Source organism: Mesorhizobium sp. BR1-1-13 (assembly GCF_020165515.1).
Taxonomy (GTDB): Bacteria; Pseudomonadota; Alphaproteobacteria; order Rhizobiales; family Rhizobiaceae; genus Mesorhizobium.
Map to the genome: position 1 here is coordinate 1 of NZ_JAIUIH010000012.1, position 56,080 is coordinate 56,080.

53 protein-coding genes, 1 tRNA gene and 1 pseudogene (1 of these 55 cut by a window edge) are annotated in these 56,080 nt (G+C 62.2%); 25 read left to right on the top strand and 30 right to left on the bottom strand.

The features are described from left to right. The 5 genes from LB533_RS23660 to LB533_RS23680 all read left to right on the top strand — a co-directional run. Nucleotides 1-2,517 (top strand): autotransporter domain-containing protein (locus tag LB533_RS23660; RefSeq protein WP_224678326.1); only part of this gene is annotated, 2,517 nt, incomplete at its 5' end. 138 nt (nt 2,518-2,655) lie between these two features. Further along, nucleotides 2,656-2,988, top strand: coding sequence for an invasion associated locus B family protein (locus tag LB533_RS30220; protein WP_224678372.1), 333 nt, complete (start codon nt 2,656-2,658; stop codon nt 2,986-2,988). A gap of 531 nt (nt 2,989-3,519) precedes the next feature. Beyond that, a complete protein-coding gene (locus LB533_RS23670) occupies nt 3,520-3,720 on the top strand; it encodes a hypothetical protein (protein WP_224678327.1) in 201 nt (66 codons plus the stop codon). A gap of 505 nt (nt 3,721-4,225) precedes the next feature. Next, on the top strand, nt 4,226-4,735 hold the full coding sequence (locus LB533_RS23675) for a DUF5675 family protein (RefSeq protein WP_224678328.1): 510 nt from the start codon (nt 4,226-4,228) through the stop codon (nt 4,733-4,735). 527 nt (nt 4,736-5,262) lie between these two features. Next, a complete protein-coding gene (locus LB533_RS23680; RefSeq protein WP_224678329.1) occupies nt 5,263-6,585 on the top strand; it encodes a hypothetical protein in 1,323 nt (440 codons plus the stop codon). Nucleotides 6,586-7,259: 674 nt separating this feature from the next. On the opposite strand, the gene qatD is transcribed toward LB533_RS23680, so the two are convergent. From qatD to LB533_RS23705, 5 genes are all read right to left on the bottom strand, one after another. Continuing rightward, the gene (gene qatD, locus LB533_RS23685; RefSeq protein WP_318012462.1) at nt 7,260-8,063 is read right to left on the bottom strand and encodes a Qat anti-phage system TatD family nuclease QatD; all 804 of its coding nucleotides are present in this window, start codon (nt 8,061-8,063) and stop codon (nt 7,260-7,262) included. Between the two features lie 39 nt (nt 8,064-8,102). Next, complete coding sequence (gene qatC / locus LB533_RS23690) at nt 8,103-9,467, bottom strand: Qat anti-phage system QueC-like protein QatC (protein WP_224678331.1); 1,365 nt, start codon at nt 9,465-9,467, stop codon at nt 8,103-8,105. After that, nucleotides 9,464-10,372, bottom strand: a complete 909-nt coding sequence (gene qatB / locus LB533_RS30055) for a Qat anti-phage system associated protein QatB (RefSeq protein ID WP_318012463.1) — start codon at nt 10,370-10,372, stop codon at nt 9,464-9,466. Before qatB ends, qatC begins: the two co-directional genes overlap by 4 nt. Beyond that, nucleotides 10,372-12,282, bottom strand: coding sequence for a Qat anti-phage system ATPase QatA (qatA, locus tag LB533_RS23700; RefSeq protein WP_224678333.1), 1,911 nt, complete (start codon nt 12,280-12,282; stop codon nt 10,372-10,374). Before qatA ends, qatB begins: the two co-directional genes overlap by 1 nt. Nucleotides 12,283-12,437: 155 nt before the next feature. Next, on the bottom strand, nt 12,438-13,283 hold the full coding sequence (locus LB533_RS23705) for a putative phage abortive infection protein (RefSeq protein WP_224678334.1): 846 nt from the start codon (nt 13,281-13,283) through the stop codon (nt 12,438-12,440). Nucleotides 13,284-13,428: 145 nt separating this feature from the next. Between LB533_RS23705 and LB533_RS23710 the strand changes: the two genes are divergently transcribed. The 4 genes from LB533_RS23710 to LB533_RS23725 all read left to right on the top strand — a co-directional run bounded on the left by LB533_RS23710 (nt 13,429) and on the right by LB533_RS23725 (nt 17,863). Beyond that, a complete protein-coding gene (locus LB533_RS23710; protein ID WP_224678335.1) occupies nt 13,429-14,991 on the top strand; it encodes a hypothetical protein in 1,563 nt (520 codons plus the stop codon). Between the two features lie 267 nt (nt 14,992-15,258). Beyond that, the gene (locus tag LB533_RS23715) at nt 15,259-15,693 is read left to right on the top strand and encodes a DUF3489 domain-containing protein (RefSeq protein ID WP_224678336.1); all 435 of its coding nucleotides are present in this window, start codon (nt 15,259-15,261) and stop codon (nt 15,691-15,693) included. Then, nucleotides 15,693-16,172, top strand: a complete 480-nt coding sequence (locus LB533_RS23720) for a DUF2924 domain-containing protein (protein ID WP_224678337.1) — start codon at nt 15,693-15,695, stop codon at nt 16,170-16,172. The genes LB533_RS23715 and LB533_RS23720 overlap by 1 nt, the downstream gene beginning before the upstream one ends. Beyond that, nucleotides 16,169-17,863 carry a recombinase family protein gene (locus LB533_RS23725; RefSeq protein WP_224678338.1) on the top strand — a complete coding sequence of 565 codons (1,695 nt, stop codon included), beginning with the start codon at nt 16,169-16,171 and terminating at the stop codon, nt 17,861-17,863. The genes LB533_RS23720 and LB533_RS23725 overlap by 4 nt, the downstream gene beginning before the upstream one ends. Before the next feature lie 201 nt (nt 17,864-18,064). Here the strand turns inward: LB533_RS23725 and LB533_RS23730 are convergent. Next, a tRNA-Ile gene (locus LB533_RS23730) sits at nt 18,065-18,140 on the bottom strand. Between the two features lie 146 nt (nt 18,141-18,286). Here LB533_RS23730 and LB533_RS23735 point away from each other — a divergent pair. After that, entirely contained in the window at nt 18,287-18,997 is a 711-nt protein-coding gene (locus LB533_RS23735; RefSeq protein ID WP_224678339.1) for an SIMPL domain-containing protein, read from the top strand. Nucleotides 18,998-19,285: 288 nt separating this feature from the next. On the opposite strand, the gene LB533_RS23740 is transcribed toward LB533_RS23735, so the two are convergent. Next, a complete protein-coding gene (locus LB533_RS23740; protein WP_140495893.1) occupies nt 19,286-19,642 on the bottom strand; it encodes a hypothetical protein in 357 nt (118 codons plus the stop codon). 280 nt (nt 19,643-19,922) lie between these two features. Further along, nucleotides 19,923-20,369, bottom strand: a complete 447-nt coding sequence (locus tag LB533_RS23745; RefSeq protein WP_140639840.1) for a YcgN family cysteine cluster protein — start codon at nt 20,367-20,369, stop codon at nt 19,923-19,925. Nucleotides 20,370-20,566: 197 nt separating this feature from the next. On the opposite strand from LB533_RS23745, the gene LB533_RS23750 reads away from it, so the two are divergent. After that, nucleotides 20,567-22,681 carry an OmpA family protein gene (locus LB533_RS23750; protein WP_224678340.1) on the top strand — a complete coding sequence of 705 codons (2,115 nt, stop codon included), beginning with the start codon at nt 20,567-20,569 and terminating at the stop codon, nt 22,679-22,681. 364 nt (nt 22,682-23,045) lie between these two features. Here LB533_RS23750 and LB533_RS23755 read toward each other — a convergent pair whose 3' ends face one another. The 3 genes from LB533_RS23755 to LB533_RS23765 form a co-directional block, all read right to left on the bottom strand. After that, on the bottom strand, nt 23,046-23,912 hold the full coding sequence (locus LB533_RS23755; RefSeq protein ID WP_224678341.1) for an SDR family oxidoreductase: 867 nt from the start codon (nt 23,910-23,912) through the stop codon (nt 23,046-23,048). Nucleotides 23,913-24,095: 183 nt separating this feature from the next. Then, entirely contained in the window at nt 24,096-24,776 is a 681-nt protein-coding gene (locus LB533_RS23760; protein ID WP_224678342.1) for a helix-turn-helix transcriptional regulator, read from the bottom strand. Between the two features lie 8 nt (nt 24,777-24,784). Beyond that, nucleotides 24,785-25,657, bottom strand: a complete 873-nt coding sequence (locus tag LB533_RS23765) for a S1C family serine protease (RefSeq protein WP_140639616.1) — start codon at nt 25,655-25,657, stop codon at nt 24,785-24,787. 168 nt (nt 25,658-25,825) lie between these two features. Here LB533_RS23765 and LB533_RS23770 point away from each other — a divergent pair, with 168 nt between their 5' ends. Next, entirely contained in the window at nt 25,826-26,776 is a 951-nt protein-coding gene (locus LB533_RS23770; protein WP_140639617.1) for a S1C family serine protease, read from the top strand. 10 nt (nt 26,777-26,786) lie between these two features. On the opposite strand, the gene LB533_RS23775 is transcribed toward LB533_RS23770, so the two are convergent. Beyond that, nucleotides 26,787-27,212, bottom strand: coding sequence for a VOC family protein (locus tag LB533_RS23775; RefSeq protein ID WP_224678343.1), 426 nt, complete (start codon nt 27,210-27,212; stop codon nt 26,787-26,789). Between the two features lie 66 nt (nt 27,213-27,278). Here LB533_RS23775 and LB533_RS23780 point away from each other — a divergent pair, with 66 nt between their 5' ends. Next, nucleotides 27,279-27,872 carry a TetR/AcrR family transcriptional regulator gene (locus tag LB533_RS23780; RefSeq protein ID WP_224678344.1) on the top strand — a complete coding sequence of 198 codons (594 nt, stop codon included), beginning with the start codon at nt 27,279-27,281 and terminating at the stop codon, nt 27,870-27,872. A 44-nt stretch (nt 27,873-27,916) separates the two neighbouring features. Here LB533_RS23780 and LB533_RS23785 read toward each other — a convergent pair whose 3' ends face one another. After that, nucleotides 27,917-28,870: a LysR family transcriptional regulator gene (locus LB533_RS23785; protein ID WP_224624101.1), complete on the bottom strand. Its 954-nt coding sequence runs from the start codon at nt 28,868-28,870 to the stop codon at nt 27,917-27,919. A gap of 108 nt (nt 28,871-28,978) precedes the next feature. On the opposite strand from LB533_RS23785, the gene LB533_RS23790 reads away from it, so the two are divergent. Continuing rightward, nucleotides 28,979-29,614 carry an FMN-dependent NADH-azoreductase gene (locus tag LB533_RS23790; protein ID WP_224678345.1) on the top strand — a complete coding sequence of 212 codons (636 nt, stop codon included), beginning with the start codon at nt 28,979-28,981 and terminating at the stop codon, nt 29,612-29,614. Between the two features lie 53 nt (nt 29,615-29,667). On the opposite strand, the gene LB533_RS23795 is transcribed toward LB533_RS23790, so the two are convergent. Both LB533_RS23795 and LB533_RS23800 read right to left on the bottom strand, forming a co-directional pair. Then, nucleotides 29,668-29,967 carry an AzlD family protein gene (locus LB533_RS23795; protein ID WP_224678346.1) on the bottom strand — a complete coding sequence of 100 codons (300 nt, stop codon included), beginning with the start codon at nt 29,965-29,967 and terminating at the stop codon, nt 29,668-29,670. Beyond that, the gene (locus LB533_RS23800) at nt 29,964-30,701 is read right to left on the bottom strand and encodes an AzlC family ABC transporter permease (RefSeq protein WP_224678347.1); all 738 of its coding nucleotides are present in this window, start codon (nt 30,699-30,701) and stop codon (nt 29,964-29,966) included. The genes LB533_RS23795 and LB533_RS23800 overlap by 4 nt, the downstream gene beginning before the upstream one ends. A 170-nt stretch (nt 30,702-30,871) precedes the next feature. Between LB533_RS23800 and LB533_RS23805 the strand changes: the two genes are divergently transcribed. Further along, complete coding sequence (locus tag LB533_RS23805) at nt 30,872-31,330, top strand: Lrp/AsnC family transcriptional regulator (protein ID WP_224678373.1); 459 nt, start codon at nt 30,872-30,874, stop codon at nt 31,328-31,330. A 147-nt stretch (nt 31,331-31,477) separates the two neighbouring features. Then, nucleotides 31,478-32,680: an MFS transporter gene (locus tag LB533_RS23810; RefSeq protein ID WP_140639623.1), complete on the top strand. Its 1,203-nt coding sequence runs from the start codon at nt 31,478-31,480 to the stop codon at nt 32,678-32,680. Between the two features lie 77 nt (nt 32,681-32,757). Here LB533_RS23810 and LB533_RS23815 read toward each other — a convergent pair whose 3' ends face one another. The 9 genes from LB533_RS23815 to LB533_RS23855 all read right to left on the bottom strand — a co-directional run bounded on the left by LB533_RS23815 (nt 32,758) and on the right by LB533_RS23855 (nt 41,350). Further along, nucleotides 32,758-33,051: an HlyU family transcriptional regulator gene (locus LB533_RS23815; protein ID WP_140495907.1), complete on the bottom strand. Its 294-nt coding sequence runs from the start codon at nt 33,049-33,051 to the stop codon at nt 32,758-32,760. A 110-nt stretch (nt 33,052-33,161) separates the two neighbouring features. After that, nucleotides 33,162-33,839, bottom strand: a complete 678-nt coding sequence (locus LB533_RS23820; protein WP_140639624.1) for a PadR family transcriptional regulator — start codon at nt 33,837-33,839, stop codon at nt 33,162-33,164. A 149-nt stretch (nt 33,840-33,988) separates the two neighbouring features. Continuing rightward, nucleotides 33,989-34,369, bottom strand: a complete 381-nt coding sequence (locus LB533_RS23825) for a thiol-disulfide oxidoreductase DCC family protein (RefSeq protein ID WP_181169356.1) — start codon at nt 34,367-34,369, stop codon at nt 33,989-33,991. 3 nt (nt 34,370-34,372) lie between these two features. Next, on the bottom strand, nt 34,373-35,431 hold the full coding sequence (locus LB533_RS23830) for a DMT family transporter (protein ID WP_224678348.1): 1,059 nt from the start codon (nt 35,429-35,431) through the stop codon (nt 34,373-34,375). Between the two features lie 36 nt (nt 35,432-35,467). Continuing rightward, on the bottom strand, nt 35,468-35,737 hold the full coding sequence (locus LB533_RS23835; RefSeq protein ID WP_140639626.1) for a DUF333 domain-containing protein: 270 nt from the start codon (nt 35,735-35,737) through the stop codon (nt 35,468-35,470). Nucleotides 35,738-35,843: 106 nt separating this feature from the next. Continuing rightward, on the bottom strand, nt 35,844-36,137 hold the full coding sequence (locus LB533_RS23840; RefSeq protein WP_140639627.1) for a GYD domain-containing protein: 294 nt from the start codon (nt 36,135-36,137) through the stop codon (nt 35,844-35,846). A 211-nt stretch (nt 36,138-36,348) separates the two neighbouring features. Then, on the bottom strand, nt 36,349-38,373 hold the full coding sequence (gene rpoD, locus LB533_RS23845; protein WP_140495911.1) for an RNA polymerase sigma factor RpoD: 2,025 nt from the start codon (nt 38,371-38,373) through the stop codon (nt 36,349-36,351). Between the two features lie 520 nt (nt 38,374-38,893). Further along, nucleotides 38,894-40,828 carry a DNA primase gene (gene dnaG, locus LB533_RS23850; RefSeq protein WP_140639628.1) on the bottom strand — a complete coding sequence of 645 codons (1,935 nt, stop codon included), beginning with the start codon at nt 40,826-40,828 and terminating at the stop codon, nt 38,894-38,896. A gap of 141 nt (nt 40,829-40,969) precedes the next feature. Beyond that, entirely contained in the window at nt 40,970-41,350 is a 381-nt protein-coding gene (locus tag LB533_RS23855) for an RcnB family protein (RefSeq protein ID WP_140639629.1), read from the bottom strand. 388 nt (nt 41,351-41,738) lie between these two features. On the opposite strand from LB533_RS23855, the gene LB533_RS23860 reads away from it, so the two are divergent. The 3 genes from LB533_RS23860 to LB533_RS23870 all read left to right on the top strand — a co-directional run bounded on the left by LB533_RS23860 (nt 41,739) and on the right by LB533_RS23870 (nt 45,116). After that, nucleotides 41,739-43,400: a Na/Pi cotransporter family protein gene (locus LB533_RS23860; RefSeq protein WP_140639630.1), complete on the top strand. Its 1,662-nt coding sequence runs from the start codon at nt 41,739-41,741 to the stop codon at nt 43,398-43,400. Nucleotides 43,401-43,619: 219 nt separating this feature from the next. After that, nucleotides 43,620-43,829 carry a DUF2061 domain-containing protein gene (locus LB533_RS23865; protein WP_140639631.1) on the top strand — a complete coding sequence of 70 codons (210 nt, stop codon included), beginning with the start codon at nt 43,620-43,622 and terminating at the stop codon, nt 43,827-43,829. Between the two features lie 102 nt (nt 43,830-43,931). Then, nucleotides 43,932-45,116: an MFS transporter gene (locus LB533_RS23870; protein ID WP_140639632.1), complete on the top strand. Its 1,185-nt coding sequence runs from the start codon at nt 43,932-43,934 to the stop codon at nt 45,114-45,116. A gap of 114 nt (nt 45,117-45,230) precedes the next feature. Here LB533_RS23870 and LB533_RS23875 read toward each other — a convergent pair. Next, nucleotides 45,231-45,575: pseudogene (locus LB533_RS23875) on the bottom strand (GNAT family N-acetyltransferase); the annotation flags it as partial. Between the two features lie 181 nt (nt 45,576-45,756). Here LB533_RS23875 and LB533_RS23880 point away from each other — a divergent pair. Then, nucleotides 45,757-46,746 carry a hypothetical protein gene (locus tag LB533_RS23880; RefSeq protein WP_181169371.1) on the top strand — a complete coding sequence of 330 codons (990 nt, stop codon included), beginning with the start codon at nt 45,757-45,759 and terminating at the stop codon, nt 46,744-46,746. Between the two features lie 59 nt (nt 46,747-46,805). Here the strand turns inward: LB533_RS23880 and LB533_RS23885 are convergent, their stop codons facing one another. Then, complete coding sequence (locus tag LB533_RS23885; RefSeq protein WP_140639633.1) at nt 46,806-47,255, bottom strand: GatB/YqeY domain-containing protein; 450 nt, start codon at nt 47,253-47,255, stop codon at nt 46,806-46,808. A 278-nt stretch (nt 47,256-47,533) separates the two neighbouring features. Between LB533_RS23885 and carA the strand changes: the two genes are divergently transcribed. Beyond that, a complete protein-coding gene (gene carA / locus LB533_RS23890) occupies nt 47,534-48,745 on the top strand; it encodes a glutamine-hydrolyzing carbamoyl-phosphate synthase small subunit (protein ID WP_140639634.1) in 1,212 nt (403 codons plus the stop codon). 13 nt (nt 48,746-48,758) lie between these two features. On the opposite strand, the gene LB533_RS23895 is transcribed toward carA, so the two are convergent. The 3 genes from LB533_RS23895 to mntR form a co-directional block, all read right to left on the bottom strand. Continuing rightward, nucleotides 48,759-50,132 (bottom strand): TCR/Tet family MFS transporter, encoded by a 1,374-nt coding sequence (locus LB533_RS23895; protein WP_263487655.1) that lies wholly within the window; start codon nt 50,130-50,132, stop codon nt 48,759-48,761. A 49-nt stretch (nt 50,133-50,181) separates the two neighbouring features. Continuing rightward, nucleotides 50,182-51,114, bottom strand: coding sequence for a neutral zinc metallopeptidase (locus tag LB533_RS23900; RefSeq protein WP_140639636.1), 933 nt, complete (start codon nt 51,112-51,114; stop codon nt 50,182-50,184). 204 nt (nt 51,115-51,318) lie between these two features. Continuing rightward, the gene (mntR, locus tag LB533_RS23905) at nt 51,319-51,768 is read right to left on the bottom strand and encodes a manganese-binding transcriptional regulator MntR (RefSeq protein ID WP_181169357.1); all 450 of its coding nucleotides are present in this window, start codon (nt 51,766-51,768) and stop codon (nt 51,319-51,321) included. Nucleotides 51,769-52,000: 232 nt separating this feature from the next. Between mntR and LB533_RS23910 the strand changes: the two genes are divergently transcribed. The 3 genes from LB533_RS23910 (at nt 52,001) to LB533_RS23920 (ending at nt 55,006) form a co-directional block, all read left to right on the top strand. After that, the gene (locus tag LB533_RS23910) at nt 52,001-53,365 is read left to right on the top strand and encodes an Nramp family divalent metal transporter (RefSeq protein WP_140639638.1); all 1,365 of its coding nucleotides are present in this window, start codon (nt 52,001-52,003) and stop codon (nt 53,363-53,365) included. Between the two features lie 46 nt (nt 53,366-53,411). Next, complete coding sequence (locus LB533_RS23915; RefSeq protein WP_224678349.1) at nt 53,412-54,254, top strand: protein-L-isoaspartate O-methyltransferase family protein; 843 nt, start codon at nt 53,412-53,414, stop codon at nt 54,252-54,254. 101 nt (nt 54,255-54,355) lie between these two features. Beyond that, entirely contained in the window at nt 54,356-55,006 is a 651-nt protein-coding gene (locus LB533_RS23920; protein WP_140639639.1) for a dihydrofolate reductase family protein, read from the top strand. Nucleotides 55,007-55,067: 61 nt separating this feature from the next. On the opposite strand, the gene LB533_RS23925 is transcribed toward LB533_RS23920, so the two are convergent. Beyond that, nucleotides 55,068-55,976 carry a LysR substrate-binding domain-containing protein gene (locus LB533_RS23925; RefSeq protein ID WP_224557092.1) on the bottom strand — a complete coding sequence of 303 codons (909 nt, stop codon included), beginning with the start codon at nt 55,974-55,976 and terminating at the stop codon, nt 55,068-55,070. 56 nt (nt 55,977-56,032) lie between these two features. Between LB533_RS23925 and LB533_RS23930 the strand changes: the two genes are divergently transcribed. Further along, nucleotides 56,033-56,080, top strand: the 5' end (the start) of a protein-coding gene (locus LB533_RS23930; protein WP_140639640.1) for a LysE family translocator. 552 nt of this gene lie beyond the right edge of the window; 48 of the gene's 600 nt are visible here — the first part of the coding sequence; it begins with the start codon at nt 56,033-56,035; the stop codon falls past the right edge of the window.

Consider the following 56,080-nt stretch of genomic DNA (forward strand, 5'->3'; position numbering starts at 1 on the left):
GGCGGGACCGACGGCATCCTCGCCATCAACAATGGCAGCGGTGCACTGTCGATCACCGCGACCGGCACGGTGACGGGGGCGAGCGGCTCCGGCATCTATGCAGTGAATAATTCCGCGGCCGCCGATTCGACGACAACATTATTAGTAGAAGACGGCTCCACAGTTAGCGGCGCCAGCGCCGGCGTTGGGCTTGTGTCGACGACCGGCCGGGCGGCAACCGTCGCCAATGCCGGTTCGATCAGCGGTGCCACGGGCGTGCTTGCGAGCGGCGGCCCGGCGACGATCTCTAACACCGGCACCATCATCGGCATCACCGGGCCCGCGATCGACCTCACTGCTGCCGGCGGTCCCAGCACCGTCAATCAGAAGGGCGGCGCGATTAGCGGCGACATCCTGCTTTCGGCGGCCGCCAATACGGTCAATATCACCGGCGGCGCGATCGCCGGTAACATTGTCGGTCAGGGCAGTGCCGAAACCAACTTTGCGCTCGGCAGCGGCAGCTTCACCTTCGCCGCGCCCTTCGCCATAACTGGCATGGCCGAGGTCGCCATGAACTCCGGTACGGTGGCCATTGCCGGCACGATCGACACCGATATGCTGACCGTGAATGGCGGCGCCATGAGCATTGCGGGCGCGGTCAACACCGAGGCCTTCGACCTGAATGGCGGCATATTGTCGGTCTCTTCCGACGCCAATCTGGGCTCGGGCTCGGGCGCGCTTGATTTCGACGGCGGCACGTTCGAGAATACCGCCGCCTTCGTCACCGCGCGCGACATCACGCTCAACGCCGGCGGCGGCACCTTCCGGACAGACGCCGATCTGACGGTGGCAAGCGCCATCACCGGCCCCGGCGCGCTGATAAAGACAGGCGCGGCCGCGCTGACGCTGAATGGCGTCAACACCTTTACGGGGCTGGCGGCCGTCAACGCCGGCGAGCTCGTCGTCGGCGACGACACCCATGCGGCGGCAAGCCTTGCCGGCGCCGTCATGGTCAACAGTGGCGGTACGCTCGGCGGCACAGGCACGGTCGGATCGACGACGATCGCGTCGGGCGGCACGATCGCGCCGGGCAATTCCATCGGCACCCTGACCGTCAAGGGCGACATCACCTTCGATGCCGGCTCGACCTATGTGGCCGAGATCAATCCGGCGCTTGACAGCGACCTGATCGATGCCAGCGGCAAGGCGACCATCGACGGCGGCACGGTCTATGCGGCGAAGGTCGCCGGCGTCTACACGCCCGACAGCCGCTGGACCATCCTCGGCGCTGATGGCGGCGTGACGGGCACGTTCGATACGCTCGACCAGAACATGCCCTTCGTCGATCTGGCGCTCGCCTATGATGCCGATCATGTCTATATCGACGCCACACGCAACGCCGTCTCCTTCTGCGACGTGGCCAGAACCTTCAACCAGTGCTCGACGGGCGACGGGGTTGAGAGCATAGGCATCGGCAATCCGGTCTATGATGCCGTCGCCGCCATTCCCGACGAGGACAGCGCCTACCAGGCGCTCGATGCCCTGTCGGGCGAGATATACACCTCCACCCAGTCGGCATTGATCGAGGACAGCCATTTCGTCCGCGATGCGGTCAACGATCGTATCCGGTCCGCCTTCGGCGATGCCACCGGCGCAGACATGCCGGTCATGGCCTATGGCGAGGGTGGACCTCGGCCGGCCGCCGCCGACAGCATCGGCCCGGTTGCCTGGGGCTATGCTTTCGGATCCTGGGGGTCCTTCGACGGCGACGGCAATGCTGCGGCCATGGATACCTCGACCGGCGGCTTCCTCACCGGCATCGACGGCGAGATCACGTCTGACATCCGCCTCGGCCTTCTTGCCGGGTACAGCCATTCCTCCTTCGATGTCGACGGCCGCGCCTCCTCCGGATCGAGCGACAATTATCATCTCGGCCTTTATGGCGGCGGCAAGTGGAACGCGTTCCGCCTCACCGGTGGCCTTGCCTATACATGGCACGATATCGAAACGGGCCGGTCGGTCGCCTTTCCCGGCTTCACTGACAGCCTGACAGGGGACTACAACGCCGGCACCTTCCAGGCCTTCGGCGAGGCCGGCTACCGCATCGATGCAGGTACGGTCGCCTTCGAGCCTTTCGCCAATCTGGCCTACGCAAACCTGCACACCGACGGCTTTACCGAGACAGGCGGCGCGGCGGCGCTTCATGTCGATGGCCAGACCACCGACACCACCTTCACCACGCTCGGCATCCATATCTCATCGGCCTTCACGCTCGGCGGCATGAAGGCCACCGCCCACGGCACGCTCGGCTGGCGCCATGCCTTCGGCAGCGTAACGCCGATCTCCACCCACGCCTTTGCCGACGGCGATGCCTTCACTATCGCCGGCGTGCCGATCGCAAAGGATGCCGCCCTCATCGAGGCCGGCGTCGATCTCGACCTCACCGAGGCCGCAACCCTCGGCCTCGCCTATCAGGGCCAGTTCGGCGACGGTGCCATGCAGAACGGCTTCAAGGCCGATCTCAGCGTCAGGTTCTAAACATGTCCAAACTACCATTCCGAACAATGGCCATTGCCATGCTTTGCGCCTGTGCTTCTTCCTGCGGCGCCGGCATGGGGACAGGAGGCCCTGCCAAGTGGGGCATCCTCATTGTAGTAGACCTATCAGGATTGGCAGATCGCCTGCCGGATCGCGGATAAAGCAAAACGCTGCTCCATGTCCCAGCAGCGGGTCGGCAAGAACCGCCAGCGCGTTCTTGCCTTGGAGTTGCAGGCCGGCCGCGACAGCACCGTGACGGGCGTTCTGGTGCTTCCCTTCGGGCTGCTGCTCGAAAAGGGCGTCACGCTCCAGATCGACGACAGGCCGACGCTTGCCCCCTGCAGGGCTACCGGCTCATCGACGTCGGGCCAGAAAACAAGAACTTCGCCTCGCTGTTGCCGGTTGCCAATTTCGGCCTGGGATATAATGAATACAAAGCGATTGAGGTCTCTGAAGTTATACGTTCGGTAGCTACCGGCAAGTCGGCATGGCCTACCGTTAGTGATGGCTATGAGATAATGCAGATTCTAGATGCATGCTTTTTATCGTCAGCCACAAGGCGATGGACACGAGTGTAGCGACCTCTGATTCGGAGGATTTACACTGTTCGCCTACAGTACGCTGGTTAGCCACGGGCTTTCCGTATCGGCCCGATCGCTTTGAAACGGGGCGATCAACTATAAGTCAAGTCTGGTCCGTCGACGTCTATTGGTGGAAACAACCGAAGCGTGGGGAGAACAGCGGTCCTCGCTTACAACAGATGAGTCTAATAACGTGCTTCGCAATGGGGAACCTAGTCTAACGCGACATTGAACGTCAGCTTCTCTGCGCAACCCGAATCTGCTTGTGATGCTCGCAATGTCCGCTTTTGGGAATTCGCACAATGACCTGAAGGACCGGCATGTGGACGCAAAGCTGCCATTCGCTGACGCTTAATCAGACTAGTAGTCTGAAATGGGGGCCGACAGCGGACCGGCAGCTTCGAGGCTCGGATTATAAGAAATGGACCTTCGGGGGGCACCCAGCGCGAATCGATGTGATCTGACCCACAGCCTGCCCGAATTCCTCGAAGAGTTCGACGAACTTAAGAAGCGCAACGGCTGGAGGCACAACAGCGGTGGCCGCCGCTTCGCGATCACCTTTCCTAAGCTGACTGCCAAAGCTTACGACGTCGGCTGCCGGCAGCAGATCCAGCTCGCCTGAAATCGGTACGACCCTACCTGAGCTATGCCCACGTCGATCCGACCTGACGCCCCAGGGCTCGCGGCACAAGCACCCCACTGTCCTTGCGGTCGATGATCCCTCGTGGGAGACGCACAATTTGCCGTCGGCTCTAACTGCCGCCACTACGTTCAGGCGCTCTCCAAACGCGATCTCGCCCGCTAGGATCACAGCGTTTCCGAAGACGCACCACCCTCGCCGATGGTGATCAAATGGCTGAAGGACATCCCGGTCGAGACGCCAAAGGGGATCGATCGGGGTTCGCGTAAATTATGGGGAATGCCCGCTGTTGCTGATGAAGCGACTGGCTTGCGTTAATCTGCATCGAAATCGCTGGAGAGGCATCAACTATAGGCGTAAGCCAATGATAATTATCATAAAACTAATGCTTTCCGCCACTGTTATTTCATAGAGCGGATTCCGGCTTCTCTACATGCAAATTGTGTAGTAGCATAGACATACACTCATATCATTCGAAGGCAGATCGATGTCTGTAAAAGCGTTCTCCTTGGCGTTAGCCGCCGGGGCATTAGTGCTGTGCGTGGGCGGCAATGAGTCTTTCGCCGAAGACTTCACGCTTACGATTCATCGGCAGTACACATCAGAGCAATGCACATCGGGATATCTAGCGATCAATGGGGAGATCAAGGCCTACACTCTTGAACTTCCGTGGCAAGGAAACGAACCAGAGATCAGTTCAATTCCGTCTGGGGAGTACTCCGCGAATCTGCGCTATGATCACGCTGACAAATGGCGAATTGAACTTAGAGATGTTCCGGCACGCTCGCTGGTACAAATACACACGGGCAATCTTCCTGCAGACAGTATTGGATGTATCCTAATTGGACAAGAACTTGGAGACGACCTGTGCTCAATAAAACCGGGCACGAGTGGGCCAGCGAACCGCGCCTTGAGGGAGGCTTTCTACGGCACCTCCGATCCAATCATGAGTCCGAATAAGCAGATCAGAGTCAAGATAGAGGGTGGTAGCAACTGAGGGGCCGTGAAATGAGAGTGTTCGCAATAACCGCCAGCTTTTTCTTCGCGCTAACTGGAATTTGCTACACTCAATCCCTTCAAATATTATGGGTAGATCCTGTAGCAGGCCCAATTTGCGCGGGACCGATGGGGCCAGGCCCATGTGCTCAAATACAGCAGTTACTCCAACGGCAAGGTAGAAGCTCACCTCCACCAGCGCTACCCCCGCTTCAGCAAATTGGGTTTGACCCTACCGTCGGTCCAATCTGTGCTGGCCCTTTGGGACCAGGGCCTTGCGAAGCGGTGGCGCGGTACCTTCAGCAACAATTTGGCCAGGCACCGCCAATCGTCACCGTGAACGTTCCTGAACCGCAACGGATTGGGAATGACCCTGTCATCGGGCCAATCTGTGCTGGCCCCCTGGGACCTGGACCCTGCGCGGCTGTGAAGGCGTATTTGGCTCGGTTAAAAGGAGGGTTTCAAGCGACACTCCCGGACATAACGTCGGTAAAAGTGGTGCGCAGTGACGTTCCCGGCGTAGAGGCCATGTGCGAGGGCGTGGCCGGTAAGCAGCCTTGCTCAATCTTTCAACAGGAGATCGTCGATTCTGGTCGGGGCCCGACAGTAGGTCCGCTCCCGAACCTCGATGCGCTTTCAGATGTAGAAACAGCCCGGGAATGCGCGAGTGAGGTTGGCTTAGATGTCGTCAATTTCGCCGCGTGTACGGGAGGAAACGCCGTTCTCCAGCCAAATCAACAAGAGCTGGTCGATTGCGCGGTCTCATCGGCAGGTACCCCTGAGTTCGCAAAATGCGCTGCACCGCTTCTTGGCGTCAAGATTACCAATCGACAGCAGAAACTAGCGGAATGTGCGTCTGATAGCGATGGTGATGCAAACAAACTTGCGGAATGCGCTGGGGGCGCGGCGCTTGGCCGGAACACCGCAAGTACTCTGAAGTGCTATCGAGAATCAAACGGCGATACGGAATCATTTGCTGGGTGCTCCGCGAAAAATATCCTTGGGGAAAATATGACCGAGGAGCAGCAGAAAGCGATTGCCTGCTTATCGGAGGCTCAAGACCAGAACGATGTGCTGAGCTGCTCGACGAACTTCGCCGATCTGACAGACGATCAAAAGGCGCTGATCAAATGCACGGTCAGTTCTGATGGAAACTCGTCGGATTTCATCGGCTGCGCAGGCTCTGCCGCCCTTGATAAGTATCTTGGTCGCGACGCCAAGACCGCAGTGCGTTGTGCGACGGATTCCGGCAATGATCCCGAGCAGTTCGCAATATGCGCGGCCTCTGGAATCCTCGGTCAGAACGCATCCAAAGAACAACAGATTGCCCTCACATGTGCGGCGGAGTCCGGCGGGGATATCGAAGGCATGGCTACTTGCACTGGCGCCAACCTTCTGAATATGAAACTGGGCCTCAATCCGGAGCAGCAAATCGCGGTTCAATGTCTGGTTTCCACTGGGGGACAACCATACGCCGCCGCCGGCTGCATGGCGACCAGACTAACAGCACGCGAACTCACAAAGTGCTTCACGGATGGTATAGGCGGCGATGGCTGCTTCGGCGACAACAATGACCTAACTGGAAGAAACGGCTGGACGGCGAGAACACTAGGGCAGATCGCCGGTGGGCCGAATTCGGTTATTAACAACCCTGATCAAATCTGGGGTGGCAACAACTCGTTCGTTCGAAATCCGAGTCAGATTTGGGGCGGCAACAACTCGTTCGTTCGAAATCCGAGTCAAATATGGGGAGGTAATAATTCGATCTTCAACAACCCCGGCCAACTGGCGCCTGCACCGGTGCAAGTTGGGAAGATCGGCAACACTCGGATTTGTCTTCCGTGGTGTTGAGCGAGTGCTGCGCGTGAAACGTTGACCCGGACTTGAGCCGCGCGCCACGCACACGCCGCGGCACATGGGACAATCTATGTGGCAACACGCACGCACTGCGCGTTGGGGGCGTAGCTTTGCGCGAGCCGAGTGGACACTCTCTGGCCCACGATCGCACTTCGCCCCGCAACCGGGCCTTGCGCCGCGACGAGCCCTGCCTGACGCCGACGCGTCTGAATGTATCCACCTGCTGTCCGTAGGCGCGAGGCCGCAACGACCAGGTCGGAGCTGCGCGATCACCAGCGGCAGTCGCCGCGACCGTCTAGACTAAACGCCCAGAAACACACGGCGGTGGTGTCGACGGCCCAGATCAGGCGCGGTCGCGTCCGCGTCAACATTTGCGCGACCACTACCTCGCCATGCAAAGGTCCCGCCCGCGTCGAGAAGGAGATCGACACGCTGCCGATCCTGCAGCGAATGTCCACACTTGGCGCAACGGCGATCTTTAGCTTGGTCGCCGGTGCTTTCAGCCGATGGCAAGGCTGGCCTGAACGGCCGACATGCGGCGCAAAGCGGTCATCGGCTGAAGATCAGACTGAATGTCTGAAACGCGCCTCATTGCCAGCCCTTTCACCGGCAAATTTGGCCGTCGGTAAACCGGTGTCGCTAATGTCGCCGCTGACGGCTACTGGAAGTTAGGGCACCAACAGCTCTCGAAGATTTCGGACGAGTTCCACTCGTGCGGCATCCTCGGAGACACCCCACAAGCCAGCCAAATCCGACGTTGCTTTCGAGACATCTCCTGGACGGATTGGCCCATCGTCTCGCTCAATGAAAGGGCCATCTGTTTCCGTGAGCACCCGATCTCGTGGCAGAATTGAAACAACTTTGCGCGCTGACGGACTAGCGAACATTCGCTCGTTCACGGAAAAATAGCACCCGAGCGAAAGTGCGCGCCGTGCCTCTGACAAGCTTCCCGAGAACCAGTGAAGAACAATGCGGCCCCGGCCCGGCGGCAGAAGCTCCTCAACGTTGTCCAACACTGCCTTTGCCGCCCGAACGCTATGGACACTCAGGATTTTGTCGCCGTGCTTTGCGCATGCCATCAGGATACGCCGGAACACTCGTACCTGCTCGGTAAAGCCAGCGTAGTGGTTTGGGCTGGCGTCAAGTCCGACCTCGCCCACATATCGCGTCTCGTTCAGCAGTGCCTCGAATAGGGGCAACTCGGACGCGCGTTCCGCAGCCAATTGTGGATGAAGCCCAAGCGCTACGCGCACATAATGGGCTTGGCGGGTCAAGTCTCTGTTGCGTCGAAATGCTTTTGGCGTGGTTGTCACGGCTAAGGTGGCAACGTGAGCCTCTTCGCAGGCCAAAACTGCCAGCCGGAGATCAGGATAAAGATCGAGATGGCAGTGGAAATCTACAGAGCGAGGCGAAATTGATGTCATTGGAGAGGCATGCCCCATACCGGCGAGTTGGGGAACCCCTAGCCGCATCAAATCTGCGAACAGAAAATGCAGTCGAAAATCTGGCGGTTAGCCAGGTGCGCTCTCAACCGCGTGAAGCAATTCGCTTACTTCTGCAACGCCCCGTCGAAAAACATCGACGAAATCATTCACCTCGGCCGGGGCGTCGTTCAAGGGACCCGGAATACGCGCGAGAGCGTTCGCGCTAGCCGGGTTTGCCGACAAACGTGAGATCATGAGCTCGAACGATCGAATGTGCTCCCCTTCGGCTCTGGTCGTGTCTAACCGTCGCTCTTCGAGATCCGGCACGAGGTAAAGCGTCGGGTCGCGCCCCGCGAATCCTTTGTGAAGGGCCGCCCGGCGAATGAGGCACGGCACGCAGGTCCCGCAGTGACGAGGGGAAAGCCCGCGGTAACGCGCTTTGGCCGGCGACGAACACGACATCGACAACGGTACTGCGGATGAGAGAAGCGCGACGTCCGCGCAGTTTTGCACCATCTCGCCTTTCGTCTTGTGTCTGTAGGGGTTGTCGAGCACAGCAGTGATAGCCAGACGTTCAAGTAGGCTGTTAAACTGGGCTAGGTAGTGCGGATGTGTAGTGCGTGTGCTTAGTGCGCCGAGGCGAAGCGGATCCAGTGGAACGTTCAACCCGATGAAACCATTTTCGGGAACTACGATCCGTTTCTGCCCCGTCAAAGCCGAGGCGGCCAGTGCTGCTAACGCAAAGAACACGAACGACCGTCCGCGCTGGGTATTTTCGATTTCTCCGGTCTTCACCTGATATCGGTCAAACCCGAGTCTTGTCCGCATGACTTTGACACCAGCGTTGGAATAGCGCCCCTCCAGCTTACTCCAAACCGCACGCTGTGCCTTGCTGGTCTCGCCGTCGTACCAATGGCTGACAAGCAGCGGCTTTCGACCAGCCGCGATGAGGTCAATTGCGCCGACCAAACTGTCCAGTCCACCTGAGAACAAGCAGACCTCGTCGAAATGCTCCAGCGGCAGCTTGGCCGGGTCCGGCGCTATCTGCCTGAAGCTGCTCGGTCGTGGACGAAAAAAGATCCGCCAGCGATCACCGGTCAGGAACTGCAGCATCTCCCCCAGCGCGCCCGCCTGCTCCGTCCAAAGACCGGGATCGGACACAGGAGCGACCAAGTCGATTTCTCTGGTCCAGCCGTTTTGGGAGTTCTGGGCGCGCGACATACGCGTGTCCGCGGCGCTAACTAGAGCCGCAACAATGATCAGGTCGATGGCGACCTCACTGGGTTTGCGATCACGAGCCTTCAGGAAATCGAGAGCACTCCCAAGCCCGTAGTCCAGACGCTGATACGCACCCACGAACTGAATCGGGACCTCTGTTGAATCCGGCTGCGCCAGCGTGATCGGCGCCGTGTCGCCGAGACCCAGGCGCGCTACAAATGTGATGCGTCTCACGAGCTTTCTCCCAGAATCCGGATCGCTTCGAAGGACCGCTCGTAAATTGTGTCGACCAAGCCGTCGATGTTGGCCTGAGGAATATCCCTGAGGACTTGGCCCGAGGCGGTGAAGACATCACGGACAGATCCCTCCACAAAAGAGTGGAGCTCGCGTTCGATGCGCTGAACGGCTTGGATGTCTTCGGGAAGCCGAATCGACCTGGTTCCCAGCTCATTGAAAAGTTTGGCCTCGATCGAGCGCGCGATCGTCCCGAGGAAGACTGCGTCGAGAGCAGGCGGCGTCATCGCGTCGAGCGGCACATCGCCACTCGTGGTGAGCTCCGCGGCCGTGGCAAGCATTGCATCGCGCGCAATAGCTTCGTCAATTGTGCCTCCTGCGGGGCACAGCACGTCGGCCAATGCAGCAAAAACAGCCGAAGCGGGCTGGCCAGCTAGGTTTTCCAAATTGAAAGGGCTCAGTGCAGCAGCTGCCCCGAGCCGGGCGACATCGCTGACCAGGCCAGCGATTCCAGCCGCGACCCCCTTGGACGGCGCCATGATCCGGCTCGCCGCTCGGGCGCCGCCAACTGCCCTAACGTATTTGCCGGCGCCCCGCCGAAGCGACCGTCCCGCTCCTCCCTGGGACCGAGCTGCATGGGTAAAGTCGCGACGCGCACCGCTCAAACTCGCCCCTGCCGAGGGCGGCGGGAGAGCCGGCAGCGGCACGGGATTGGGTGGAAGTGGTAGCGGCCGTTGGGGCGGCCGAGGCTCGGGTGTTCCGGGCGGCACCGGACTACTTGGTAGCACAGGTGCTGGTATAGGCCGGGGTGGCGGTGGGGCCGACGGCGGCTGCGGAACCGGGTCGCCAACCCAAGTTGGCACAAGTCCGCGCCGCGATCCCCGATTGCTTCCGGAGGTGCCCACTAGCTTCGCCTTCCCGACTTAGGCGGCTTGATCGCAAGCTTGGCCATAGCGCTCAATTTGGTGTTCTCGGTCTGCTCGGCCCATTGACGCAACAGCGCATCGAAGCGAGGCTTCGTCTGGGCGTTAAACGCTTCGTTCCACCCTGTCGTCACCCAGGCGCCCAGCTTGCTCGCAGGCAGTCGCTGCAAAAATTCGATCAAGGCTTCCTGCATTGCAGGTCTGTGGGAAGTGAAAAAAGCTAGGCCCTCCGCAGCCTGTGGGCGGCTCTGCGTAAGGTCATCGGCTGCGTTGATCTTTGCCACAAGGCCGGTAAAAACTCGATCCGCATCGGCCGCAGACAAGCCGGTGATGGCGGTAGGATCGCTCGTTCTGATCACCATAGTTGTTCCGGATAGCCGCTCGATCAGCGTTTCGACTGCCCCAGCGATTGCTGGCGTCGAGAAGACAGCGCGCCGATCGCGACTGATGAAGACGTACGGTCGCAAGTCTAAATCGGCGAGTTTCGGCTCGATTTTGGCCCATCTGCTGGGCCACTCAAGGCCTTCGCTTCGGGGCGCCTGTTTCTTCCCGGCGGTCGGCTTGGAATCCGCTTCCGCTGGCTCCGAGGGTTCTTGCTCTAGCTGCCGCGCGGTCGCCGAGCGCCCATCCGACCCAGTATCGCGCGCGATCGTCTCAAAGACATCGGGAGCGAAACGCTCGGCGAGCATCAGCTTCGCCAGGACTGGAGGCTTGAGATCGTCGCCAAACCCCCGCTCTTCGGCGATCGCCATCCGCAGGCTCATCGTGTTCACGAAGCGCTTGACTTGGCGCGGGTTGCCGTGCGCGCCCTCGGTCAAGATGGGCGTGATCTCCGATGCTACCTGGATCGCCTCCTCAAGCTCTGCCGGGATCGTTCCGATCTTTTTGGTTATCTCTTCGCGCGTGAAGCCGTCCTGCCAAGGCCGCTTGAGCGCGCCACTCGCGATGGCAAGAAGCTCGGTGAATGCCTTTGCGCCGGGGTCGATACCTGCGTTCAGATAGAGCAACAGGGTGACGTAGACCCGCGTCTCCAAGTTCCCGAGCGGCGGCATCCGGAAAGGCACCTGAATAAGCTTTTCAAGGTAGCTTCGCGCATAAGTATTGACACCCGAGGAGGCAGGGAGATCGGGAAAATGGTCCCGGACCGCATACTCGATCATCCCTTCATCTGCAGCGATGACGAACGAGGCCTTCGGCACAAACAGGAATAGGCGGATTGCCTCAAGGGTTGCTATCGCTGTTTTTGGTAAACACCGGTCGAGGTCGTCGACGAGGACGACAAGCCGGTCGATCTGGGCGACGTCAAGTAGATCCTGGAAATCCTTCCGGAACTGATGCATGCGGTCAGGAGCTGTGTCTTCCGGCTTCTCGGCCGTGAAGTGTTCCTGCGCGCCATCGAGGATTTTCTTGAACGTGTCCCCGGTCAATACCGCCTTGGGGTCAGCCATGACGCTGTCGGCGATCTTGCTAACACCTTTTAAGATATCTCCTTGCGGCATGCCGCTGTAAAACGTCAGCGCCGCACTTCCCAGGGTACGCGCTACTTTGAACCAGTTGATACTCTTGAGAACATCACCGGCCTTTTCCTTTACCTTGGCCAGGGTGGATCGCTTTTTGAGCAACTCCGCAACGATCGTCTCTATCAGGACGGCCTTGGCATCATCGTATCCCTCAAACAGCCAGCCGTTGAAGCGGACGCACAGGGTTGAATCTTCGTCCGCGAACGCTCGCCCGATCATCAGCAACGCACTGGATTTACCGGCGCCCCAATCCCCGTGGAGACCAATGCTCAGCGGCTCCGACGACTTCTCGCGAATGAGCTTGACCACAGTCCTAGCAATTGGCTCGTAATAGAGATAGTCAATATGGGTTTCATTGTCGGCAATAATCATAGGCACCCCCCTTAATAGTCTGTACTCAATTTGCTGCACTTTCAAGAGGTAGTCGTTTTGATTGAGAGGCAGACGCCGGGCGAAATGCCCGAACAAATCCGCAATATTGTTTAACGACAACGGGAGTCGCCGGCCTCGAGCCACTAAGTGAGGCCTTATTTAGTCGCCAGCTTTTCATCGAATGCGCCCGGTCCATAGAACGCCCTGTGAGCAGGTTTGAACTCAGCGTTTGGCGGCAGGTTATCGAATATCGCAAAGCGTTCAATGTAGACCTTGAAGTTCTCGGCGCGACTGGTCAGGCCGTTATAAAACAGGACCAGCAGCTCATCGTTGGATATCAGCGCCCTCAGAACCTTGATGTATTTCATCTTATCGTGCTGAAGGTTCTCATCAATGTAACGGATCAGGTTGTAGAGGTAGCGGTAGTAGTGGGCGAGATCGCCGGAAAACTTGCCCCATAGTGCTTCGTGGCCGTCAAGGGCTCGGTCCAGTTCGCTGCGTTTACGGCTTTTCTTGTAGCCTTCCTCTATCTCATTCGCGAAGAATCTGAAGCAGTCCCTGCCGTGTAGTGTTTCCCTTCCGGAGCGATGCACGTCCATGGCGTTGACGATGGCATTGTGGAGGTTGAGCATCTCGAAGAATGTTGCCTCCTTCGCCCCTTGGTGCGCCTCCGCCAGTCCTCGCTGCTGGAGCAGGATGGTGATGAGCAAGCCCATGAAGGTTAGGAAGGTCAGGACCGGGTTGACGACACCGCCCACAAAGTCCCCGAATGTGCCGAGACTTAACTGGTCGCCAGACTTCCACGCGTCGAGATAGAGCGCCAATCCCAGCACCGCGACCAGAACAAACAGCCCGGCAACGAAGAGCCGGAACACGCCATTTGTGCTGTTCTGGTCTTTCGGCTGGACGATGCTGTCAAAGCCCTTCCGCAGCAGCCCGAACCGCAACTCTGCCAAGAGAAACGCAACTACTACGGCGGCAAACGCCCAATTGTGCCACATCGCTGTATCCCCCCAAATCTCAGCAGAGATATCACGATTCAACACGGCGGAAGAGGCTACTATGGGCTCAATCACTCTTCGCCCCCTTGTGCTAGGGTCTCCAGCTGTTTGACCGATTCGACGGGTGGACGCCGTGCCTGCTCTAATGGAAACGATCAGAGCCCGTGAGGCAGAGCGGACGAAGCTCATTCAGTCGCTTTCCTACCTCAACGTCCCACAGGCATTGCAGATGTTCTGGGCAGTTAACATGCTGCAATCTGAGAATCCACCGGCCGACATCGCCAGATATCTGACCTTCCCTGCCTCAGCGGCTGGCGCACCTATGGGATCTCCCTACCACGCGCTGAAATGGGAAATCGAGAACGTTATCCTGCTCATGCTGGCGAATCCTACCAGCGGGCTAAAGTCCGCTCATCCATCGGAATTGCGAAAGTTTGACACCGTCTGCAAAATACTCAATCAATACAAGGCGGCCAAGATTGCCGAGGACCGCATCCTTATCAGCGACAGGACCGTGCTGGAGGAAATCCCTCGCATGGCGCTTGAGCAGTTTATCTGGCAGCGGGAGTTCTTCCACAGCCAGCGCATGCACCTGTATTACTTCATCTATGGCCAAGGCTCCTGCGCTGGCTATTTCGAGCAGAAATACGGGCTCCCCATCGACCAATTCGCATTGAACTGCGTCGGGCTCTACTCCTACGCTCAGACGACCGGATGGCACCTGAGACCCAGGTTGCCCGAGGAGGACATTGGCCTGCGGCCGGACAGCATGGACCTGATTTCCAAGGAGCTTTTCACTTTGCGGGAATTGACCCGCGAGCGTATCGACACCCTAACAGCCGCCAACAAGTCCAATCTTGCTTACCTGCCGAGCACTTTGAGGCAATTCCCAATCGTCTCTTCGGTCGCGGTTGGGAAGCAGTTCATTTCCCCCTTCCCGCAGCTCATCATATTCCGTGCTACGTCGGGCCTCTATTTCGACTTGTGCGACGGTCCCAAGGCGATGATGGACGAGGCGCGGGAACGGTTCGAGCAGTACGGCAAGATGCTGATCGAGGCGCGGTGCCCTAGGTTCAAGGTCTCGCGGGAGCAGCCGTTCGGCGCCAGGAAACGGCCTTTGAAAACCCCAGACCTCCTTGTGCAGGATGGCGACCAGATCAGGGTAGTCTTTGAATGCAAAGCCACCAAACTCACGTTCCAGGCTCAGTACGCCGAGAACCAGTACGAAGCTGCGTCGGGCGCTTACAACCAGATTGCTAAAGGCATGTCGCAGCTGTGGAGGTTTTTCGCACGAGCCCGCAATGGCACTTACACCAACATACCGGTGGCGCCGGATGCGGTTGGCGTGGTCCTCACCCTGGACTCATGGTTCGCGCTGACCAGACTGCATCTGCCCGCCATCCGCGCCAAAGCCGTGGAGCTTTGCGCCGACGAGCCTGATATCCTCCCCAAGGACATGAGAGATATCGTATTCTGCTCCATCGACGACCTGGACGACTTGCTGGCAGTGTCGGACGAGGACCAGACGATGGAGGTTCTGCGCAAAGCGCTGCTACCCGAATACGAGGGTTGGGAATTGGCAAACATAAGGCGCCCAGCTTGGGAAGAGCCGCTGGAAAGGAAGGCCTATCCCTTTCATGTTGCCGACGTGCTCCCGCTTTGGGATGAGATCGGAGGCGAGCGGCGGCAGCGGCGACAGCGCGACTAGCTATCGTTCTTCCTAACAATCATTTGCTTGACCTCCAGGCAAAGGGTTTTGGCATGACAGAATGTTCGCTCATTGGTTGCCTGCCGCCGGTTCTCGCGACTATCCCCGCACATTCCCCTGGACTTCGTTGCGCACGCAAGCATTGCTGTAGGTAACGACTCGGCGGTTATCGCCTCCCCCAAAGACCAAGGTCTCCCAACCCGCTAGGCGGGCTCAAGTCAGTACAGGCGCCGGATTGGCCGACGCCTCAAACTGAGGAGAACGACCATGGCGACACTCGGCACCGATCAAGGCACATATTCAGACAACGACAAGCTTCAGATCCCGCCGGAGCCACATGAGCATATTTGGGACGCACCGCCCGCAGCGTCCAAGCGGGCGAAGAAGGCGAAGTCGCCCAAAAAGAAAGCTGGTGACGCAGGAGGCCGGGTCGAGGCGGCACCGGCAAAGCCAGCGAAGGTTGTTGTGCCCCGCAACGAGAGCAAGCAGAGCAAATCAGACCTAGTGCTGAAGAAGCTTCGGCTGGCCAAGGGCGCAACGATCGAGATGCTGATGGAAGCGACCGGCTGGCAGGCACACTCGGTACGGGGCTTCTTGTCGGCAGTGGTCAAGAAGAAGCTCGGCCTCAACTTGGTCAGCGACGTCGGCAAGGACGGGGTTCGGCGATATCGCATCGATGAAAGCGCCAAGGGCGGCGCTTGATGGTCATGCGCGGCAAGCTCGATATCGAAGCAGAGGTCGCTCCCTTAGGCGACCTCTCTCGCGAGGAACTCGCAGCCCGATGGGAGAAGATCTATAGATGCTCGCCACCAAAGGGTGTCAGACGTGAACTTCTGATCAGGGCAGCAGCCTGGCATCTTCAGGCAAAGCGTCTCGGTGGATTTTCCACCGAGACGCGTCGCATGCTCAGGTCCGCTATAGACCGGGTCGAGAAGAAGATCGCCGACCGCGACAGCCAAGCTAACGTCGTCGTCGACGACATCAAGGTGACGATCGCGCGGAAGCGCAAACAAGTCTTGCCAGGCGCCCGGCTGGTTCGTGACTGGAACGGCAAGACCCACATCGTCGACGTGATTGGGGATGGCTTCGTCTTCGAGGCCAAGGTCTACCCATCGCTGTCGTCGATCGCGCGTAAGATTACAGGCGCGCATTGGTCCGGTCCGAGGTTCTTCGGGCTATGAGCAGCAACTCGACACCTCGCCTGCGCTGTGCCGTCTATACTCGCAAGTCGAGCGAGGAAGGCCTCGACCAGGAATTCAACTCGCTCGATGCCCAACGCGAGGCATGCGTTGCTTTCATCGCCTCGCAGGTTGGCCTTGGCTGGAAGCTTGTTCCAGATCGCTATGACGACGGCGGCATTTCTGGTGGGACGATGGAGCGCCCTGCCCTGCAGCGGCTGCTCCAGGACATCCGCGACGGGAAGGTGGATGTCGTGGTCGTCTATAAGATCGACCGCCTCACTCGCTCGCTGATGGACTTCTCTAAAATCGTGGAGATCTTCGATGCCAGCTCGGTATCATTCGTATCGGTCACACAGCAGTTCAACACCACCACCTCAATGGGCAGGCTGACGCTCAATGTCCTTCTGTCTTTCGCTCAGTTTGAGCGCGAGGTCACAGCCGAGCGCATCCGCGACAAGATCGCGGCATCCAAGAAGAAGGGCATGTGGATGGGCGGTGTGGTGCCGCTTGGCTACCGCGTGGAGCACCGAAAGCTTATCATCGACGACGCCGAGGCGAAGATCGTCCGACACCTCTTCGAGCGCTATCTTGTTTTGAAGTCCGTGCGTGACCTTGCCGACGAGGCCGCGCGCGAAGGCCTCGTCACTCGAACCCGCGAACGACAGGACGGGAGCGTTGCTGTGACGACGCCATTCGGCCGCGGCAATCTTTATCACCTGCTCTCGAACCCAATCTACATCGGCAAGATCAAGCACAAGGATCAGGTGTACGACGGCGAGCACGAGCCGATCATTGCAGGTCCAGTGTTCGAAGCGGCGCAGGCGCTTTTGGCCATTCAGGCGCCGCGACGTAGGAGCATTTCGAACGTCACACAGCCTCATCTTCTCACCGGGCTGCTGTTCGACGAACACGGCGAGAAGCTGCGATCAGTGCATGCCAACACGCGCGGCGTTCGCTATCGCTACTACGTCTCAAAACAGTTCGTTGATCAGCGGCGCGGCAGCTCTGACGGATGGCGCCTTCCCGCCGACGCAGTTGAATCAGTAATTGAGCATCAGCTGAATCGCATTCTCAGCGATCACAGCCAAATCGCTGATTTGATTCAGCGATGGGGAAATGCAGCCGAAATCCAAAACGCGATGCGTCGCGCGGCTCAGGTCAAGGCGGCCTGGAGGTCCAACACGGCCGACGCTAGGCGATCGCTGCTGCAAAAGCTTGTCCGACGCATCGTGCTTGGACAGAAGTCGCTGGCCGTCGACATCGAACGCCGAGCACTCTGCGAACATCTGCTCGACCAACCTTTGCCATCGGATGGCGGTACCGAGACCTTTTCGATCTCTTGCCCATTCGACATCAAGCGACGCGGTGTCGAAATGCGCATTGTTCTGACGGATGACTCATCCAACACCGCTGAGCCGGACGCCGGATTGATCGACGTGGTGCAACGCTCCCAGCGGTATCTCCATCAACTTACAGACGGCTCTGGCCGAAGCCTGACGGAGGTCGCCAACTTGAACGCGACGACGGTCTCTGAGGTGAGCAGGCTGCTGCCGCTGGCGTTCCTCTCGCCCAACATCGTGTCCAAGATCATCGCCGGCAACCAGCCAGTCGAACTGACAGCCCATCGGTTGTCGCGGCTCCCAGGCCTTCCCCTCGCCTGGTCCGATCAGTCTGCCCTGCTCGGCCTCTGATTCCGACCATCAGCCGAGCATCGCTTTTCCAAACAGTTGGCTACGGAAATGGGCCTAGAGAGACGAGGCCGCAAATCCGGGGCATTCTGGGCCTAGACGGCGGCGTCTCCGCCAAGCGTTGCCGCGATGGCGCCGCTAACCTACGGAAATGTCGCCACTATTCTGAGACCGTCGAAAGAACGCCAAAACTGGCGGACTGAATGGTGGGCCCGGAGGGACTCGAACCCCCAACCAAGCGGTTATGAGCCGCCGGCTCTAACCATTGAGCTACAGGCCCCACGCGGGCTGGATTAATGTTTTTCGCATCGCGACACAAGGCTTTCCGGCACCGCTGGTCACGATCGTCCAAATCAGCCCATAATCGCGCCCTAAGGAGCCGCGTGCGCCCGCTGGGCGCGGATATGCTTACCCGAGGAGATTTTCATGACCAGACCTCTTTTGCCCCTCGCACTCGCCGCCGCCATCGCCTTTCCGGCGCTGGCAGCGGCCGCTGAGTCGCCGACACCGCCCCGTATCGTGGTGTCGGGCGAAGGGGCGGCGACTGTAGCGCCCGACCTGGCGGTCCTGACGCTCAGCGTCATGCGCGAAGCCAAGACGGCGCGCGCCGCACTGGATGCCAACAACGACGCCATGGCCGCCGTGATCGCCGCGATGAAGTCGGCCGGCATCAAGGACCGCGACCTCCAGACCGCGGGCATCCAGATCAATCCGCGCTATAACTACACAAACAAGCCCGACGGCGGCCAGGAGGCCGAATTGATTGCCTACCAGGTAACCAACACGCTGTCGGTGCGCGTGCGCGACGTCGACAAGACCGGTGAGATCCTCGACAAGGCGGTGTCGCTGGGCGTCAACCAGGGCGGCGGCATCGTCTTCACCAACGACAATCCGGCTGCCACCGTCGCCGAAGCGCGCAAAAAGGCGGTGGCCGACGCCATGGCCAAGGCCAAGACGCTGGCGGAAGCTGCCGGCGTCAGCATAGGCCGAGTGATCGAGATCACTGACCAGAACATCGCGCCGCCACCGATCCCGATCAACGCCAAGGCCTTCGACGCGGCCGTCGGTGCTGCTCCGGTGCAGGCCGGCGAGAACGCCTACAATGTCCAGGTCACCGTTACCTTCGAACTGAAATAAGCGCCTTCGGTGGTCCATGGCCGAGCCCGGCCCTGAACCGTCCGCCGTGGTACATGAAAAACCCCGCGGGATCGCTCCCGCGGGGTTTTTTGAGCCGCATTCTTCCCGAAGGAAAGCGGCTCCACTACTCCAGACTGATCCTGACAGGATTATGTCGCCAGACCGACCTTCGCAGAAGATCGTGTCTGATCCTAAAAGGACCGATCTTCGCAGAGGGTGGTGTCTGCCGACTGACCCGCAGAGATCATGCCGCTACCAACCCTCGCAGAAGGTCGCGCCTTAAGAGGCTCAGCGGTTGATGATCGGGCAACCACGCTCATTGGCGAACACGATGACGACGCGGTCGCCATACTGGCGGCCCATCACCTTGACCGTGCGGCGGCTGACGTCGACGATGCGGGCACGGTGCAGCCCCATGCGTTCGGCCTTATTCAGGGCCCAGTCGGGCGAACAGCCGCGGCGCCAGTCGTCGCGGCGTTCATCACGGCGGTGGCGATAGCCGTCGTCGCCGGCATAGACGCCGAAGCGAGGATCGTTGTTGTTGCCGAAGCCCAGGTAAAGGCTGTCGGCATGGGCGGGAACGGCCGCCAGCGTGCCGAGGCCGACGAGTGCCGAAAGGGCTGCCGTTTTCACCGTGTTGAACATGGTCTTCTCTCCTTGTTGCGGGCTATCGCCCGTCCTCTTGAAATCGATGATGGAGAATGCACCCGCCTGTCTGAACTATTTACGAACCCGCCGTTCATCGGCGGTTCATGTGGCGGAAAAAGGAAGCTTCTGCCGGTTTTCCAACGATGTGCCCCAAACGTCTCGCAGGTTCCTGGTTCCTGCGCGCCTTGCGGACACCGGCCTCAGGGCTCGGCATACCGATGCTAGCTATGGTTCCTCGTCCCGGTGCGAGCTTATGGCTCGTCGTCCCGATGCGAGCTTATGGCTCGTCGTCGAGCATATAGTCGAAATAATCGTCCGGCTGGGCCAAGTCCGTCTCGCTGGCCTTGACCCGGCCCCGCATCGACATGCCGGCCTCATGCACCGTCTCGGCACTGCCCGACACCAGCCGGTGCCACCAGTAGAGATCGCGCCCCTCCGCGACCAGTCGGTAGGCGCAGGTGCTGGGCAGCCAGCTGATGGTGCGTACATTTTGCGGCGTCAGCCCGACACAATCGGGAACGCGCGCCAGCCGATTGTGATAGTCCGAACAGCGGCAGCTCTGCGCGTCGAACAGGCGGCAGCCGACGCTGGTCCAGTAGATGTCACCAGTATCCTCGTCCTCGAGCTTCGACAGGCAGCATTTGCCGCAGCCGTCGCAGAGCGATTCCCACTCGGCCGGGCTCATTGCTTCCAGCGTCTTTGTTTTCCAGAACGGCGTTTCCATCTCCGGCATGTGGCCCCAGCCGCCGCGAAGGTCAAGCACGGCAAGGGCTGGAATGGGGCGGCAACCCCGTCGAAAGACATGAAGTTGCCTTCAAAAGGCCGGCCAATCGCCCCGTACGGACCCTAACCATGAGCTGCCGGAACCAATTTCGTTAAAATCGGTTTCGGCAAGGATGGGACCCCACAAGGAGAATTTCGATGAAACGCCAACCACGGATTCTGGCAGGCACCGCACTCGGCCTGCTGATGGCATCCGCGCCGTTGGGCGCATCCCCGCTTCAGGGAAGTGCCGCGTTCGGCCCCATGCGAGACAGCGCAATGCCGCTGGTCCTGGCCCAGGACACGCAGACTGATGCACAGCAGAGCGACCAGGAACTGCCACGCAAGAAGAAGCGCGATCAGCAACAACAGCAGACCGAACAGGCACCCGCACAGCAGCCCGCGCCAGCCGCCGAGGAACAGCAGCCACGCAGGAAGAAGCGCGACCAGCAGCAGGTCGAGCAGGCGCCCGCCGGTGAAGCCGCGCCCGCCATCGAGGAACAACAGCCGCGCAGGAAGAAGCGCGACCAGCAGCAGGTCGAACAGGCGCCCGCCCGTGAAGCCGCGCCCGCCGTCGAGGAACAGCAGCCGCGCAGGAAGAAGCGCGACCAGCAACAGCAGACCGAGCAGGCGCCAGCCGGTGAGGCAGCACCCGCCACCGAGGAACAGCAACCGCGCAGGAAGAAGCGCGACCAGCAACAGCAGACCGAACAGGCACCGGCCGAGCAGGCGCCGGCGGTCCAAACGGAACCTGCCAACGACAACCAGCGCAAGAAGCGCAAACAGGAGCAGCAGGCCGAGCCCAGCGCCGTGCCGACACCGAAGGAAGCACCTGCCGCGGAGGCACCCAAGGCAGAACCGGCACCCTCAGGCGAGCGGCCGGCAGCCCAGGGCGAACAACCCCAGGACAAGAGGAAAAAGAACGGCAGGCAACCGGCTGGCGAGCAGCCGGCCAATGGCGAACAGGAGCAAACCGGCAGGCAGCCTGCAACGGGCGAGCAGCCGGCCACGGGTGAACAGCCCAGTGCGGGCAGGGCCGCGCCTGTCCAGGGGCAAAACCCCGAGCAGGCCGAGACGCCCGCCGACAAGAACGCTGCCCCCATTCTCGACAGCCAGAAGGATGCCCGGCGTCGCGGCCGCGGCGAGAACGGCCAGGCCGGCAGAAACCCCGCCAACCAGAATGGCGAGCAGCAAAACGGTGAGCAGCAGAATGGCGGGCAAAACGCCCAGCAGGGTGGTGCTCAGGGCCGCCAGCCCGCGGTCGCTCCCGTCGACCAGGGCCCGCCTCCGACCGACGATAGAGCTGCCCAGCAGGAGATCAAACCGGAAAAAATCGTTCCGGTTACCGAGGAGAAGGGCAAACGCCTCGAGCGCGCACCGGACGAGAACATCCGCGACCGCCGCCGCCCCAAGGGTGTCGACGTGCTCAAGGAGATCGGCGATCGCGTCATCATCCAGCTCAACGATCAGACATACGTTCAGAGCAGTGACCGGCCGCGCCTGACCCGCGGCGCCAGGGATGTCTACTATGAGGATCTGTCGCAAGGCCGCACGCGCGAAACGGTCGAGCGTGACAACGGCGTGCAGATCGTCACCATCCGCAACCGCTACGGCGACATCATCCAGCGGTCGCGTATCATGCCCGATGGCCATGAGTATGTGTTGAGCTATGTCGACGAACGAAGCTACGACGACGATAACGATTGGCGCGATCCGGGCGACGACCTGCCACCGATGCGGCTGACCATTCCGCGCCGGGACTACATCCTCGATTCCGAAGAGGTCGAAAGCCCTGACGACTACTATACCTTCCTCGAGCAGCCGCCCGTGGAGAAGGTGCAGCGCCTCTATTCGATCAACGAGGTCAAGCGTTCCGCACGGGTGCGCGACATTGCCCGACGCATCGATCTTGACACGCTGAACTTCGAATTCGGCTCTTCCTCGATCTCCGATGCCGAGGTGCAGAAGCTCGAGGGTGTCGCCACGGCCATGGAGAAGCTGTTGAAGAAGAACCCGGCCGAGACCTTCCTGATCGAAGGCCACACCGACGCTGTCGGCACACCGGAGGCGAACCTCGCTCTGTCGGACCGCCGCGCCGAAGCGGTGGCCGAAGCGCTGACCAACGCCTTCGGCATACCGCCTGAAAACCTGACCACCCAGGGCTATGGCGAGGAATATCTGAAGGTCGACACCTCAGGCCCCAACCGCGAGAACCGGCGTGTCGCCATCCGCCGCATCACCTCGCTGGTGGCGCCGGTGGCGAGCAACAACTGACCATGGTCGGGAAGCTGGAAACCGGCTTTCGGAAAAGATCATGATCCATCAAATGTCTGCATTTCCAGACGCTTGAGCGGGCTTCCGGAATCAGATCGGTAAAAGGCCCATCCCGGCGAAACCGGGATGGGCGAGATCGCGGGCAACGGCCCAAGTTCAACAAGAATTGTCCTGGCGTCAGATCCCGCTCATTGAATCACGAGGTAGCCTACCCAGATTCAGGATCGGGCGTTCCCTGCCCCGTCCCGACTCCAGCGGGACGCACTGAGCCCCGCCGGCCCTCTCCGGCGGGGCTTTTTGCTCAGAGCAGATCCAGGAAAGTCTGAAACCGAGTTCCATCCGGAATTGCGCCTCGATACATCTTTTAGAAAGCCGTCCTGATCTTCGTGTCGGAATTGGCAAACACCTCGTCCGGGACAAAAAAATCGCCGGCCAGCGGCCCGGCCGCACCCGGCGCATAGACCGAAAAATCGCTGATCCCCTCGGCGCGCAGCACTTCCTCGTCGATGTAGAAATTGCCGGTCGCTTCGCGCGATGGCCGCATGAAGATTGCATGCGCGGCATCGGCCATGATGTCCGGGGAACGGCTCATCGCGGCCACCGTCGCGCCGCCCAGCAGATTGCGCACCGCCGCGGTATCGATGGTCGAGATCGGCCACAGCGAATTGACCGCGATGTCGTCCTTGGCGAACTCCGCGCTCATGCCCAGCGTGCACATGGACATGCCGAACTTGGCCATTGTGTAGGCGACATGGTTCTTGAACCACTTGGCCTTCATGTCGAGCGGCGGCGCCAGATTCAGGATATGAGGGTTCCCGGCCAACTTCAGGTGCGGAATGCACATTTTGGAAACGAGAAACGTGCCGCGCGTGTTGATCTGGTGCATCAGGTCGTAACGCTTCATGTCGGTTTGCAGCGTGCCGGTAAGCTGGATGGCGCTGGCATTGTTGACGCAGATATCGATGCCGCCGAATTTTTCGACCGTCTTGGACACCGCTTCGGCCACTTGCGCCTCCTCGCGAATGTCGCACAGAACCGGCAGCGCCCTGCCGCCGGCTTGCTCGATCTCTTCAGCGGCGGTGTAGATCGTGCCCGGCAGCTTCGGATGCGGTTCGGCGGTCTTGGCCGCGATCGTCACATTGGCGCCGTCGCGCGCGGCGCGCAAAGCGATCGCCAGCCCGATGCCGCGCGACCCGCCGGAGATGAACAGCGTCTTTCCCTTGAGCGACATTTTTCCTCCGTTTGCATTGTCTCGCAGCGCGATCCTTGCCTGTGGCGGTTCCGGATACAAGAGCTTGCGGCAGCGGGCGACGGTGACGCTGCGGAGGGTCCGTTCCTTGCCGCTGTAAATGACCTGGAGCTATAAGAGCGCTGACTTTGACGTTGATCGTCAAATTCTGGCTGAGACGTCACCCTAGACCAGCACCAGCCCCTGCCGCATCGCAATGGCGATGGCATCGGTGCGGTTGGCAGCGCCCAATTTGATCAGGATCGCGGCGACATGGAACTTCGCCGTGTGAACGGAAATGTCGAGCCGCCGCGCGATCACCTTGTTGGGCGCGCCTTCGGCCAGCAGCGCCAGCACTTCCGCTTCTCGCGGCGACAGCGCCGGGCGGGCGGCATGCTCGTCGGGATGCTCCTCGTCGAAAAGACCGTCGCCGCCAATATCGCCGCCGTGGAAATCGTCGCGGCGGCCCGGAACGGACCCGCTGTCGCCAAAGACGCGGTAGCCAGCCGCCGCCAGCCTGGCGGCGGCCGCAATCAGCATTGCATCCGCCGCCATCGGCAGCACGGCGAACACCTGCCCCTGCGGCCGTGCCAGGCCGGCCTGCGAAGACAACAGCACCCGCGAGGTCGCGGCGGGAACGGCGTCGCCCTTCCCTGTTCCCGCACCCGTGGGGCCGACGGTGTCGTCGACGATGGCGACATCGACCGCTTCGCTGCTGCCCGGCGTCACCGGCAGCAGATCGTCGGTCGCGGCAAGCGACGCGGACAGGCGCTCGGCGCGCGCGACATCACCGAGCGCGACCAGCACGACCAGCTGCCGCTCGCCGGTGCCGCTTTGCGTTATCTCGCCTGTCGCGATCGCGTCCATTAATCCTCTCAACTGAGCGGCTTTTCGCCGATCGTCAGCGTCACGTCGCGCTGTTCTCCGCCGCGCACGACACCGAGCGTCACCGAAGCTCCGGCGCTGTCGGGGCCGAGTCTGCGGATCAGCTCGCGCGGGCCGCTCACCGCCTCGCCGTTCCAGGCGACGATGATGTCGCCGAGGGAAAGGCCGGCGGCCTTGGCCGGACCGTTCTCGTCAAGGCTCATGACGATGGCGCCGCGGGCCTCGCCGTCGCGGATCGGATGCAGGCCGGCGCCGAGATAGCCGCGGGCGACATGGCCTTTCTCGCGCAGCGTGGCGACCGCTCGCTCGATCGTCTCGTAAGGCATGACCAGCGCGCGGCCGCGCGGCCCGAACAACAGCATGCCGATAAGCGCGCCCTTGGCATCGAGCACCGGGCCGCCCTCGAAACGGCCGCCGGCGCCCACCGCCAGGTTGATGCGCCGGTCGATGGTGCCGCCGCGCATCGAGCGCCAGGCCGGGCCGACCTCGCCGACCGAGCCTGAAACCGCCAGCGCCGAACCCCGGCTGTTGCCGATGGCGACGGCAATATTGCCGGGCCGCACCGCATCCGCCTTGGCCAACGGCGCAGCATTGACGGCACCGGCCGGCTTGAGCAGGGCGACGCCAGTCGAGGGATCGCGGCCGACAAGATCGGCCTTCACCGTCTCGCCCGAAGCCAGCGTCAGCTCGATCTCCTCGCCGGCCTCGACGGCTTCCTCGGCGGCAACGAAATAGCCGTCGCGCCAGTGGAAAGCGCTCGCCGTGCGATGATGGTGCGTGGTGAAGCTCGCGGTCGCCGGCGCCGCCTTGGCTGCCAGATCGGCAACGGCTTCCGAAAAGGCACTTAGATTGAATTCGCTCATAACGGTCTCCTGGGTTCATCCATGCCCCAGATATCGCGCGGCAGCGCGCTTGGAGATACTCGCCTGACGGCTAGTCGGCCGGACGACTGGCCATCTGGTCAGGTCGCGGCGGATGAAGCCGCTCCGCACATATAGTCATCGTTGCGCCTGAAAACATGGAGCCTGCCAATGGCCGTCGCTGCCGCCAAATTCCAATCCGACGACGCGCTGCTCGACGCTTATTCGACGACGGTGGCCGACGCCGTCGACCGCATCGGCCCGGCCGTCTGCCGCATCGAGCGTATCGGTGGTCAGGGCGGGCATGGTTCGGGCTTCGTCATTGCGCATGACGGGCTCGTCGTCACCAACTTCCACGTCGTCGGCGATGCGAAAACGGTGCGCGTGTCTATGCCTGACGGCGCCTCCAGCGAAGGACGCGTGCTCGGCCGCGACGCCGATACCGACATCGCGCTGGTGCGCGCCGACGGCAGCTTTGCCGATGTCGCGCCCCTTGGCGATTCCAAGCGGCTGCGGCGCGGCCAGATCGCCATTGCCATCGGCAACCCGCTCGGCTTCGAATGGACCGTCACCTCCGGCGTCGTCTCAGCACTTGGCCGCTCTATGCGCGCTTCCACCGGGCGGCTGATCGACGATGTCATCCAGACCGATGCCGCGCTCAATCCCGGCAATTCCGGCGGGCCGCTGGTGTCCTCGGCGGGCGAGGTGATCGGCGTCAACACCGCCATGATCCATGGCGCGCAAGGCATTGCCTTTGCCGTCGCCTCCAACACCGCCAACTTCGTCATTTCGGAGATCATCCGCTTCGGTCGCGTGCGCCGCGCCTTCATCGGGGTGTCGGCCGACACCGTCAACCTGCCCCGTCGCGCGGCCCTTCTGTCACAAGTGTCGAGCAAGACTGCGGTTCGGCTGCGCGGCGTCGAGAAGGAAGGCCCGGCGGCCAAGGCCGGCCTCACGGAAGGCGATATCGTCGCCGCGATAGACGGCCGACCGGTCACCGGCGTCGACGACCTGGTACGTTTGCTCGACGCCGAGCGGATCGGCCGCGAGACGCGGTGCACGGTCGTGCGCCGCACCGGTGTCAGCCAGGTGACGGTGATGCCAGTGGCACGGGCTGGTTGAGGGTTGCCACTCAGGCGCTCACTGCACCCTGCGCATACTGCGCCAGGAATTCCTCGCTGGGTGGGATAGGCTTGATGACATCGATCAGGACGCCGTTGGGGTCCCTGGTGATGAAATGGCGCTGGCCAAAAGGCTCGTCGCGCAGTGACCGAAGGATGGGCAGGCCGGCGGCTGTGACCCGCTCATAGACCGCATCGGGATCACGGACTTCGAAGTTGATCAGCAGGCCCGAGCTCCGACCTCGTCCCTCTTCCGGGATCGTCTCATGGTCGCCTTGCACGATGCCGAGATTGACGCGCTTGCTCCCCACCGATTGCAGATGCACGTACCAGTCGCTCGTAAACAGCGGCCGGAAGGCGAAATGTTCGACATAGAACGCCGCTGTGCCGGCAACGTCCCCGGTCATCAGCACCGGATAATAGCTGGTCGTCTTCATCTTTCCTTCTCCCGTCAAGCAACATACAGTCTGCATGTAAATTGAATTAACATACAGGCTGTATGTATGCAACAGAGATCAGCGCGCCGTTCCAACCGTGACCGCACCGAGGCGACACGAGCCGATCTGATCGCCGCAGCGCGAAAACTGTTCATCGAAAAATCCTACGCCGAGACCGGCACACCAGAGATCGTCGCCGCGGCCGGCGTGACGCGGGGGGCGCTCTACCACCACTTCTCCGACAAGCAGGCGCTGTTTGGCGCTGTCGTCGAGCAGGAGGCAGAGGCGGTGGCGCGGGAGATCGAAGGCGCCGCGCCGCCTTCGCTCAATGCCCGCGACGCGCTCATTGCCGGCTCCGACGCCTATCTTGCCGCCATGCGCGCGCCCGGCCGCACGCGGCTCCTGCTGCTCGACGGTCCGGCCGTGCTCGGCCGCGCCGAAATGGACGCCATCGACAACCGCCACGGCAACCGTTCGCTGCGCGAAGGGCTGGTCGCGGCGATGCGGGCGCGGACGATGAAGAAGCTTCCGGCCGAAGCCACGACCGCCCTGCTCGCCGCCGCCTTCGACCGCGCGGCACTTGCCATCGAGGCGGGTGGTTCGGCCGAAGACTACCGCAACGTTCTCACGGCACTAATCGATGGCTTGTCCCGCGCCTGATCCGAGGCTCCTCGCCTGATGTAACCGCCGGGCAAAAGTTCGAATCAAAACTGCGCGTTGGAAATTTCCGGCTCTTCATCCGGCACTTCGCCCGGCTCGAACTCGTTGAAGCAGCCGAGCTGACGCTTGAACTGCTCGATCAGCCAGGCCGCCGCCGGCTTCGGGCTGCGGTCGGCGCGGTGCATGGCATAGAGCGGCGAGCGCACCTCGCTGAACGGTTCCAGGTCGAGTTCCACCAGCCGGCCGCTGGCCAGATCGTCAGCGATCAGCCAGCGCGGCAGCCCGCCCCAGCCAAGCCCGTCGCGCATCAGCGTGTGCTTGGTGCGCACATCCGTAAGCCGCCACGTGCGATACGCGAAGACACCATAGTCGCGCCCCTTGGTACGCTCGGACTGGTCAGTGACGACAAGCTGCGTGTGTTCGCGCGCATCCTCGATCGCCACCGGTTTGGGTAGCAGCGCCAGCGGGTGGCTGGGCGCGGCAGCCAGCACTATCGACATGAAGCCTATGCGCACCAGGTGGACGTCGACATCGCCCAGCAGGCCGCCGATGCCGAGATCGGCCTGGCCACCGACAACATGGTCGGGGATAAGGCCGAGCGTGCCGATATGCAGACGCAGCATCACGGTCGGAAACTGCGCTTCGAACGCCTTGAGCACCCGCACCAGCACGGGTGAAGGCAACGCCGCATCGACCGACAGTGCCACTTCGGCCTCCAGCCCGTGATGATGGCCGTCGACGCGCGAGCGGATACGCTGCAGCACGCCGACCATCCGCCGCGCATCTTCCAGCATCGCGCGGCCGATCTCGGTCAGTTGCGGCTCCCGCGTGCCTTCGCGCTCGAACAGCTTCAGCCCGAGTTGCGCCTCGAGATTGGCGATGCCGTAGCTGATGACGGATTGCGCCCGGTTGAGCTTGCGGCCGGCGGCGGAAAAACTTCCGGTGTCGGCAACGGCCACGAGGATCTGAAGCTGGTCGAGTGTCGGGTTAGGTTGCATCATTGTATCTAATTGATGGATGGATCGTATAGAAAATATACCAGTTTATCTGATGGGTAGAAAGCTCATATGTAGCGGGACAACCCAATTCCACTGGAGAGACCCGTCATGTCCATTCTTCTCGTCACGTCGAGCCCGCGCGGCGCTGCCTCGCACTCGACCCGTATCGCCACCGAATTCGCTCAGAAGCTGCTCGCCGCCGACCCGTCGAACACGCTTGTCGTGCGCGACCTCGTCGCCAACCCGCTGCCGCATATCGACACCGATTATGCGACCGGCATCTACACGCCGGCTGAATCCCGCACGCCGCGCCAAGCGGAAGTGGTCGGGGTCTCCGACGCCGTGCTGGACGAACTGTTCGCCGCCGACACGGTGATCTTGGCCACCGGCTTCATCAACTTCAACATCTCCTCGACGCTGAAGTCCTGGCTCGACCATGTCGCCCGTTCCGGCAAAACCTTTGCTTACGGCGAAAATGGCCCCAAGGGCCTCGTCACCGGCAAGAAGGTCTATATCGTGTTGGCATCCGGCGGCATCTACTCGGAAGGCGAGGCCGTGCAGTTCGATCACGCCGTTCCCTATCTGCGCTCGGTGCTCGGCTTCATCGGCATGACCGACGTCGACGTCATCCGCATCGAAGGCGTCGCCAAGGGTCCTGACGCAGTCAGCGAAGCGCTCGCCAAGGCAACCGCCAAGGTCGACGCCGTGGTGGCTGCCAGCCGGGATGTCGCGGCAGCCGCGTAAAGCTCTGATTGCCGCCTGGGTCGAAGGCAGGCGCCCGCGCCTGCCTTTTTGGCCTATCCAATGATGTGCCGCAGCAGTCCCGCCGAAGCGACCCCGATCAGCACGGTCGGCAGCATCGAAAATCGCGTGGCGGCAATCAGCGTGACGGCCAGGGCCAGAAGATCCGCTGGATTTTTCGATACGAAGACCGGCGCGATCACCGAGATCAGCACGCAACCGGGCGCCGCCTCCATTACGGCCGTTGCCCGCGCGCTGAGCACCCGATTGCGCAGCACGACATAGCCGCCGACGCGGCTGAGGTACGTGACACCCGCCATCAGCACGATGGTGAGAAGCGTCTGCGCGTCGATCATGCCTCATCCCTCCACAACAGCCAGGCCGAGACCAGCCCCGCCAGCGCGCCCGCCGCTACATACCAGGCGCCGGGAACGAAAAGGTAGGTCAGCGCCGCGATGATCAGACTGACCAGCCACGGCCGCGCAGCGGCAACGCCCTTCCACATGCCGCGCAGCAGTACCAGGAAGACGGCCGCGAACGCCATGTCGAAGCCGTAGGTCTCGGCGTCGCCTAGCACCGGGCCGAGCAAGGCGCCAATTGTGGTGAAGGCCACCCAGGTCAGGTACATCGCCAATGCCGCGCCCATATAGTAGCGCGGGCTGAAGGCTGGCGCGACGCCGTCGGCGGCGCGCCGTTTGGCGTCGGCCAGGCCGAGCGCCCAGCTTTCGTCGCACATGAAGAACAGCGCGGAAAACACCTTGCGCCGCGGCAGGTCGCGCAGGAACGGCGCCAGTGCCGCCCCCATCAGGAGATGGCGGCTGTTGACCAGGAAGGTAATGGCGACGATGAGCAGGACATGCGGCGGCGACGTCCACAGTTGGATCGCCGCGAATTCCGAGCCGCCAGCGAAGTTAAGTCCCGTCAGCAGCGACAGCTCGACGGTGCTGAGCCCCTTCTGCGTGGCCTGGGCGCCAAGCACCAGCGCATAGGGGATGGTGCCGAACAGCACCGGCGCGCAGGAGGCCACGCCCCGGCGAAACTCCGATCCCAACCCAGTGCCGGCTGCTTCGACTGCCTGTGAAATGCTCATGTCCTGCCATGGGCCGGCCTCACGGCCGCCCCTGCCCTGCGTTGGAAATCTCGTGATGTCGGCGGCAAATATAACCACACCTCTCCGCAATTTGGTTGCGAAGATGGTTGTCTTTCGCCCGATTTTGGCATTCACTGTTACATATCGACAGGAAAATGGAATTCATCGCCATGAAGCTCGACGAGATCGACAAGCGGATCCTGCGAGCGCTGCAGCGCGATGGCCGCATGGCCAACAATGATCTTGCCAATGAGGTCGGCCTGTCACCCTCGCCTTGCCTACGGCGCGTGAAGCTTCTGGAAGAAGCCGGCATCATCGACCGCTATGTTGCCGTGCTCAACCCGGCCCGCATCGGCAAGGGCCTGACCTTCTTCACCCGCATCTGGCTGAAAGCGCAGGACGAAGACACGATCGAGCATTTCGCCACCGAAGTGGCCAAGCTGCCGCAGGTGATGGAATGTTATCTGATGCTCGGCGACTGCGACGCCATGGTGCGTGTGGTGGCGGCCGGCATCGACGACTACCGCCGCTTCCAGTCGGAACATCTCAGCCGCATCAGGGGCGTGCAGAACGTCAAGACCGACGTTCCCAGCCAGACCATCAAATACACATCGGAACTGCCGATCTAGGCGCCGGGAAATGGCTCCATCTCGGACTGGATAAAAAATGCAACCGGATTGTAGGATTGGCACCGGCGCCGGCGTCCTTCGGACGCAAGCGGCAGGCCAAGTCAGGCCGTGCCGCACAACAAATGCCTTACGGCATGGGAGAAAACCATGAACCTTTCCTATCGTTGGGTCATTGTCGCGGCCGGCGCGCTGATGTCCTGTGTCGCCATCGGCACGATGTTTTCGCTGGCGATCTTCCTCGAGCCGATGGCGCTCGATACCGGTTGGTCACGCGCCGGCATATCGAGCGCCATGACGCTCAATTTCCTGGTCATGGGCCTTGGCGGTTTCGCCTGGGGCGCGCTGTCGGACCGCTTCGGCGCCCGCATCGTGGTCACGATCGGCGCGGTGCTTCTCGGCCTGGCGTTGGTGCTGGCCAGCCGCGCGGGCTCGCTTGTCATCTTCCAGATCACCTTTGGCGTGCTCGTCGGGCTCGCGGCCAGCGCCTTCTTCGCGCCCATGATCGCGCTTACAACAGGCTGGTTCGACACCAATCGCGGCCTTGCCGTGTCGCTGGTCTCGGCCGGCATGGGCGTCGCGCCGATGACGATCTCGCCCTTCGCCCGCTGGCTGATCTCAGCCTATGAATGGCGCACCGCCATGTTCGACATTGGCATCATGGCTTGGGTGCTGCTCCTGCCGGCGGTGCTTTTGGTGCGCCAGCCACCGAAGCCTGTCGTGACCGACACTGGCTCCTCGCCGGTTGCCGAGGGCGCCGGCCTGAGCGTCGGCCAAGCGCTGCGCTCGCCGCAATTCATCGTGCTGGGACTGACCTTCTTCGCCTGCTGCGCGGCGCATTCGGGGCCGATTTTCCACATGGTCAGCTATGCCATGCTGTGCGGCGTGGCACCCATGGCCGCCGTCTCGATCTACAGCGTCGAGGGCCTTGCCGGGCTTGGCGGGCGTCTGCTCTATGGCGTGCTCGCCGACAGGCTTGGCGTCAAGCCGGTGCTGATCGCCGGCTTGTTGATCCAGGCTGTGGTGATCGCCGCCTATCTCTCGATCAGTCAGCTCGACCAGTTCTATATGCTGGCCGTCATCTTCGGCGCCACCTATGGTGGCGTCATGCCCCTATACGCAGTGCTGGCGCGCGAATATTTCGGCCAGCGGATCCTGGGCACCGTGTTCGGCGCCGCCACCATGCTGTCCAGCCTCGGCATGGCGCTCGGCCCGCTCGCCGGCGGCATGGTGTTCGACGCCTACGCCAACTACCATTGGCTGTTCATCGGTTCAGCCCTCATCGGGCTGGGTGCGGCGGGCATCGCCATCGCCTTCCCGCCACTGCCGCGCAGAGCGTTGCAGCCGGCATAGCGGAGCAAACGAAAGGGCCGGCCCATATCTGGACCGGCCCTCGGATCTCTGGAATTCTTGAGCCGTTCGTCGGCGGTCTACCCGAACATCCGCTCGCCCTGCTCGTCGACGAGCTGGATGCCCTTCTTAATCGAGATGTCGACGGCGTCGTCCAACCCGGCGAAGCGATCGGCGCGGATGAATCTGTGTTCCTTCAGGACGCCGTCGACGTCCTTGGAGACGACGCCGCAGGTCTGGTACTGGCCATCGGCCTTGTAGGGCGTGGCGCTGATCGTGAAACCCTTGTGCTCCACCTGCTTGGCCGGTGCGGCGCTCTTTGGCTCGGCCGCTTCATCACCGCCACCGCCGAAAAGACGCTTCAGAAAAGACATCGAGCTTCCTCCAACAGCATTCATCCCGCACCATAGTGTGGCGCAGGATGAATTTCACTATCGCTCCTTGCTTGAACGGGCAAGGGCCGTGCCGGTTGGAGCGAAGCCGGTTATTTGCGCGACAGCGCTTCGAGCGCCGCGGCGGCGTCTTCGAGGATGCTCATCGCCTCGGCCTGCTTGTCCGCCGGCGCATCGACGATGTCGCTCAGCGCGGCGCGCAGCCGGTGACGCAGCGCACGGAATTCGTCGCGCTTTTCCGAACGGCCGCCTCGGCTGCCGCGCCGGTCCTCGCTATCGTCGTTCCAGCCGAACCAGTCGCGCGCCTTGGCCATCTTGCGGCCGAAGCGCTCGAGATGGTCTAGCACGCCCTCGATCATCTCACGGTTGTCGGCAAGATGTGCCTGCCCGGCCTCGGTGATCGAAAACACCTTCTTGTTGCCTTCGCTCGAGGACACGGCATAGCCTGCCTCTTCCAGGAAGGTTAGCGTCGGGTAGACCACGCCCGGGCTCGGGCTGTATATGCCGCTGGTGCGCTCCTCCAAGGCCTTGATGATGTCATAGCCATGGCGTGGCGCCTCGGCCAGCAGCGACAGCGTGATCAGCTTGAGGTCGCCGTCAGCCAGCATGCGCCCAGCGCGGAACATGTCGCCCGGGCCGCCGCGTCCGCCGTCCCTGCCATGGCCGAACGGGCCAAAGCCGCCGCCCCCTCTGCCGGCAAATTTGCCGGCCATGTGCATAAACATGCGTTCGCCGAAACGGCCATGTCCGAAATGATTTTGTTTGTGCATCGATTGCTCCTTTAGATCTATCTTACGATATATCTTAATTAGCCGCCTCAGCCGGCACAGTCAAGATATATCTTACGATGTATCTGAACGCGGCGTCCTCCAGGCCGATTTTACCGCCGGGCCGTTTCGCTCTAAGCAGAGAGCTTCTGTTACCAGCGGCCCTTGCGCCGGTTCCAGGCATAGAGCACGTCGGCGAAACGGTCATAGGCAAGGCGGGTCAGCGGCAAGGCGATCGGGTTGCCGAACAGGCTCGCCAGCCAGCCTTCGCCCGGCGTCGCCTGCCACACGGCGACGGCGACATCGGCGCCGACCAGCAGTCGGCCATCCGCATCGGTGGCATGCAGCCGGCGCCGGATGTCCTCCAGCGCGGCCCCGTGCCGGGCAAGCGCGTCCGGCTCCAGGTTGATGTCACGAAATTCGATCCGACCGGCCTTGACCGCCTCGACCAGCCGCCGCTTCTGCCTGCCGATGCCGGCATCGCAGACCGGGCAGCGCGTGTTGTACCAGACGGTCAGCACAGGCCTGGACATGTGTCAGCCGTGATCGTGCCGGTGGTGCAGATCCGGATAGTGCGGATGCTTGTGGCGCAGCGGCACATGCCGGTGCACGTGCGAATGCGGCTCCGTGACCGGCCCCTCATGATGATGCTGGTGGTGCTCGTCATGTACATGGCTGTGCTCATGCTCCATCGCCTCATGCTCATGCGCGTGATCGTGGCGTTCGGACAAATGCAGCCAGAGCCCGATGCCCATCAGGAATCCGGCGACCGCCAGCTTCAGCGTCATGGGATCGCCGAGCATGACGATCGCCAGCAAGGCACCGATGAACGGCGCCAGCGAATAATAGGCTCCGGTGCGCGCCGTACCGAGATGGCGCAGCCCCAGGATAAACATCACCAGGCTGACGCCGATGCCAAAGAAACCGACAGCCGCCGCCGAGGCGACAATCAGCGCGGCGGGAAACGAGGCGCCGCCGATCAACGCCAGGCCGACATTGACGGCACCGGCCACCAGCCCCTTCAGCATGGCGATCACCACCGGGTCGGTGGCCGATATCCGACTCGTGAAATTGTTGTCCAGCCCCCATGCCAGGCACGCTCCGGCGACCAGCAATGCGCCGAGGTTGAAAGTGACGCCATTGCCTTGCCACGAAAGCAAAACGGCGCCAGCGAGAATGGCGAAGGCACCGAAAAGCAGGCGCCGGTCGACATTCTCGCGATAGACGAGCCAGGCGATCGCCATTGTTGCCAGCCCTTCGAGATTGAGCAGCAACGCCGAACTCGATGCGGCATTAAGCGACAGGCCGAACATCAGCAGTACGGGCGCGACGACGCCACCCATGCCAATGGCCAACGCCAGCCAGGCAACGTCCTTGCGCTGGAGCTGTGCCTCGCCGGCGTCAGCCCGCGGACGGCGCAGCATCCGGTACAAGGTCAGGCCGACACCAGCGCCGAGATAGAGCAGACCGGCCAGCATGAAAGGATCGACGCTGTCGAGCAGCAGCTTGGCAAGCGGCGGCGCTGCTCCGAACAAAGCGGCGGAACCAAGCGCCAGCGGAACGCCGGGCCATAGATGGGAATGCGGATCAGACATGCCCCACCCTATCACACCGCATCTCGTGTGCCTTCATCACTTGCGGCGCATGACGGCCTTCGGCCCGACGCATTTGTTGTCGCGAAACAGTGCCCATTCCTCGCAAAGACGCCCGTTGGGCAGGTCGCAAAACCCATATTGGTTGCCGGCCTTGTCCTTCCTGATCGTCAGGCGTCCGCCAATCTGTGCGCAATGGACCGATGCGGGATTGGCCATGCCGACCTGTTTCCGCGGGGCGGATAAGGCACCGATCGGCATCAATGACATCAAGGCAAGGCTGACAGCCAAAATCGAGGTTTTGATCATCGCGATCTCCCTGGCCGCATTCTATCACGGCCAAGCGTGCTGTCTTACGGCCAGGTGCCGTCGAGCCGACACCTGGTCATCGACTTCAGACACCTGCCGATTTGGATCATTCAAGCGACGAGATGATCTCGCGGTAAGCAAGCTCCGGGAAAGCCTTCAGCGTTCGTGACTTGACGTTGCCGCCCGCGGCCAGCATCAGCGCGAAACGCGCCAGCACCGCATCGTCGGGCGCTTCGACCACCGCCACCATGTCGAATTCCCCCATGGTCAGGTAGAACGACTTGAACGATCCCCCCATCTCGCCCAGCTGCTTCCTGGCGGCGTCGAGACGCTTGGGCGAGTCGCGCACGTTCTTGGCGCCCTGATCGGTCCAGTTCATCAGCACGATGTAAGTCGTCATGGCACACCTCCCTCCGGGGCCACGGAGCACGGCACGCAGGCCGTGGGCTTGTCGACACGGCCTCGGCCAGGGCTTGGCTTCCGGGGTTGTCGCCCAGAAATGCATCCGACCCGAAATTATCCTCCCCAAGGGCATGGGCCGCAAGGGCGAACACCGCCAAAGAAAAAGGGCGCCGATGGCGCCCTTTTTTCGTCAATAGGATTGGCAGATCTCAGCTGTCGAGGAAACTGCGCAGCTTGCGCGAGCGGCTCGGGTGCTTGAGCTTGCGCAACGCCTTGGCTTCGATCTGGCGGATACGCTCGCGGGTGACCGAGAACTGCTGGCCGACTTCCTCGAGCGTATGGTCGGTGTTCATGCCGATGCCGAAGCGCATACGCAGCACACGCTCCTCACGCGGTGTCAGCGAGGCGAGCACGCGCGTGGTGGTCTCGCGCAGATTGGCCTGGATCGCCGCGTCGATCGGCAGGATCGCCATCTTGTCCTCGATGAAGTCGCCCAGATGCGAATCCTCCTCGTCGCCGACCGGCGTTTCGAGCGAGATCGGCTCCTTGGCGATCTTCAGCACCTTTCGCACTTTTTCGAGTGGCATTGCGAGCTTCTCGGCCAGTTCCTCCGGCGTCGGCTCGCGGCCGATCTCGTGCAGCATCTGGCGCGAGGTACGTACTATCTTGTTGATCGTCTCGATCATGTGCACCGGAATGCGGATGGTGCGCGCCTGGTCGGCGATCGAACGCGTGATCGCCTGCCTGATCCACCATGTCGCGTAGGTCGAGAACTTGTAGCCGCGGCGATACTCGAATTTGTCGACGGCCTTCATCAGGCCGATATTGCCTTCCTGGATCAGGTCGAGGAACTGCAGGCCGCGATTGGTGTACTTCTTGGCGATGGAGATGACGAGGCGCAGATTGGCCTCGACCATTTCCTTCTTGGCGATCGCCGCTTCGCGCTCGCCCTTCTGCACCTGGTTGACGATCTTGCGGAATTCCAGGATCGAGATGGCCGTTTCCGTAGCCAGATTCTGGATCTCGGCGCGCAGATCCCTGATCGCGTCCTTCTCGTTCTTGGTGAACTCCTTCCAGCCGCGCGAGGTCAGATTGGCGATCGAGCGCGTCCAGTTCGGGTCGAGCTCGGAGCCCTGATATTCCTTCAGGAACTCCTCGCGGCGCACGCCATAGCTTTCGGCGAGACGCAATAGCTTGCCCTCGTTCTGCACCAGGCGCTTGTTGATGTCGTAAAGCTGCTCGACCAGCGCCTCGATACGCGCCGTGTTGAGCGACAGCGACTTCACCGCCTTGATGAGCTGGTCCTTCAGCTCCTTCAAGCGGCGGTCCTGGCTGGGCGACAGCGTGCCGGCCGCGGCCAGCCGGTTCTCGACCTGCTGATCCTGCAGCTTGCGCAGCTTCTTGTAGGTGTCGGCGATGACGTCGAGCGTTTCCATGACCTGCGGGCGCAGCTCGGCTTCCATTGCCGCCAGCGACAGGCTGGCCTCGTCCTCGTCCTCCTCGTCGTCATCCCCGATGCCGCGCGTGTCAGCGCCGACATTGGTGATGTCGTCTTCATCGTCGCGTCCGCGGCGCGGCTTTTCCTCGACCTTGGGCGCTTCCTCGACGCGCTCCACCACCGGCGCCTGCTTGGCCTCGGGGCCGGCATAGGTGGCTTCGAGGTCGATGATCTCGCGCAGCAGGATCTTGGATTCGTTGAGTTCGTCGCGCCAGATGATGATGGCCTGGAAGGTTAGCGGGCTTTCGCACAGGCCCGCGATCATCGTCTCGCGGCCGGCCTCGATGCGCTTGGCGATGGCGATTTCGCCCTCGCGCGACAACAACTCGACCGAACCCATTTCGCGCAGGTACATGCGCACCGGATCGTCGGTGCGGTCGGTCGGCTCTTTCTTCGTGGTTGTGGCGGCGACGGCGGTGCCGGTCTGCTCGGCCAGTTCGTTGGCGTCTTCCTCGGCATCCGCCGCGGTGTCGCCGGCCTCGGCCTCTTCGCCCTGCTCGTCGTCCTCGACGACGTTGATGCCCATGTCGGACAGCATCGCCATCGTGTCCTCGATCTGCTCGGAGGTCACTTCCTCGGAGGGCAGCACCGAATTCAGCTCGTCCATGGTGACATAGCCGCGCTTCTTGGCGGCCTTGATCATCTTCTTGACAGCATCATCGGAAAGGTCGAGCAGAGGGCCATCGGTGGCGCCTTCGCGTTCGGTCTCGACCTCTTCCTTTTCCTTTGTCGCCATAGTCTTTATCTTCTCCTAGCAGCCCGACATCAAGGCCGCGCAAGCTGTCGGACCGGTCAAATCGGCTGGGCTCGCTTTTGCAACGCGCTTCACCGGGCCAATAACTGCATCATCTCTTTGTTGGTGCCCTGTCGTCGCCCAAAACCGGTTTCCATTTTTGGGCGACATGCATTAAGTCCAGATTAACCCTGATATCTGTGGCAGGCTGGCTGCCTGTCCAGTGACCAAGACCTCACATCGCTGCTTTTCCCGTCGACGCGGGTGCGGGTTAACGTTTCGAATCGTCCTGATTCCGCCATTCTGCCGGAAGGTCAAGCGCCTCTCGCATGATTCGCATGAAAAAAGCGAATCAATTACCCGACTTAGCGCGGTCCGGCTCTAGAAGACCCATGACAACGCCGTCATTCCTGCACTTGCTGGCACGAGCCCTCCCAACCCTCGGGCCGGAATGAGCTCCGCCTTTCTTCTGCTGGAGTATGATCGTTCCCGAAAACCGGGTCCCGCTTTTCGGAACCATCCTTCAGGCCCGACCAGCCCTGCCCGACGAAACACCGAAGCCTTCGATCAGCGCTTCCGTCGCTTGAACATCCCGAAATTGCGCCTGAATTTCGATCAGATGGCGGAAATTCTCGTCCGAAGGATCCGCATCCATCGCCGCTTCCGCCTGTTTCAGCTCCTTATGTAAGGTGCGCGCGCTGCGCTGCAAGTGCAGCGCCTGGTTCAGAGCGTCGCGGGCATCCTCGAGCGCTGCCGTCTCCAGCGCCGGCCACTGCCGCGCCCGCCTGATCAGGCCGACGGCACGCTCCCAGATCTCGGCGCAGCCGGCGCGCTCGATCGTCGCCACCACGGCGTGGCGGTCATTGGCCATGTCATGCGCCATCGCGTCGAGGATGGCGCCGTGCAACCGCCTCAGCTCGGAGTTGGCGAGATCAAGGAACTCGACATGGGCGAAATTCTCGTCGATCAGCGCCGGGTGGTTGACCAGTGCTACGATGATCGTCGCTTCGCGCACCGACATTCCTTCGTTGCCGCGCTTGACCAGTGCGGACTGGCCGAGGCTTTCCGTGATGGCGATGCGACCACCGCCGGCCTTGGCGAATTGTCCGCCGGGAGCCGGCGCCTTGCCCTGCCCCGGTTTCCAGTCCGGACGACCTTGCCGCGTTCCGCGCTGAGAACCGAAGAAGCTCAGCACGCGCTCGCGCATCTCCTGCTGGTAGTGATATCGCAGGCTTTCATCACGGATGCGGCTGGTCAGTTCGCGCAGCCGCTTCTCCAGTTCGGCCCGCCGCTCCGGCGTGTCGAAGACGCCGCCCGCCGTCTCGCGCATCCATAACAGATCGGCAAGAGGACGCGCTTCCGCCAGCACGGCGCGGAAGGCATCCGGCCCCTCCGCCTTGACCAGGTCGTCGGGATCCTTGCCTTCCGGCAGCAGCGCGAAGCGCGCCGTGCGCCCGGCCTGGACTACGGGCAGCACCATGTCGGCGGCCCGCCATGCCGCCTTCAGCCCGGCCTTGTCGCCGTCGAAGCACAGCACCGGCTCGGCGGCCATACGCCACAACAGTTCGAGTTGGTTTTCGGTAAGCGCCGTGCCGAGTGGCGCCACGACGTTCTCGAAGCCGGCCTGCACCAATGCGATGACATCCATATAGCCTTCGACGGCGATGACCGTGCCGCCCTTGGCCAGCGCTTTTCGCGCGCGGGCGAAATTGTAGAGCACGTTGCCCTTGTGGAAGAGCTCGGTATCGGGCGAGTTCATGTATTTGGCAAGCGCATCCGGCGCCAGCGCTCGCCCGCCGAAAGCGATGATCTTGCCACGCGAATCCGGAATCGGGAACATGATGCGGTCGCGGAACCAGTCATAGGAGACCGGAATGTCGTCGCCATGGCGCACCAGCCCACAGGCCTCGATATCGGCCTTCGGCACGCCCTTTGCGGCCAGATGCTCCTTCAGCGCATTGCGGCTGTCGGGCGCATAGCCCAGCCGGAACGCATGCTGCGTCGCTGGCGTCAGTCCGCGGTCGCGCAGATACGCACGGGCCTTGGCGCCCTCCGCGCCCTGAAGCCGCTCCTGGAAAAAGGCAGTCGCCATTTCCATGACGTCGGTAAGGCTGGCGCGTTCCTTCTCGCGCCGCTCCTCCTGCACGTCGCGAACCGGCATCGGCACGCCGGCCATGTCTGCGATCTTCTCGACCGCCTCGGGAAAGCTCAGTCCGTCAAGTTCGGTCAGGAACTTGAAGTGATCGCCCGAGACCGAGCAGCCGAAACAATGATAGCGGCCCTTCTTGTCCTCGCAATGGAAGGACGGGCTCTTCTCGCCATGAAACGGGCAGCAGGCCCAATAATCGCCGCGCGACGCATTGGTCTTCTTGCGATCCCAGGCGACGCGCTGGCCGATGACCTGCGAAATCGGCACGCGATCGCGTATCTCGTCGAGGAAGGCGGGCGGAAAGCGCATTGGGGAACTCGTTTATCCCCCATATAATCATGCCCGCGAAATCCGGCGACCCCTAATGCTGACGATGCCCGGTTTCCACAGGGCAAAAGAAAAGGCGGCCGTTGCGGGCCGCCCTTCCTCCAGTCTGGCACTATCGGGACTTTACTGCGCAGCGATGGCGCCAAAGATGATGCCGGAGAGGACGCCGACCAGCACATAGTCGTTGCCGACGCGGATCCATTCCTGGCCACGGCCGGGACGATGCAGGCCGTAGCGACCATAATCACGGACCGGCTGATGCTGCCGCCAGCCGGAATATTTCTGGCCATTGCGCCAGTTGTTCCGCTTCACGACGACCTTCTTTTGAATGATGCGCTTCTGGATGACGCGCTTCCTGACATCCCGGTTGGTGGGCTTCTGCCAGTCGACATTGGTATAGTTCGACTGCGGGGCGACCGGCGCATTGAGCGGTGCGGCCTGGCCCGTCAGGGACGTGGCGGCCAGCATCGAGAAAGCAAGACCGGAAAGAACAATGCGTTTCATGAAGGAATCTCCTTGGTTGTCGATGCCGCAGAAATAGCCGTCGAAGAATGAACCGAAACTGAACATGAACATTACAATTCCGTAATAAATTCGAAGCTTTACGCCGATTGGTTGAACGTCCTCGCAAATTCCGGGCGAAGGGCGGGCGGCAACACCGGCCGATCCGCGGCCTCAGGGCGGCGAGGCATGCAACCATTTCGGCATCCGTCCATTCTCCGACACGCCCCGTCGCGCGCGGGGAGCCCTTGAAATCGACAAATTTTTATTATCCGGCTAAAATATTCGAGCTATTATCGGCCAACGCCATGATCATGATTCGCACCTCTCCTCTTCCCCCCGGCCGCCGCGCTGCCCGTGTCGCCGGCCTCATCAGTATCGGTGCGCCGCAATGAGCGGCTCCGTGGTTCTTCTGCATCTGGCCGGCGCCGTGGCGCTGATGCTGTTTGCCACGCGCATGGTGAAGACCGGCGTCGAGCGCGCCTATGGCGACGTGCTGCGCCACAAGCTGCGCGCCACAATGCGCAATCCTGTCATGGCGGTGCTGGCCGGCACCGGCCTCGCTATAGCGCTGCAGAGCTCCACCGCCGTCACGCTGCTGGTCGGCTCCTTCGCGGGCTCCGGCATTGTCTCGGGCGCGGCCGGGCAACTGGCCGTCCGTGGCGCCGAGATCGGTTCGGCCCTGGTGGTCAAGCTGCTCACCTTCGATCTCACGCTGCTGGTGCCGCTTTGCCTGATCACCGGCACGGTCATGTTCATGGCCACCGAGCGGCGCGACTGGCGCCAGACCGGTCGCATCCTGGTCGGCATCGGCCTTTTGATCCTGTCGCTGGAAATGATCGGTCAGGCATCCGAGCCGCTGCGCAACAGCCAGTTGATGCCGGTCATCATCAATTACTTCTCCGGCGATTCCATCACCGCCTATCTGCTGGCGGCGCTGATCACCTGGCTATTCCAATCGAGCATCGCCGCGGTCCTGTTGATGGCGACGCTGGCGGGCCGCGGCCTGATCACGCCCGAACTCGGCGTCGTCCTTATCCTGGGCGTCAATCTCGGTTCGTCGATCATCGCGCCCATGCTGACCCGCTCCTCCGGCCCGGAAGTGCGCGTCGTGCCGATCGGCAACCTCTTGATGCGCGGGCTTGGCTCGCTGGTCATGCTGATCCTGGTCATGATCTTCAGGCCGCATTTCGCGTTCCTTGGCGCGACGGCAGCGGACCAGATCGTCAATGCCCACATCCTGTTCAATGTGCTGATCCTGCTCGCCGGCCTGCCGCTGGCGGGTCTCGTTTACCGCGCCTCGGAGAAAATCGTGGCGCTCGGCACCAAGGCGCCAGCCGCCACGCTTGACGTGGTCGAACTCTCGGCGCTCAACGAAAGCGCACTCGACGTGCCGAGCCAGGCGCTGGCCAATGCCACCCGCGAGGTGGTGCGGGTCTGCGAGACGGTCGAGATCATGCTCAAGCGCATCATCGAGCTCTACGAGAACGCCGATGCCGACAAGATCAAGGCGCTGGCCGCCCTTGACGACCGCGTCGACCGCAAGCACGCGGCGATCAAGCTCTACCTCGCCAAGGTCACCAAGAACCCGCTCACCGAGGACGAGGCGTTGCGCTGCCAGGAACTGATCGGCGCCTGTGTCAAGCTGGAGCAGGTCGGCGACATCATCGTACGCAACATGCTGGTGCACGTGAAGAAGAAGTTCGACCGTGGGTTGGAATTCACCGACGAGGGCTGGAGCGAGTTGTGCGCCTTCCACGCCTCGGTGCTCGCCAATGCGCGGCTTGCCTTCAACGTGCTGGTGTCGCGCGATGCCGAGACGGCGCGTCAATTGGTGCTGGAGAAGGAACGACTGCGTGACGCCGAAAAAGAGACCAGCGCCAGCCATTTCCTGCGGCTGCGCGAAGGCACTGCCAAAAGCGTCGAGACCAGTTCGATCCACCTCGACACCATCCGGGATCTCAAACAGATCAACTCGCTGCTGGCTTCGATGGCCTATCCCGTGCTGGAAGAACGCGGCCTTCTCGGCGGATCCAGGTTGAAGGCGAGCTGATCAACAACACTCCCCCCTCTTTGGGGAACATCCTCATCCGACCTCGCTTTGCGACGCCACTTCCCGACAAACAAGGGCAGAGGGACGAGCGCCGCACTCTGCCGGAAAATTGTATTGCGGCAGAATTGCATGGCGTCGGTCCTTCGGCGGCAAAATTGCCATTGCCGCGTTTCCATCGCTCGGGCTAGGCATATCAGCCAAAGCTTTCGGAGGAGATCGATGGACACCCATTCGCGCAGTTTCGCCAAGGCGCTTTCGTGGCGCGTGACCGGCACCATCGATACGATGATCATCTCGCTGGTGGTGACCGGAAGCATCAAGCTGGCGGCCGCCATCGGCGTGACAGAAGTCTTCACCAAGTCGCTGCTCTATTATTTTCATGAGCGGGCATGGCTGAAGATTCCTTATGGACGCAAGAGCCCGTTCTGAACCCGGGGATCAAGAAAAGCTAAAGCGGCGACAAAAATTTCTGGATTGCCGGCAGCGCGCATCCGTGGTTTGAGGCCTGCATTCGAGGATTTAATTCCCGCCATGTCGCTTCCGCTCATCGCCCTGTTCATCGCTGCCTTCGCTTTCGGCACCACCGAATTCGTCATCGCCGGCGTGCTGCCACAGGTGGCGCAAGGGCTTGGCGTTTCGGTTCCGACATCGGGCTACCTCGTCTCCGGCTATGCCTGCGGCATCGCCATCGGCGGTCCGCTTCTGGCGCTTGCCACCAAGTCCTTGCCGCGCAAGACCTTGCTGCTCGGCCTCGCCGTCGCCTTCACCATCGGTCAGGCGGCCTGCGCGCTGGCGCCCGACTTCACCTCGATGCTGCTTCTGCGCATTGCCGTCGCAGTCGCGCATGGCGCTTATTTCGGCGTCGCCATGGTGGTGGCGGTCGGGCTGGTGCGCGAGGACCAGCGCGGCATGGCGGTGGCTGTCATCCTGTCGGGCCTCACCGTCTCCAACGTGATCGGCGTGCCGGCGGGCACTGCCATCGGCAACATCTGGGGCTGGCGCGCGACCTTCTGGGTTATGTGCGCATTGGGCGTGGCGGCCACGCTTGCCATGGCAGCCCTTTTGCCGCGCACCACGGGCTATCAGGCCAAACCCGCCGGCCTCGCCCGCGAGGTCCGCGTGCTTGCCCGCCAGCAGGTCTGGACCTCGCTGATCCTGATGCTGATGCTGATGATCGGCCAGTTCGGCCTGTTCACTTACATCACCCCGACATTGCTCGAGATCACCGGCCTCGACGAGAACCTGGTGCCCTGGGTGCTCTTGCTCAACGGCGTCGGCGCCACGCTTGGCGTCTTCCTCGGCGGCAGGCTAGCCGACTGGAAGCTGATGCCCTCGCTGATCACCATGCTGGCCCTGCAGGCGGTGACGCTTGCGGTGATCTATGCCGTCAGCCCCTATCCCGTGCCGATGATCGTGGCGATCGTCATCTGGGGCGGCCTCAACTTCGCCATCGGTACGCCGATCCAGACCCGCATCCTGTCCTGGACTGCGGATGCCTCGAACCTGGCCTCCTCGCTGATCCCATCTGGCTTCAATGTCGGTATAGCGCTCGCGGCATCGCTCGGTGCCGCCATGCTCAATGGCGGCTACGGTTATCGCAGCCTGCCGCTGCTTGGCGCTGTGGCGATGCTCGTCGCCGTCGCGGTGGCGCTCGCCTCGCACATCTGGGAGTGGCGCAGCAACGCCACGCCACCGCTGACGGCAGCGGCTGAGTAGATTATCCGCGCCACGACATCCACCACCGATCATGCCTGATCCAGGCGTCCACCGGCGCAAGCACGACGCGATGAACAGCCATGTCTCGCCTGGCGGCTGCGCAGCTCCAACGCATTACAGATCGATGCGGAACCGCAGGCTCTCCGCTCCGCCATAGGCGGCATCTTCGAGGAAACGTTCGACCAGTCTGCCGCCGTTGGCCAGGATCACTTTGTGCGAGGCCGAATTGCCAGGTTTTGCGGTGATGTCGACATGAGCCAGGCCGACCGCCCTCGCCTCATCCAGCATCAGCCGCAGCGCTTCCGTCGCGTAGCCGCGTCGCTGTTTCCACGGCACCACGGCGTAGCCGATATGGCCAAGCACGTGCGGCGGCAGCGCCGACGTGCCCTTCTGCCAGCGCAGCCCGATCGAGCCTGACGCCTCGCCGTCCCACATCCAGCGCCTGATGCTTTCCCGACGGAGGGAGGAGGCGTGGGCGCACCGGAATCAGACAATATCCTAATGCTGGCGGGTCGAAAACGCGCATACGTGCCGGGAATGCTGAACAAGATGTGTTTCGCCGGCCGGCGTAAGCCGATTTATGATCGTGCCGGAGGTGATTCACCGCCAAACACAAACGCTTGACAGGAGACCGGGTCTGGTGCGGTTGATATCTATCCCGCTGGGTGTCGTCGCCAGCCTCTTCCTCGTTGTCGTCGCTTTGACGGCACGGTCCTTTGCCGCGCCGTCGGCCATTCCGGCCTGGCTGCAGGCCCATGTCGGCGAAGGTGATGGCCAGATCTCAGCTGTGGTCCTGGAGCGGGCCCGAGCGCTTTACCTGAAGAAAGTCGGCGCAGGAGCCGTTAACAATCCCTGCTACTTCGCCATGGATGCGACGCGCCCTAGCGATCTGGGGAACAACAAACTGGGTCACCGTTATTACATCATCTGCGAGGCCAGCCAGGCGTTTCGCGCGGTCTCGGCAGGCCACGGCAGCGGCCGGAATCTGAAGGGCATCGCCGATTTCGCCAACGGCAAGCGCTGCGCGAAGAACTTCGGCAATGCGCTGGATTCGTCACTGACCGCCGGCGGCGCCTATATGACCGGCGAGGCCAAAACCTCGTTCAAGGGCTATTATCGCACCGCGGCGAAGCAGGACGTGGCTTTCATGCGTACCTTCGTGCAGTTCGATGGCGAGGGCGAGGCCGCGAACGCCAGGCAGCGCGTGATCGGCGGGCATCCGGCGGAGGTGCTGAAGGGAATGTGTCTTCGCAAAGACCCGGCCAGCTCGCATGCCGACCATGCCGGCTACGTGCCGTTCGGCAAGCTGGTGGATTATGCCGGCGGCCGCAGCAATGGCTGCACCAGTTGGTCGGCGGCGGATGCGCAGCAGATCATCCCGATGGTGAAGGACAATCCGACGACGCTCTACATCTACCCTGAATCGCGCGACATCGCCGCCGTTGCGCAAATCGTGGCGGCGGGTCGTTCGCTGTCGGGCGCTGGGCCCTATTGGAACGCATCCTGCCTAAAGGAAATCGGCTCTCCGAAATTCTGGCCACGAAAGACGCTCGAGCCGATCATTGCCCAATACAGGAAGGACCACCCGGCACCGCCGCCGCAGCCGGTGCCGATCTGCAAGGAGCCGTGAGGTTCGCCCGCAGTGCCGAATTGCGGGACTTTGCAAGCCAATGGGAGCAGCACAGCACCCTACTGCAGCAGGCTCTTGACGATGCCGCTCGCCTTGCCGAAATCTATCTGGCCGGCATATTTCTGCTTCAGCGTCGCGATCACCTTGCCCATGTCTTTCTGGCTGGCGGCACCGGTCGCCGCGATCGCCTCGCGCGCCGCGGCGGTGATTGCGGCATCGTCGAGCTGCGTCGGCAGGAAATCGCGGATGATCGCCATCTCGCCGCGCTCCTGCGCGGCCAGTTCCGGACGCTTGCCGTCTTCGAAGGCCTTGGCCGATTCTTCGCGCTGCTTCACCATCTTGGCCAGGATCTGCAGGATCTCCTCGTCGCTGGCCGGCTCCTTGCCGGCACCGCGATTGGCGATGTCGCGATCGTGGATGGCGGCCTGGATCAGCCGCAATGTCGGCAGCCGGTGCTTGTCCTGCGCCTTCATCGCGCTCTTCAGGGATTCGGCGATTTTTGCGCGCATCGTGCTCTCTCCTTCGGTCGGCGCGGACAATAGCGCCGGGTGCAGGCCAACGCAAACCCTGATATGTCGAGGCAAGCCTATGATATTGCTCAATGAAATAAATCGCAGCGGCATTTCCCATCATCATTGACCGACCTGCCCCCTTCCCCTATGTACTGGGCCTTGCATGAACTGAAGCTTGAGTGCGTGGAGGCCGCGAATTCGCCGCTCCGCGCCGTTTGCCGCGCAAATGGCCCGCCGGGCCTTTTTGAAGCGCGCGGCCTGATAGGAGTGCCGCCATGGCCGACACCGCGTCTACCCCCGCTTGGGCCACCGAGAAACCGACGGCATTGCTGGTGCTGGCCGACGGCACCGTCATTGAGGGTCGCGGCCTGGGCGCAACGGGTTCGGCGGTCGCCGAGGTCTGCTTCAACACTGCGCTTACCGGCTATCAGGAGATCCTGACCGATCCGTCCTATGCCGGCCAGATCGTCACCTTCACCTTCCCGCATGTCGGCAACATCGGCACCAATGGCGAAGACATCGAGGACCTCAATCCGGCCGCCCGCGCCGGCGCCGTCGGCGCCGTGTTCAAGGCCGACGTCACCAATCCCTCCAACTACCGCGCTGCCGGCCACCTCGACCAATGGCTGAAGAAGCGCGGCATCGTCGCACTCTCGGGCATCGACACCCGCGCGCTGACCGCGCTTATCCGCGAAAAGGGCATGCCGAACGCCGTTATCGCGCATGCGCCCGACGGCGTCTTCGATCTCGACGACCTGAAACGCCGCGCCGCCGCGTGGTCGGGCCTGATCGGCCTCGACCTCGCCAAGGAGGTCACGTCAGGCCAGTCCTCGGTGTGGCGCGAGACGCCTTGGGTGTGGGACGAGGGCTTTGGCGAACAGGACGAGCCCTCCATGCATGTCGTCGCCATCGACTATGGCGTCAAGCGCAACATCCTGCGCCTGCTTGCGGGGCTTGGTGCCAAGGTGACCGTGGTTCCGGCCAAGACCGGCGCCGAGGAAATCCTCGCCATGCATCCGGACGGCATCTTCCTGTCCAACGGCCCCGGCGACCCTGAAGCCACCGGCGCCTACGCCGTGCCGGTCATCCAGGACCTGCTCAGGACCGAGATTCCGGTGTTCGGCATCTGCCTCGGCCACCAGATGCTGGCGCTGGCGCTGGGCGGCAAGACCGCCAAGATGCATCAGGGCCATCACGGCGCCAATCACCCAGTCAAGGACCACACCACAGGCAAGGTTGAGATCGTCTCGATGAACCACGGCTTTGCCGTCGACGCCGACTCGCTGCCGTCAGGCGTCGAGGAAACCCATGTCTCGCTGTTCGACGGCTCGAATTGCGGCATCGCGCTGACAGGCCGGCCGGTATTCTCGGTCCAGCACCACCCCGAGGCCTCGCCCGGCCCGCAGGATTCGCATTATCTGTTCCGCCGCTTCGTCAACCTGATCCGCGAAAAGCGCGGCGAGGAACTGCTGGCCGAACGGGCTTAGTCCCGACAGACCCTCATACTCGTGCCCCATCTTCCGCGACGCCTTTGGTGATGGTTCCGAGTGCCGCGGGCCTCGCCACTTTCGTAACGAAGACGACGAGCGCCAGCACCAGGAAAACCGCGCCAACCAGGTAAGGCGCACCGCCGAAGGTCACTGGCGCGCTTGGCCCGGTGAACCAGGAAAAGATCGCGGTATAGAGCAGCGGCGTGATGATCGATGTGATCGAGAAGATCGACGTCATCGCGCCTTGTAATTCACCCTGCGCCGAAGGCGGCACCTTGGCGGCGGCGAGGCTCCTGAGCGGCGGGTCGGCCAGCGCTTCCAGGCAGCCGACGACGATCACCGCATAAATCATCCAACCCTGCGTCGCGAAGGCGTAGCCGAAAGCACTGAGCGCCGTGAACGCAAGACCGATAACCGCCGTCCTCCACTCGCCAAGCCTGGGAATGATGCGTGGCAGCACCGTTGCCATGACGATGGCACCGCACAGGCCGAAAGCGCCGAGCGAAAAACCGATCTGCCGCTCGTTCCAGCCATAGCGATAGCTGGAGACGAACGACCAGACCGCCGGATACATCATGTGGCCGAGCGTCATCAGGAAGAAGACGAGCCCGATCCAGCCAATGCCTTGATATTGGCGCATCTGCAGAAGCGTGCCGACCGGGTTGGCGCGCTTCCACTCGAAGCGGCGGCGGTGCTTTTCATCGAGCGTTTCGGGCAGCAGGAACAGCGCGATCAGGAAGTTCACAAAGGCAAGTCCGGCGGCGAAATAGAACGGCACGCGCGGCCCGAAGGTGCCGAGCAGCCCGCCAAGGACCGGCCCGATGACGAAGCCCACGCCGAAGGCGATGCCGAGCAGGCCGAAATTCTTGGCCCGGTTCTCATCGTTCGAGATGTCGGCGATGAAGGCTGATGTGGTCGAATAGCTGGCGCCTGAAATGCCGGCCAGCACGCGCCCGATGAATAGCATCGGGTAGGACCAGGCTAGGGCGCAGATCAGATTGTCGATGGAAAACGTCAGCACGGAGGCGAGAAGGATCGGCCGCCGGCCGAACCGGTCGCTCAACCCGCCCATGATGGGCGCGAAGAAGAACTGCATGGCCGCATAGACGAAGAACAGCCAGCCGCCTTCGATCGCCGCCTCCGAGACGCCGACGCCGGTCAACTCCTGCAGATAGGCCGGCAGCACCGGCATGATGATGCCGAATCCGATGATGTCGAGGAGCAGCGTCGTGAAGACGAGCGCAAGCCCCCGCTTTGCGGTTTTGGGATCCATCATGGGTTCGTCTGCTCCTTCCCGGCGCCTGGCGCGCAGGCGGAGGCACTTATAGGCGAGCCGGCCGTCAGGAACAATGAGGGAACAAGCAGGACGTTTGCATCCTGACATCCCCTGACGACATCCTTGCCGTCAGGTCACCCGTGACAGAACCGGATGCTCAGATCGGGTTGTTGAACGTGTCGCAGTCGGAAAGCTTGCCGCTCTTGTAGCCGCGCGCCAGCCAGGTCTGCCGCTGCGCCGACGTGCCGTGGTTGAAGCTTTCCGGCACCACATAGCCCTGCATTTTCTTCTGCAGTGTATCGTCGCCGATCTGCCTGGCGGCATTGAGCGCGCTTTCCATATCGCCTTGCTCCAATATGCCCTTCTGCGCCGTGTAATGCGCCCAGACGCCGGCGAAGCAGTCGGCCTGAAGCTCGACGCGCACCGACATTTGGTTGGCTTCGGCCTCGCCCATGCTTTGCCGCATCTGGTTGAATTTGGACATGATGCCGGTCAGATTCTGCACGTGATGGCCGACCTCATGCGCGATCACATAGGCCCGCGCGAACTCGCCCGAGGCGCCGAACTGCTGGTCCAGTTGCTGGAAGAATGTCATGTCGAGATAGACCTTGTGGTCGCCGGGGCAATAGAACGGTCCGGCCGCCGACGAGGCGAAGCCGCAGGCCGAACGGATCTGCCCGCTGAACAGCACCAGCTTAGGGTCCTCATAGGTCAGTCCGTTGGCCTTGAAAATGCCGGTCCATGTGTCCTCGGTCTCGGCCAGCACGGTTGCTACGAACTGCTTCATCTCGTCGGAAGCCGGCGCACCGGTGCCGCCGTCCTGGCTGCCGCTGTTGTCCGTTATCTCGCCACCGCCAGGCAGCAGGCCTCCACCGCCGCCGCTCAGCACCTGGATCGGATCGATGCCGAAGGCTTTCAGGCCAAAATAGAGCACGACGAGGATGATGATGGTCGAGATCGACATGCCGCCGCCGCTGCTGCCGCCGATCGGAATGCGGAACTGGCCGGGTCCGCCGCCCCCAAATCCGCCGCCGCCGCTGCTGCGCTGGTCCTCGACATTGTCACTCTGACGACGGCCTCTCCAGAGCATGGCAACTCCCCGCGCTGCGAATTTACTGGTCGATCCGGCGCGAGGCCGGCTCCACCTCATAACAATTATCTCAATGGTTGCGCCAAGTCACAGCATTTTTCGCAGCCGTGGCCATGCTGGCATGATGGCTCCGCTGCTCTGGCCGCGACTGCGGAATGTCTATGGCATCGCCGGCGAAACGAGCCCAACGGCTTGGCAAAGTCCCTAGCCCGCCGTCATCGCCTTGCGGAACGCTTCCAGCGTCTCGGCGCTGACATGGTGCTCTATGCCCTCGGCATCGATGCGCGCCGTCTCGGCGCTGACGCCGAGCGAACGCAAAAAAGCCTCCACCGTCTGGTGGCGAATGCGGCTCTCTTCCGCGACCTTGCGGCCGGCTTCGGTGAGGAACACGCCGCGATAGGGCTTTCTGGAGACCAGCCCGTCGGCACACAGCCTGGTCAGCATCTTGGCCACTGTCGGTTGAGCGACCCCCAGCCTGGCTGCGATGTCGACCTGGCGGGCCTCGTTGCCGTCCTCGATCAGGTCGGCGATCAACTCGACATAGTCCTCGACGAGCGCGCCGCGGCGCGCTTCGCGCGTCTGCCGGAACCCTTCCGAATGGACATCGGCATCGGGCAGCGGCTCACGCGGGACCGGTCTGTTCTTCAGCGCCAATACGCGCTCCTCCTTGGCTGCCCGAAGATTGAATCGGCCCGCATTCATAGCACGGGCCCCGACAATCCTGGCGTTTATTTGCATTCGGGCCCAGGCGCAACCGCATCGCCGCCGCGTCGGAGCACGATCGATCACATCACAAAAGCATGATCAATGAAATATAGCATATTGCATAATGTTGAGCCGTGGCATAGATAGGAGACATCCTCCATTGCATCAAGCGGAATTCGCCATGTCCGAGACCGACGCCACCGCCATAGCCAGAGCCACGTGGCGGTTCGACAGGCCAGGCGATGAGCAGCCGAGCCTGCGCGAGGTCAATTCGTCGATCGCCGTACCGAATTCGGGCGTCTGGTTCCGCCGCCTATTCGCTTTCATGGGGCCGGGCTACATGGTCTCGGTCGGCTATATGGACCCGGGCAACTGGGCGACAGACCTCGCCGGCGGCGCCCAGTTCGGCTACACGCTGCTGTTCATCATCATGCTGTCCAACCTGATGGCGATCCTGCTGCAGGCGCTGGCCGCGCGTCTCGGCATCGCCACCGGCCGCGACCTCGCCCAGGCCTGCCGCACATATTACCCGCGTCCGGTCAACTTCGTGCTGTGGATCGCCTGCGAGCTCGCCATCATCGCCTGCGACCTCGCCGAAGTGATCGGCACCGCGATCGCGCTGCAACTCCTGTTCGGCATTCCGCTGATCGGCGGCGCCATGCTCACCGCGCTCGACGCCTTCCTGGTGCTTTTGTTGATGAACAAGGGCTTCCGCTATCTCGAAGCCTTCGTCGTCGCGCTCCTGGTCATCATCTTCAGCTGCTTTGCCATCCAGATCTTCGTCGCCGCGCCGCCGGCCGGCACGATCCTGCATTCGATGTTCGTGCCGTCATCCGAAATCGTCACCAATCCGGCGATGCTCTACATCGCCATCGGCATCATCGGCGCAACCGTCATGCCGCACAATCTCTATCTGCACTCCTCGATCGTGCAGACCCGCGCCTATGAACGCACCGACAAGGGCAAGCGCGACGCCATCAAATGGGCAACGACGGACTCGACCATCGCCCTGATGCTGGCCCTGTTCGTCAACGCCTCGATCCTGATCGTGTCGGCGGTCGCCTTCCACAACACCGGCCATCAGGACGTCGCCGAGATCGGCCAGGCTTTCGAACTGCTGTCGCCGCTGCTCGGCCTGAGCATCGCCTCGATCCTGTTTGCCGTGGCGCTGCTTGCCTCCGGCCTGAACTCGACGGTGACCGCCACGCTTGCCGGCCAGATCGTCATGGAAGGCTTCCTGCGCCTGCGCATCCCGCAATGGGCGCGGCGCCTGCTGACGCGCGGCCTCGCCATCATCCCCGTCGTGGTCGTCACCGCACTCTACGGCGAAAAGGGCACCGGCCAGTTGCTGGTGTTCAGCCAGGTGATCCTGTCGATGCAACTGCCCTTCGCGGTGATCCCGCTGGTCCAGTTCGTCTCTGACAGGAAGAAGATGGGCAATCTCGCCATTCCGCGCGGCATTGCGGCGCTCGCCTGGGTGGTCGCCACCATCATCCTGGTGCTCAACTTCAAGCTGCTCTACGACACGCTGTTCGGGATCGGCTGAGATCGGCCGCGACAAAGACGCGGCCCGCGCTATTTTCCGGTCGGTCATGACCACGATAGCCCAATCCCGAAGCTTCTATGCCAAGCTGATGGCTGCCCAGGCGCATTCCGCCGATCCGCGTCTTGAAGAGGTGTTCGCGGCCGTGCCGCGCGAGGCGTTTGTCGGTCCCGGCCCATGGACGATCGTCGCCGGCAAAGGCGTTATAGAGACGCCGAGCGCCGATCCCAGCTTCATCTACCAGAACGTGCTGGTGGTGCTCGATGCCGACAAGGGCATCAACAATGGCGAGCCGTTCCTGCACGCCATGTGGATCGGGAAACTCGCGCCCAGACCCGGCGAGGCTGTCACTCACATCGGCGCGGGCACCGGCTACTACACGGCTTTGCTGGCCAGGTTGGTTTCACCTGGCGGCACCGTTGCCGCCTTCGAACTGGACGCCGATCTTGCCTTGCGGGCCAAGGCAAACCTTGCGGCCTACGAGAACGTCGCTGTCATTCCTGGCGATGCCGTCACATCGGATTTACCGCCATCGGATGTCATCTATGTCAATGCCGGCGTCGCGGCACCTCCACCCGGCTGGCTCAAGGCGCTGAAGCCGGAGGGCCGGATGATCTTCCCGTGGCGCCCGGCCGAGCGCGTTCCCCTGGCCGTTCTGGTGACCCGCACCGAAAAAGGCTTTGCCTGCGACCCTTTCATGCGCTCCTGGTTCATCCCTTGCTCCGGCGCCTCGGTTGCAAGTCTCGCGGCAAAAATCCCGACACGCGACCAGGCCGCGCGCAGCCGCTCGATCTGGCTGACGGCGGACAAGTTGCCGGACCGCACCGCCACCGCAATCTTTGAGCATGTCTGGTTTTCGTCACGCAGCCTCGATGCGCGGCCTCGGGGCTGACGCACCGAAATTCGGCACGCGCTGTCGGACGGCCAGCCAGTCATCCGTCCTTGGGCTGAAGTCCGGCCCGACGGCGTGGATCGAAACAGGAGGAGCATCCCATGAGAAAGATCATAGCGGCGACATTCATCAGCCTCGACGGCGTCATGCAGGCGCCGGGCGGCCCGGAGGAGGATCCCGTCGGCGGCTTCAAGTTCGGCGGCTGGACGTTCCATTATTTTGACGAAGTGGCGGGCGCGGCGATGGATGAACTATTCTCCAAACCCTTCGCCCTCTTGCTCGGCCGCAGAACTTACGACATCTTCGCCGCGTATTGGCCGTATCAGAAAGATCCGATCGCGGATGCCTTCAATCCTGCGACCAAATACGTAGCGACGCATCATCCGGATTCGCTCACCTGGCAGAACACGCAATCGCTTGGGCCTGATATCATCCCGGCGTTGCGCCGCCTCAAACAGGAAGAGGGACCTGACCTGCTCATCCAGGGATCGGGCAATCTGATCCGGACCCTGCTAGCCAATGGGCTGGTCGACGAAATTCGGCTGATGATCTTCCCTCTGTTGCTGGGCAAGGGCAAGCGGCTGTTCGGCGATGACGCGATTCCGGCCGCCTTCAAGCTGACCCGCTCGCAGACTTCCAACACCGGCGTCATCACGGCGACCTACGAGCGCGCCGGCGAAATCAAGACCGGTTCCTTTGTCACGGGGGAGCCATCCGACGCCGAGCTCGAGCGGCGCAGGACCTGGAAGTAAACGCTTCTTTTTCTCTTCTCCACGAACGTGGAGGAGAGGAAACCAGGTTCTGAAAAATCCCTCAAGCTGCCTGCGGCCGGCGCGCCAGCCCGTCGCGTATATGCCGTGCGAACGCCTGCGCCGCCGGGCCGACGCCGTGCCTCGGCAGATGCAGGTTGATCGAGAAATTCGGCAGCGGCGGCAGGCCGGACCCGGACGGCAATATGTCGAGATCGGCCGGCACCGTGGAGGCTAGCCAGGTTGTGACGGCCAGGTCGGAACGCACCGTTGCGGTCGTCGCGTCGATATTGCCGTTCTCGAACACGGTGCGCCATTCCAGCCCATGCTCGTTGAGCGCCGAGAGCACCACCGGCCGGAAGGCGCAGCTGTCGGCGACCATCGAGACCGGCAGGGGGCGCTTGGCACGCGCGACACCCCCCTTGGCCCCGACCCACACCAGCCGATCGATGGCGAGGCATTCGCCATCCGATGCCCCTACCGGTTCCTCGATGACCGCCAGGTCGAGGGTGCCGGCCGCGAGCGCCGCGGCCAATTCCGGTGAGGAGGCGCAGACCAGCGATATCTCGACCTGCGGATAGGTTTGCGCATAGGTCTTCAGCACCGGCGCCAGCGTTGTGCCGACAAGGTCGTAAGGCACGCCGAACCGCACATGGCCGGCCACGGCATTGGCAGCCATTTCGGCCCATATCTCGTCATTGAGGCTGAGCAGCCGCTTTGCCTTGCCGAACAGCCGCTCGCCGGAAGAGGTCAGCCGCAAGCCGCGCCGGTCGCGCTCGAACAGGCTGCGGCCGAGTGCCTCCTCCAGTCGCCGGACCTGCTGGCTTACGGCGCCTTGGGTCAGGTGCAGCGCATTGGCCGCCGCCGTCATGCTGGCCTTGTCCGCGACCGTGACGAAGGTTCGCATGAGCGTCGTATCGAGGTTGCGGATCATGCATGCATTATAGATGCTAATGTTTGTCATGGCAAACATTGCATTTACTGATATGCGGATGCATCTAACATGGGGCCTCCGACAGAGGACGCCGCATGCTCCACCCCGTCATCCCCCTGATCCTGTTCGCCCTGGTGGCGACC

What these genes read in the sequence shown, in the direction of transcription:
- LB533_RS23780 (WP_224678344.1), top strand. Translation starts at nt 27,279, where the DNA reads ATGCAACAGAGATCAGCGCGCCGTTCCAACCGTGACCGCACCGAGGCG.
- LB533_RS23720 (WP_224678337.1), top strand. Translation starts at nt 15,693, where the DNA reads ATGGTCATGCGCGGCAAGCTCGATATCGAAGCAGAGGTCGCTCCCTTA.
- qatA (WP_224678333.1), bottom strand. Translation starts at nt 12,282, where the DNA reads ATGATTATTGCCGACAATGAAACCCATATTGACTATCTCTATTACGAG.
- LB533_RS23830 (WP_224678348.1), bottom strand. Translation starts at nt 35,431, where the DNA reads ATGTCTGATCCGCATTCCCATCTATGGCCCGGCGTTCCGCTGGCGCTT.
- LB533_RS23925 (WP_224557092.1), bottom strand. Translation starts at nt 55,976, where the DNA reads ATGTTTGCCATGACAAACATTAGCATCTATAATGCATGCATGATCCGC.
- LB533_RS23835 (WP_140639626.1), bottom strand. Translation starts at nt 35,737, where the DNA reads ATGATCAAAACCTCGATTTTGGCTGTCAGCCTTGCCTTGATGTCATTG.
- LB533_RS23855 (WP_140639629.1), bottom strand. Translation starts at nt 41,350, where the DNA reads ATGAAACGCATTGTTCTTTCCGGTCTTGCTTTCTCGATGCTGGCCGCC.
- LB533_RS23750 (WP_224678340.1), top strand. Translation starts at nt 20,567, where the DNA reads ATGAAACGCCAACCACGGATTCTGGCAGGCACCGCACTCGGCCTGCTG.
- rpoD (WP_140495911.1), bottom strand. Translation starts at nt 38,373, where the DNA reads ATGGCGACAAAGGAAAAGGAAGAGGTCGAGACCGAACGCGAAGGCGCC.
- LB533_RS23825 (WP_181169356.1), bottom strand. Translation starts at nt 34,369, where the DNA reads ATGTCCAGGCCTGTGCTGACCGTCTGGTACAACACGCGCTGCCCGGTC.
- LB533_RS23800 (WP_224678347.1), bottom strand. Translation starts at nt 30,701, where the DNA reads ATGAGCATTTCACAGGCAGTCGAAGCAGCCGGCACTGGGTTGGGATCG.
- LB533_RS23915 (WP_224678349.1), top strand. Translation starts at nt 53,412, where the DNA reads ATGACCACGATAGCCCAATCCCGAAGCTTCTATGCCAAGCTGATGGCT.
- carA (WP_140639634.1), top strand. Translation starts at nt 47,534, where the DNA reads ATGGCCGACACCGCGTCTACCCCCGCTTGGGCCACCGAGAAACCGACG.
- LB533_RS23895 (WP_263487655.1), bottom strand. Translation starts at nt 50,132, where the DNA reads ATGTCAGGATGCAAACGTCCTGCTTGTTCCCTCATTGTTCCTGACGGC.
- LB533_RS23705 (WP_224678334.1), bottom strand. Translation starts at nt 13,283, where the DNA reads ATGTGGCACAATTGGGCGTTTGCCGCCGTAGTAGTTGCGTTTCTCTTG.
- LB533_RS23725 (WP_224678338.1), top strand. Translation starts at nt 16,169, where the DNA reads ATGAGCAGCAACTCGACACCTCGCCTGCGCTGTGCCGTCTATACTCGC.
- LB533_RS23715 (WP_224678336.1), top strand. Translation starts at nt 15,259, where the DNA reads ATGGCGACACTCGGCACCGATCAAGGCACATATTCAGACAACGACAAG.
- LB533_RS23770 (WP_140639617.1), top strand. Translation starts at nt 25,826, where the DNA reads ATGGCCGTCGCTGCCGCCAAATTCCAATCCGACGACGCGCTGCTCGAC.
- LB533_RS23920 (WP_140639639.1), top strand. Translation starts at nt 54,356, where the DNA reads ATGAGAAAGATCATAGCGGCGACATTCATCAGCCTCGACGGCGTCATG.
- LB533_RS23795 (WP_224678346.1), bottom strand. Translation starts at nt 29,967, where the DNA reads ATGATCGACGCGCAGACGCTTCTCACCATCGTGCTGATGGCGGGTGTC.
- LB533_RS23815 (WP_140495907.1), bottom strand. Translation starts at nt 33,051, where the DNA reads ATGTCTTTTCTGAAGCGTCTTTTCGGCGGTGGCGGTGATGAAGCGGCC.
- LB533_RS23910 (WP_140639638.1), top strand. Translation starts at nt 52,001, where the DNA reads ATGTCCGAGACCGACGCCACCGCCATAGCCAGAGCCACGTGGCGGTTC.
- LB533_RS23790 (WP_224678345.1), top strand. Translation starts at nt 28,979, where the DNA reads ATGTCCATTCTTCTCGTCACGTCGAGCCCGCGCGGCGCTGCCTCGCAC.
- LB533_RS23765 (WP_140639616.1), bottom strand. Translation starts at nt 25,657, where the DNA reads ATGAGCGAATTCAATCTAAGTGCCTTTTCGGAAGCCGTTGCCGATCTG.
- LB533_RS23885 (WP_140639633.1), bottom strand. Translation starts at nt 47,255, where the DNA reads ATGCGCGCAAAAATCGCCGAATCCCTGAAGAGCGCGATGAAGGCGCAG.
- LB533_RS23820 (WP_140639624.1), bottom strand. Translation starts at nt 33,839, where the DNA reads ATGCACAAACAAAATCATTTCGGACATGGCCGTTTCGGCGAACGCATG.
- LB533_RS23775 (WP_224678343.1), bottom strand. Translation starts at nt 27,212, where the DNA reads ATGAAGACGACCAGCTATTATCCGGTGCTGATGACCGGGGACGTTGCC.
- LB533_RS23745 (WP_140639840.1), bottom strand. Translation starts at nt 20,369, where the DNA reads ATGGAAACGCCGTTCTGGAAAACAAAGACGCTGGAAGCAATGAGCCCG.
- LB533_RS23870 (WP_140639632.1), top strand. Translation starts at nt 43,932, where the DNA reads ATGTCGCTTCCGCTCATCGCCCTGTTCATCGCTGCCTTCGCTTTCGGC.
- dnaG (WP_140639628.1), bottom strand. Translation starts at nt 40,828, where the DNA reads ATGCGCTTTCCGCCCGCCTTCCTCGACGAGATACGCGATCGCGTGCCG.
- LB533_RS23710 (WP_224678335.1), top strand. Translation starts at nt 13,429, where the DNA reads ATGGAAACGATCAGAGCCCGTGAGGCAGAGCGGACGAAGCTCATTCAG.
- LB533_RS23900 (WP_140639636.1), bottom strand. Translation starts at nt 51,114, where the DNA reads ATGCTCTGGAGAGGCCGTCGTCAGAGTGACAATGTCGAGGACCAGCGC.
- LB533_RS23670 (WP_224678327.1), top strand. Translation starts at nt 3,520, where the DNA reads ATGGACCTTCGGGGGGCACCCAGCGCGAATCGATGTGATCTGACCCAC.
- LB533_RS23760 (WP_224678342.1), bottom strand. Translation starts at nt 24,776, where the DNA reads ATGGACGCGATCGCGACAGGCGAGATAACGCAAAGCGGCACCGGCGAG.
- LB533_RS23755 (WP_224678341.1), bottom strand. Translation starts at nt 23,912, where the DNA reads ATGTCGCTCAAGGGAAAGACGCTGTTCATCTCCGGCGGGTCGCGCGGC.
- LB533_RS23740 (WP_140495893.1), bottom strand. Translation starts at nt 19,642, where the DNA reads ATGTTCAACACGGTGAAAACGGCAGCCCTTTCGGCACTCGTCGGCCTC.
- LB533_RS23810 (WP_140639623.1), top strand. Translation starts at nt 31,478, where the DNA reads ATGAACCTTTCCTATCGTTGGGTCATTGTCGCGGCCGGCGCGCTGATG.
- LB533_RS23680 (WP_224678329.1), top strand. Translation starts at nt 5,263, where the DNA reads ATGTGCGAGGGCGTGGCCGGTAAGCAGCCTTGCTCAATCTTTCAACAG.
- LB533_RS23805 (WP_224678373.1), top strand. Translation starts at nt 30,872, where the DNA reads ATGAAGCTCGACGAGATCGACAAGCGGATCCTGCGAGCGCTGCAGCGC.
- LB533_RS23840 (WP_140639627.1), bottom strand. Translation starts at nt 36,137, where the DNA reads ATGACGACTTACATCGTGCTGATGAACTGGACCGATCAGGGCGCCAAG.
- qatD (WP_318012462.1), bottom strand. Translation starts at nt 8,063, where the DNA reads ATGCGGCTAGGGGTTCCCCAACTCGCCGGTATGGGGCATGCCTCTCCA.
- LB533_RS23865 (WP_140639631.1), top strand. Translation starts at nt 43,620, where the DNA reads ATGGACACCCATTCGCGCAGTTTCGCCAAGGCGCTTTCGTGGCGCGTG.
- LB533_RS23735 (WP_224678339.1), top strand. Translation starts at nt 18,287, where the DNA reads ATGACCAGACCTCTTTTGCCCCTCGCACTCGCCGCCGCCATCGCCTTT.
- LB533_RS23675 (WP_224678328.1), top strand. Translation starts at nt 4,226, where the DNA reads ATGTCTGTAAAAGCGTTCTCCTTGGCGTTAGCCGCCGGGGCATTAGTG.
- LB533_RS23785 (WP_224624101.1), bottom strand. Translation starts at nt 28,870, where the DNA reads ATGCAACCTAACCCGACACTCGACCAGCTTCAGATCCTCGTGGCCGTT.
- LB533_RS23860 (WP_140639630.1), top strand. Translation starts at nt 41,739, where the DNA reads ATGAGCGGCTCCGTGGTTCTTCTGCATCTGGCCGGCGCCGTGGCGCTG.